We start from the raw sequence: 55,820 nt of genomic DNA, 5'->3' as shown, positions 1-55,820 counted from the left end.
CTTGATATCGATGACCTGCGAAAGCGCCGCGACGGTCTTCTGTTCGTCCGGCAGCTGCTGATACTGCGCGCTCAGATTTGCGATTGCCGTATCGAGGTCGGACTTGCGAATTTCCACCGAACCCACTTTCGCAACGACAGGGTTGTCCTGCGCAGCGAGAGGCGAGTGGAACGTGAACGCTGCGGCCAGGGTCGCCGCTGCGACGAATTTGGAGCGAAACATAAGGTAGGACCTTTCAAGTAAAGCACCGGTTTCAGTCTGCCCGATTCCGGCCATGGCACCTTCAGAAACACCGGATTGTGGCCATTCTGTATCGGCCAGAACCGTTGACATCATTCAACCCCCCTCTTATCTGTCACGCTACTTCGCGTCTAGAACAGTTTCCGGGCGGGTACTGTAATTTGTCTGTGAAAATTTCATCGACTGAAGCAGTAACCAGGAGCGCTCGGCAGCCTGATGCCAAATCGATTCAGAAAGGACCATGTGCATGGTCAGCCTTGGTGCGATTGCACGCAAATTTTTCGGCTCCGCCAACGATCGCCGCGTGCGCGGCTATCGTTCGAGCGTGGAAGCCATCAGCGCCCTTGAAGAGAAGATGAAGGCGCTGACCGACGAGCAGCTTGCAGCAAAGTCGGTTGAATTCCGGCAGGAGCTGGCAAACGGCAAGACGGTCGAAGACATTCTTGTCCCCGCTTTCGCTGTGGTTCGCGAAGCAGCGCGCCGTGTGCTCGGCATGCGACCCTTCGATGTACAGTTGACCGGCGGCATGATCCTGAACCAGGGCGCAATCGCAGAAATGAAGACCGGCGAAGGCAAGACGCTTGTCGCGACGCTTCCGGTCTATCTTAATGCGCTGACAGGGCGTGGTGTCCACGTCGTGACCGTCAACGACTATCTCGCCAGCCGCGACGCGGGCATCATGAGCCGCCTCTACGGCTTCCTGGGATTGACGACGGGCGTTATCGTCCACGGTCTCGATGACGACCAGCGCCGCGCGGCCTACGCCTGCGACATTACCTACGCGACGAACAACGAACTCGGTTTCGATTATCTGCGCGACAACATGAAGTATGATCGCGGCCAGATGGTTCAGCGCGGCCACTACTTCGCGATCGTCGACGAAGTGGACTCGATCCTCGTCGATGAAGCGCGCACGCCGCTCATCATTTCCGGTCCGCTGGACGACCGCTCCGAACTCTACAACACGATCGACAGCTTCATCCCGGCCCTGACACCGGAAGATTACGAGATCGACGAAAAGCAGCGCTCCGCCAATTTCTCCGAAGTCGGCACGGAAAAACTCGAGAACCTGCTGCGTCAGGCGGGCCTTCTGAAGGGCGAGTCGCTCTACGACGTCGAGAACGTTGCGATCGTTCACCACATCAACAATGCGCTGAAGGCACACAAGCTCTTCCAGCGCGACAAGGATTACATCGTCCGCAACGATGAGATCGTCATCATCGACGAATTCACCGGCCGCATGATGCCCGGTCGCCGTTATTCCGAAGGCCAGCACCAGGCGCTCGAAGCCAAGGAAAAGGTGCAGATCCAGCCGGAAAACCAGACCCTGGCGTCCATTACCTTCCAGAACTATTTCCGGATGTATGAAAAGCTGGCCGGCATGACCGGTACGGCTGCAACGGAAGCGGAAGAGTTTTCCAACATCTATGGTCTGGATGTCGTGGAAGTTCCGACCAACCTCCCGATCCAGCGTATCGATGAAAGCGACGAGGTCTACCGGACCGCGGAAGAGAAGTTCAAGGCGATCATCGAAGAGATCAAGGCTGCCCATGAAAAGGGCCAGCCGGTTCTGGTGGGTACGACCTCCATCGAAAAGTCGGAACTTCTGGCGGCCATGCTCAAGCAGGCGGGCTTCGAGAAGTTCAACGTCCTGAACGCCCGTTATCACGAGCAGGAAGCCTACATCGTCAGTCAGGCTGGCGTTCCCGGCGCTGTCACGATCGCCACCAACATGGCCGGTCGCGGTACCGACATCCAGCTTGGCGGCAATATCGACATGCGCCTCGAGCGCGAACTGGACGGCATGGAGCCGGGTCCGGAGCGCGACGCGAAGGAAGCGGCCATCCGCGCCGAGGTCAAGCAGTTGAAGGAAAAGGCACTCGCCGCAGGCGGGCTCTACGTCCTGGCAACCGAGCGCCATGAAAGCCGGCGTATCGACAACCAGCTGCGCGGCCGCTCCGGTCGTCAGGGTGACCCGGGTCGTTCCAAGTTCTATCTGTCGCTTCAGGATGACCTGATGCGCATTTTCGGCTCGGATCGCATGGACAGCATGCTTCAGAAGCTGGGGCTCAAGGACGGCGAAGCCATCGTCCATCCGTGGATCAACAAGGCTCTGGAGCGCGCGCAGAAGAAGGTCGAAGCCCGCAACTTCGATATTCGCAAGAACCTGCTGAAGTATGATGACGTGACGAATGATCAGCGCAAGGTGATCTTCGAACAGCGTATCGAACTGATGGACGCGACGGACCTCACGGAAACCGTCACCGACATGCGTCATGAAGTGATCGAGATCCTGGTCACCAAGCATATTCCAGAGCGGGCATACGCCGAGCAGTGGGATGCGGTCGGCTTGAAGGAAGCGGTTCTGCAACAGCTGAACCTCGATCTGCCTATCCAAGACTGGGTGCTGGAAGAAGGCATCGCGGAAGACGATATCCGCGAACGCATCACAGCGGCTGCAGACGCTGCGGCCAAGGATCGTGCCGAGCGTTTCGGCGCCGAAATCATGACCTATGTCGAGCGGTCCGTTCTGCTCCAGACGCTCGATCATCTGTGGCGCGAGCATATCGTCAATCTGGACCATCTGCGGTCTGTCGTCGGCTTCCGAGGCTACGCCCAGCGTGACCCCTTGCAGGAATACAAGGCGGAAGCCTTCGAACTCTTCCAGGCGCTCCTGGCGAACCTGCGCGAGGGTGTAACGGCGCAGCTGATGCGTGTTGAACTGATGCGTGACGAACCGGAGGCACCTCAGCCACCGCCGGTCATGCAGGTTCATCATCTCGACGCGACGACCGGTGAGGACGAGTTTGGCCAGAACGGCGGCGGCTTCATGGCTGTGGCTGCTCCGGAAGACCGTGACCCCAATGACCCGCAGACCTGGGGACGCGTTGGTCGCAACGAACCCTGCCCTTGCGGTTCCGGCAAGAAATACAAGCATTGCCATGGCGCGTTCGAGCAGGCCTGATACGCAAAACTAAATCGAATGAGCAATATCTGAAAGGCTCCGGTTTCCGGGGCCTTTTTGCATGGCACGGCCTGAAGTAACGTCTGCAAGGGTGATGCACACGAAAGATGTGCCACGATCAGTGTGTTTTTACGAAACAGAATCACGCTTCCTTAACCGTGCACGGCGCAGAATTGGCATATATAATTGCTGCGCCAAGAGTATTGCGTTTTTCATGACAGTGATCGAAACAGCAGAGCGGCTTTTGCCGCTTGGCCTGAAGAACCGGCTGACGCCTTTGCTGCGTCGGCTGGAACCGATCCTGCGTGACGATAGTGAAACGGCGCGCGCCCAGCGTATGGCCCTGATTGCCTTTGCCATCCGCATCATCAGCGCAGCGATCGCCTTCCTCTCCCAGATCATTCTGGCCCGCCTGATGGGCGAATTCGAATACGGCATCTTTGCCTTCGTCTGGGTTCTGGTTGTCGTCTTCGGCAATCTGTCCTGCCTCGGCTTTCATACGGCCGTCATCCGCTTCCTGCCACAGCATCAGAACCGCGGCGAAAGCGAACTGGTGCGCGGCCTGAACTGGACGGCACGCATCGTCGCCATGCTTTCGGCCACGACGCTTGCCGTATCCGGCCTCGTATTCATGACAGTCTTCGACAGTCTCGTACCGGATTACTGGTTGATACCGGTCTTCCTGGGTCTGTTCACGCTGCCGATGATCGCGCTGGGTGACGTGCTGGACGGAACGGCCCGCGCGAACGGCTGGGCCGTCACCGCACTCAGCCCCACCTATATCATCCGTCCATTGCTGATCCTGTTTCTCATGCTTGTGGCCGTGTGGAGCGGTCAGCCGCAGTCCGCTCGAACGGCGATGGAGGCCGCCCTTGCTGCGACCTACATCACCACATTGTTCCAGTTCATCCGGATGACCTACCGTCTGCGTCGCCAGCTCGGCAGGGGCGCACTTTCGTTTGCGCTGATGCCTTGGTTTCGCTTCTCGCTGCCATTGTTCCTCGTCGATGGCATCGGCTTCCTGTTGACCAATGCGGATGTCGTCGTCGTCGGCTTCTTCCTGCCGCCGGATCAGGTCGCCGTCTATTACGCCGCCGCAAAGACCATCGCCCTTGTTCAGTTTGTCTACTTCTCCGTCAAGGCAGCGGCAGCACCGCGCTTTGCCGGCATACTTGCAGAACACGATCAATCATCGCTGGCGCAATTTGCAGCACAGGCAGCCCGCTGGTCCTTCTGGCCGGCTCTGGTGGTCGGCCTTTCCGTTCTGGCGATGGGAGAAATCCTTCTCGGCCTTTTCGGTCCCGCCTTCACCAGCGGCTACCCACTGATGGTCATCTTGTTGGCTGGCATCCTTGCCAAGGCACTCGTCGGCCCGGGCGAAGTTCTCCTGAACATGGCTGGACGCCAGTCTCTCTGCGTTGCCATCTATGCCGTGGTGCTCGCTTTCGCGGTGACGGTAAACATCATTATCGTTCCGCGTTTCGGCCTCTACGGTGCTGCCTCGGCGACTGCAAGCGCCATGATGCTGGAGGCAGTCCTCCTCCATATAGCTGTGCGCAAAAAGCTCGGGATCATCCTGTTCGCCTTCGCCCGCGCGGTGAAAAACCCAAATACGGAAGGAGCATCCCATGGTTGAGCTTCCGCCCCGCGGTCCTTTTCGTCTTGATCTGGACGTCACGCCTCAAAAGCCGAAGCTGTCCATTCCCGAAGCTCCGATCAAGGCATCGGTCGGCAGACCGGGACGGACCTTGTCCATCTATCCGGCATCGATGGGCTATGATCTGCAGGAGGAGTTGGATTTCCTGTCAAACCGCGCCATGGAGCCGAATGTCTTCTTTACGGGACGCATGCTGGCGCCCGCCATGCCGCGCGTGGAGGATCGTCAGGTCCAGTTCGCCCTGATCCGCGATGACAACAACAATCGCAGCCGTATGCGGCTGCTGATGCCCTTCTCGCAGGAGAAGCCAGGCTTTTCGCTGGGTGCTTCCATTATCCGGGCATGGGCGAACCCGTTCGGTCCATTGGGAACACCTTTGCTCGATGCAGAGGATGCGGCTGAAACCCTCGACAATCTGCTCGATGCACTGAGCCAGAAGCAGTTGCGCCTGCCTGACGTCCTCGTCCTTCCAGACCTGCGGCTCAATGGTCGCTTCGCGCAGTTGATGCGCGCGGTCGCGGTAGCGCGAAACCTGCCGGTCAGCATCACCAACACGTTCCAGCGCCCTTTCCTGCAGAGCACGGAAGATCCAGAACTCTATCTGCGCCGAGCAATCTCATCCCACCATCTGCGGGAAATGCGCCGACAGTGGCGGCATCTGGAGCGGTTGGGAACCGTGACCTATGACGTTGCCCGTCAGCCCGACGACATCCGCCGGCGAACGGAGGAGTTTCTGGCGCTGGAAGGCAAGGGCTGGAAGGGACGCAAACGTTCGGCCCTGATCAATGACCGTTTCCGCGCAGCCTTCGCCCGGGAGGCGATCGGTAACCTGTCGGACATCGACGCTGTGCGTATTCACACGGTCAACCTGAACGGCCGCGCGATTGCCTCGCTCGTCGTCTTTGTCATGGCTGGAGAAGCCTATACTTGGAAGACTGCCTATGATGAGAACTTTGCCGCTTACTCGCCGGGCAAACTTCTCATGATGAAATTGACCGAATGGCATCTGGACGACCTCAACATCCAGCGTAGCGATTCCTGTGCCGTACCGGATCATCCCATCATGAGCCGCTTCTGGACGGAGCGGGAAGAGATGGGAAGTCTGGTAATCGGCCTGAGGGAAAACAGCGACCGCGATGTGCGCCAGGTCGCCGCACAACTTCATCTCTATCGAAACACGCGAAACATGGCGCGAATCCTGCGCGAGAAAATCCTCGGACTTGCCGGTCGGGACGGGTAGGAAAAGTTATCGCTAGCGATACATGCTCCACCCGCCACTCGGCGAGCCAGAGTCTCAAAAATCATTGAAAAACGAAAACAAAGACCTGCAACAGGTTCGATGGTGCCCCGTGCCGGAATCGAACCAGCACTCCTCTCGGAACCTGATTTTGAGTCAGGCGCGTCTACCAATTCCGCCAACGGGGCATCGAAACAGGTGATTTGCGTCTAGCATAGCCAAAAGGCACGGCGCAAGCCGTTGCCGGAATGTTTCCGTCTTGATTTGCGAGAAAGTCACTCACGATCTTTTGCCGTCTTTCGGATGTCCCTGCGGCACCAGAAACATTTACAGCGGCTCTCGACTTGCCTATCAGAACCTCAGCCTTTCCATCCGGAGCTTTTCCATGTCCGCCACCCAATCTCCAGATCTTCGCCGCAGCCTGATGGGCCACTCCCTTGCCCTGGCTATCGGCATGGCGGCAACGGTTGGCACCGCGCTTGGCTTCCAGCACCTTGGCGGATACATTCCCTGCGCGCTCTGCCTGCTGCAGCGCGAACCCTACTACTGGGCCATTCCAGTCGCGCTCGGAGCGCTTGCCACCGCTGTATTTCGCCTTCCTGCCAATGTAACGCGAGGCCTCCTGGGTATTGTCGTGATCATGATGCTGGTGGGTGCGGGCATGGGTATCTATCACTCAGGCGTCGAGTGGGGCTTCTGGGCGGGACCGGCAACCTGCTCCACCACCGCCAACGGGCTAACCACCAATGCCGGAAATCTGTTGAGTGACCTGAACTCGGTTCATGGCCCCTCCTGCACGGAAGCAGCCCTGCGCGTTCTGGGTCTTTCTTTTGCAGGCTGGAATGTCATAGCCAGCATTGCGCTTGCAGCGATCGGCATCCGCGCCATCGTGAAAAAGGCCTAATCCAGGTCAGCCGACGTTACGGCTGAAGCTCGGAATCCCAGTAGAGGTAATCCATCCAGCTTTCGTGCAGGTAGTTTGGCGGGAAAAGTCGCCCGTTATTGTGGAGATCCTGCACGGTGGGGGGATAGGGCTTCTGGGCCGGGAACATGCCTGCCTGCTTTGGAAGTTTGCTACCCTTGCGCAAGTTGCAGGGTGAGCAGGCGGCCACGACATTTTCCCAGGTTGTTTCCCCGCCATGGGCCCGGGGTATCACGTGATCGAAAGTAAGGTCTTCGCGCGAGCCACAGTATTGGCATTCGAATTTGTCGCGAAGGAAGACGTTGAAGCGGGTAAAGGCCGGATTTCGTGTTGGCTGAATGTAGGTCTTGAGACTGACGACACTCGGTAATCGCATCGAGAAGGTGGGAGAGGAAACCGAGTGGTCGTATTCGGCTATGATATTCACACGGTCAAGGAAGACTGCCTTGATCGCGTCCTGCCAGGACCAGAGCGACAAGGGGTAATAACTCAGAGGCCGGTAGTCAGCGTTCAATACGAGCGCCGGCAGGGCCTGCGGGGAGACTGCTATCGTCAACGAACGCTCCTCACCGATTCGGCTTGTGTCTATTCTATATTAGGTCCGTTGTTACAGGAATGTGAAGCCCTTTTGATGTCGCAGGGTCAGATTCGCGAATCAGTTGATAGGGATAGCGTTTCGGCCCATACACGTCGCGTAATAGGCCCAGAACAGCAGTGCCGCGACGGCGCGATAGGGTTTCCACCGGGTGGCAATGCTCTCCACCTCTGCGATAGATGGTCGCACCTCGTGGCCCAGAGCATTGCCAAGTGCATGGCCGACGGCTGCACGCAGCGCCACGTCACCCGCCGGAAACACATCGCGCTCGCCCAGACAGAACATCAGATAGACCTCTGCCGTCCACCGCCCAATGCCCTTCAGCGCCGTCAGCTTACCGATCGCCTCGGCCGCTGAAAGCCCGGTCAGGCCATCGAGGTCGAGATCTCCATTGATGATTGCCCGCGCTGCACCTTCAAGCGTCGAGGCTTTCGCACGCGAAAGCCCGAAGCTCGCCACGAGTTCAGGCGAGCAGGCAAGATAGCCTGTGGCCGAATGCGCGCCCTTGTCCACCATGCGCGCCCAGATCGCATTGGCGGCGGTTTTTGAAATCATCTGCGAAACGATGATGTATGCCAATCCCTCAAAGCCGGGTTCATGCAGCCGAAGCGGCACCGGACCAGCCGCGGCAATAACGGGCGCCAGAAGGGGATCGATCTCCACAAGACGGGCAAGACCCTCGTCGATGTCGGCTTCGTTTCGTATCAAATTCATCGTCAGTCTCATCGTTTTCTGTCACAAGGAAGCATGTCTGCGCCTGATCCTCATTCCGTTTTTCGTTTTGCACCTAGCCCGAATGGCCCGCTGCATCTGGGCCATGCCCTCTCGGCATTGCTGAACCGGCAGATCGCGCAATCCTGCGGCGGACGCGTTTTGTTGCGTATCGAAGATATCGACCAGACCCGCTGCCGACCGGAGCTTGAGCAAGCCATTTACGATGATCTTCGGTGGATCGGCTTCGAATGGGAAGAGCCGGTACGGCGCCAGACCGAACACATAGCCTCCTACGAAGCCGCTCTGCGAAAGCTGGAGGATCGTGGCCTTATCTATCCTGCCTTCATGACGCGCGGGGAGGTCAAGGCTCGCGTTGCGGCGGCAGAAGCGCGAGGCGAAGTCTGGCCGCGAGACCCGGATGGCGCACCGCACTACCCGGCGGACGACAGAGCCCGAAGCGCGTCCGAACGCGCCGATCTGATGAAGCGCCATCCCCGCTTTGCCTACCGGCTGGATATGGCGCGGGCGCTGAACGAGTTCTTGGCGCCGCTTGTCTGGCAGGAAACAGGCGATGGCCAGACCGGCACCATCCCGGCCGATCCATCGCAGTGGGGGGATGTTATCCTGTCACGCTCGGATGCGCCCTCCAGCTACCACCTTTCCGTGGTGGTCGACGATGCGGCGCAGGGCGTGACCCATGTCGTTCGAGGCCTGGATCTGTACCATGCCACATCCGTGCACCGACTGCTGCAGGAATTGCTCGGTCTGCCGCAGCTGGTCTATCATCACCACAGGCTTGTACTTGGGGAGGATGGCCGAAAGCTTTCCAAAAGTGCACAGGCAACCGGCCTTGGCAGCCTACGCCAGGCGGGGTTTTCACCGGCGGATATCCGCCGTCTTGTGGGCTTCGTCGAACCGGGGCTCGTTCAAGTCTGAAGCAATGACCTTCTGATAGTCCCGGGCGTGTTTCAGCGTCGAGTAGACGCGGTACTTCATCAGGGCTGCATTCACTTCAGCACCCAGCATGAAGATGACGCCGACCATATAGAGGAAAACGAGAACGATCATCACGGAGGCGAGACCGGCATAGGTCGCCGCATAATTGGCGAATGTCGAGAGATAGGACGCGAACACGAAGGCGAACCCGGTCCAGCACATCAGTGTCAGCAGGATACCGGGCAGAATGTCGATCACCCGGCGGCTGCCGGCGGGCAGAAACTTGTGACACACGATCAAGCCGAGGAAGAGCACGATGACCGTACCGAGCACGCCAAAATTCGAGATGGCCGCTAGCTCGTCCTGAAGCCACGGAAACCGCGTTCCTGCCACGCGTATGGCAATCGGTATCGCGACGAGTACGATGCTGATCGCGGCGAAGATGACGACGGCCACGATGACATAGCCAAGGCTGGTCAGACGCGTCACATACCAGGGTCGGCTTTCCGCAACCCGGTAGGCACGGTTCAGGGAGATCCGCAGCGCCTCGACACCGTTAGAGGCGAAATAGGCGGCGGCAAGAACGGAGATCGTCAGCAAACCGCCGCGCGGAATGTCGAGCACGCGTTTGATTTCCGCCGCCAGCGGCTCGGCAATATCGGACGGCCAGGTATCGAACAGCAGATGAACAGCGGTTACGGAGAACGTATTCGCGCCCAGAAATCCGGCAAGCGCCGTGCCGAAAATCAGGAATGGAAACAGCGCAAGCAAACCCGACAGGGCCACATGGCTTGCCATGGCCCATCCGTCATCGTCGTTGAAATGGCAATAGGCATCATAGAACACCTTGAAGGCAAGGCGATGCCACCGGATCTTCGCCGTTTCTTCTGCCAAGGGGAACTCCGTTGTCACTGCAGGCAAAATATGGGAAACGCGAAGGAAAATGTAAGGGAGAAACAATGCCGGAGCGCAAAAGCATCATCATTACTGGATGTTCTTCCGGCATTGGCGCCTTTTGCGCCCGCGCCCTGAAACAGGAAGGTTGGCGGGTTTTCGCCACCGTCAGAAATCCTGTCCACCTTGCCGCCCTCGAAGCCGATGGCATCGAGGCATTGCTCATGGATTACACGGACCCGAAATCCATTTCTGCGATGGTGGCAGAGGTCGTGCGCCGAACCGGCGGCACCATTGATGCGCTTTTTAACAACGGCGCCTATGGCCAGCCCGGCGCCGTAGAGGACCTGACAACAGATGTGCTGCGGCTGCAGTTTGAAACCAATGTCTTCGGCTGGCATGAACTGACACGGCAGGTCATTCCTTATATGCGAGCGCAAGGGTTTGGCCGCATCGTTCAGTGTTCATCAATTCTCGGCCTTGTCCCTTTCCGGTATCGTGGAGCCTACAACGCCTCGAAGCACGCCATCGAGGGCTTGAGCGTCACATTGCGCATGGAACTGGATGGGAGTGGCATCTTCGTGAGCCTTATCGAGCCGGGACCAATCGAGTCGCGCTTCACCGCCAATGCGCTTGCCGCCGTTCAGGCCCACATCGATGTGGAAAATTCCGCTCACGCGGAGGAATACAAGCGCCAGCTTGCGCGGCTGGATGGGTCTGGCCCGGTGAACAAGCACAAGCTGGGCCCGGATGCCGTGCATGAGGTGCTGCGGCATGCCTTGACCGCCCCTCGTCCAAAGCCACATTACATCGTAACGAAGCCTGCGAAGAAGGGCGTTCTGGCCAAGCGCCTGCTGCCTGCAGATCTGCTGTACCGGCTTCTTCGTAGGATGGACTGACAAAGGCAATTCCAGGCAAGACCTTAAACCGGTCTTGCTCCCGCGATTGCCCGAAGACGAACGATAAATCCGGATCGATGACGCGCCCCAGATCTGACGGGCGCGTTTTACCAGCGACACCTTTCAGGGGGAAGGCTTTAGTACCATGTCGAGTTTCACCACCGTTCTGGCTCTGATCGTCATGGGCCTCGTGGTCCTTGTTCTGATCAAGGGCCTGATGAATATGGTCAAGGGGCAGGACGTAAATCGTTCGAACAAGCTCATGCAGATGCGCGTCATGCTGCAGGCTGTTGCCATCATCCTTATCATGCTGACCCTGTGGCTGACGGGTGGGGGGCGCTGATCATGGTGAAGTTGAACAAGATCTACACCCGCACCGGCGACGATGGAACGACAGGACTGGTGACCGGCCCGCGGCGATTGAAGCATGACCTTCGCGTCGATGCCTATGGCACGGTCGATGAAACCAATTCGCTGATCGGCGTCGCGCGACTGCATACGGGCGCCCATGCCGATCTCGACGCCATGCTCTTTCGCATCCAGAACGATCTTTTCGATCTGGGAGCCGATCTCGCGACCCCGGACACCGGGGAGAAAGTTGAGTGGGAACCGCTACGCATCGTGCAGTCGCAGGTGGATCGCATCGAGGCAGAGATCGACCAGCTGAATGCAGCGCTTGATCCACTCACCTCCTTTGTCCTGCCTGGCGGTTCCGCTGCTGCCGCCCATCTGCATGTGGCGCGCACCGTATCGCGCCGCGCGGAACGGTTGATGGTGGAGCTCTCGAAGGCCGACGGTGAAATTGTCAGCCCGGCTGCACTCAAATATGTGAACCGGCTTTCCGACTTCCTCTTTGTCGCGGCAAGGTACGTCAACGAGGGCGGAAAGGCCGACATTCTCTGGGTGCCAGGCAAGAACCGCTGAGCCCCGAAAACATTGCCGAGCCAATCCTCGATGTCGCTCTTGGAATGGGGGCATGACAATTCCACATCTATGAAAGGCCGAAAACTCTTTGTGTTCGGTGCAAAAATGCGTATCCATGTCGCCCATTGACAATCAGCGGTTCGGGAGAGGCCGCATTTTCCCCATCAGTCGAATTGAGGAAGGAAGTCATGAAGATCCTGGTGCCTGTAAAGCGGGTAGTTGATTACAACGTGAAGATCCGTGTGAAGGCGGATGGTACGGGCGTCGAGCTTGCAAACGTCAAGATGTCGATGAACCCGTTCGACGAAATCTCGGTGGAGGAAGCCCTGCGGCTCAAGGAAGCCGGCAAGGCAGAAGAGATCGTCATCGTTTCCATCGGTCCGGCCAAGGCGGAAGAAACCATCCGCACGGCACTCGCCATGGGCGCCGATCGCGGCATTCTGATCGAGACGGATGAAGCCGTGGAGCCGCTGGCCGTTGCCAAGCTTCTGAAGGGCGTGGTCGAAGCGGAAAATCCGGGTCTCGTCATTCTTGGAAAACAGGCCATCGATGACGATAGCAACCAGACCGGCCAGATGCTGGCAGCCCTCCTGAAATGGGGTCAGGCAACCTTTGCATCGAAGGTCGAGATCGGTGAAGGGTCTGCGAAAGTCACGCGCGAAGTCGATGGTGGCCTCCAGACGATCGACGTGAAGCTGCCCGCTATCGTCACGACGGACCTGCGCCTCAACGAGCCGCGCTATGCTTCTCTGCCAAACATCATGAAGGCCAAGAAGAAGCCGCTCGACAAGAAGTCCCCAGCCGATTTCGGTGTTGACCTCGCGCCGCGTCTCAAGGTTCTGAAAACCGAAGAGCCGGGTGGCCGCAAGGCGGGCATCAAGGTCAAGAGCGTGGCCGAACTGGTTGAAAAGCTCAAAACCGAAGCTGGCGTCCTCTAAGGATACGAAAGGGAGAAACGTAAAATGGCTATTCTTCTTCTCGCAGAACATGATGGCGCAAGCGTCTCTGACCAGACCGCCAAGGCACTGACTGCCGCTGCCAAGATCGGCGGCGATGTGCATGTGCTGGTGGCAGGCTCAGGCGCCAAGGGCGCGGCGGATGCTGCTGCGAAACTCTCCGGCGTATCGAAGGTGCTGCTCGCCGACGATGCCGCCTATGCAAACAACCTGGCGGAACCGCTCGCCGATCTCGTCGTATCGCTCTCCGGCTCCTACGATGTCATTGTCGCTGCAGCGACCGCATCGGCCAAGAACGTCATGCCGCGCGTGGCCGCCCTGCTGGACGTGATGCAGATTTCGGAAATCATCGAGGTCGTCTCAGCCGACACCTACAAGCGTCCGATCTATGCAGGCAACGCCATCCAGACGGTACAGTCGACAGACGCCAAGAAGGTGATCACCGTGCGCACGGCGGCATTCGCTGCAACGGCGGAAGGCGGCTCAGCCTCGGTGGAAGCCATTTCGGCAGCCGGCAATCCGGGTGTCTCCTCCTTCGTGGAAGATGCTCTGTCGTCGTCCGATCGCCCTGAACTGACCTCCGCCAAGATCATCGTGTCCGGTGGCCGCGCGCTGGGTTCCTCGGAAAAGTTCCAGGAAGTCATCCTGCCGCTCGCAGACAAGCTGGGTGCAGCCGTTGGCGCATCGCGCGCCGCCGTCGACGCGGGCTATGCCCCGAACGACTGGCAGGTTGGCCAGACCGGCAAGGTGGTTGCCCCCGATCTCTACATCGCCTGCGGCATTTCCGGTGCCATTCAGCATCTCGCAGGCATGAAGGACTCGAAGGTCATCGTCGCCATCAACAAGGACGAGGAAGCCCCGATCTTCCAGGTGGCTGACTACGGCCTCGTCGGCGATCTGTTCGAACTTCTGCCGGAGCTGCAGAAGTCGCTCTGATCCCAAGTCAACTGAAATAAAAATGCCGCGTCACTGACGCGGCATTTTTTATGCAGTCTTGCAGCTGTGAAAGGTTATGGCGCGCCCGTCTGTTGACGCAGTTCCGCAACGCGTTTGGCAGCGGTTGGCGGCAGCGGCAGGTCGGGATTACGCTCCACGGCATCCAGCAGCACCTCATCGCTGGCCTTTTCAAGCACGTCGATCAGATGTTCGAAAAAGGCATCCGGGTCCATGCCGGGCTGAATGGCAGGAAGAATACGAACCTTGAAATGGCCGGGATAGCGCATCGTGCTGCGGCGAGGCCAGAAAAGACCGGGCTGCATGGCAATCGGCACGACCGGCACCTGTACATCGCGGTAGATCCGCGCGATGCCATAGCGATAGGCGGGCTCTGCACCCGGTGGACGGCGCGTGCCTTCCGGATAGATGATCAACTGGCGGCCTTTGTCCATTTCAAGCCTGGTGCGCCGCATCACATCGACCATGACCTTGCCGCGGGCACCGCGATTGACAGCAATCATCCGCTGTTTTTTGAGATACCAGCCGAACAATGGAATCCAGGTCAGCTCCCTTTTCAGGATGTAGACCGGGTCGCTCATCCATGGCAGCAGGGCATAGGTATCCCAGAAGCTTTGATGCTTGGGCGCGAAAATGCAGCCAGTCTCGGGGATATTTTCAAGCCCCTCGATCTCGAAGGTCGTACCGACGATCTTTTCCATGAGCCAGTGATTCGATCGTGCCCAGGCTCTAGGCACGGAATAGGCCTTCTTTCGCGGCAGCAGAAAATACACCGGTGTCAGCACGATCATGCGGACAATCAGGTTTGCATAGAACAGGACATTGAAGATTTGCGAACGCAGAGCAAGCATCAGGCGCTTCCGAATGGCAGAATGGCCCGTCCCTACACCATGAGCCGCCGAAGCGAAAGCAGATCCCATCAACCGCAGGGGATATTCAGACCACTCAACGCCGGGGCTGCGTGCTCTCGGTCTCGATTTGCTGCTCGGACCGCAACCCGTCACTCTGGCTGTAGCCAATCACGGCCCGCATGCTGGCCGCTGCCATCTTGGCATATTCGGCCAGCATCAGGCGCAGGGCGTCCGGTTCCGTAAACCAGGCCTTTCGAGAGAGATCGGCATTGATGACCGGATAGGGAATGAATTCCGTTCGATGGTCGCGCCGTCGCAGTTCCAGCAAGGTTCGAGGCATGTGATAGTTGTTCGTTACGACCAGGACGGACCGATAGTCATGGTCGCTGATCCAGCGGGTGATCTCGTTGGCATTACCGATGGTATCGAGTGCCTCGTAGCCGATATCCACGCAGCACCTGAACAGATCGGGCGAGGCCTGTGTCGCGCGACGGATTGATCCGGGAGAAGCAGCCGGATGCGCACCTGAGATCAACAATCTTTGCCCTGCCTTGTCCCGGAGCAGACCGACCGCCTGGTCAACCCGCTGGTATCCTCCGGTCAGCACCACGATGGCATCTGCTTTCACACCATCCGGCGCCTTCAGCGAGGTGACCGTATCGGCAAACCACAGGAACCCACCGAAGAGCAGCGCAATCACCAGAAGCAGAAAAATGCCGATATAGCGTAGCATACGCCGCAAGGGCCCATGTCGACGAAACCATCCGCGCTGCCCCGGTTGCGTTAACATATGTGGAATCCCGGTACTCTGCTTTGCTTCGTCACCTCTCATTTTCCGTAGATAGCCCGAGTTGATTGAGGAAAACAGAGGTAATCATCTCTCACGATGATGGTATGCCATCAGAACGACCCGGATCGGACCGGATCAGGTCAATTTCGTCGATCGTCCGCATCACCGTAAAGCGCGCCGTCAGCGTGGTCAAAAGCGCAATCACGATCATGGTTGCGACAATTCCCAGATATCCGAAAAAATCGATCGTAAAGGTTCCAAACAGGGCTGTTGCCTGATCGCTCTGCGGCGTAGCCAGAGAATTGCTCTGCCAAAGGCTAGCTGAAGCAAACAGAAGCGCGGCAAGCGCGCCGCCGGCGGCCGATCCCTTCAGGCTGATTTTCAGGAAATGTTTCTGGAATTCGCTGGCCACGAAGCCGCTCTCGGCGCCCACGAAATGCAAGACTTCCACGATATGGCGATTGCCGGAAAGCGCTCCGCGCGTGGCAAAGATGACAGTCAGGATCATGGCCGTGAAAACCAGAATCAGAATGCTCATTCCGATCAGGACCGTCGTATGCGCCATGGAAACGAGCCGGTCCACCCAGGTGCGGTGATCGTCAAGAAAGGCCTGCGGCACCTCCGCCTTGAGCAGATCCCGCATTCCGGCGAAGTCAGGCGGGTTTGCCTCGTCGATGGTGATGATGACGAGGCGTGGGACCGGCAGTTCCTTCAGGTCAAGCCCTGCGCCCAGCCACGGCTCCAGCAGACGCGCGGTCGCCGCATCATCCATGATGGTGCCTTGCTTGGTCCCAACAAAGGTCAGTGCAAGGTCCCGCGCCTTCTTGAGCGCCGCATCCATGTCCAGCCCGTCCTGCGGTTTGATCTGGATCGTGATTTCACGCGAAATCTGGCTCTCCCAGCTCGAAGCGGTGGCTCGAACCATGCTGACCCCGCCGAACGTGAGGCAGGCGAGAAAGGACATGATGGCAATGACGACCATCAGCGCATTGCCCTGAATATTCGACGGCGGCAGGATCGGACCTGTTGGGCGAACCCGCATCTCCGTTCTGCGCCCGCCGGAACTCGAACTAATAGGCGTGGCCGTTTTCTTTTCCGGTTTTGAACCGGATTTCTTCAGCGCGTTTTTCAGGCGGTTCAGGTCATTCATAAATATCGAGCCGCCCTTCGGTCAAAATCATGCGCCGCGCATCCACCTGATCCATCAGCCCCAGATCATGGGTGGCGATCACCACGGCCGTGCCCAGCCGGTTCAGTTCCAGAAACAGGTTGAGCAAACGCCGTGCCATGGGTGGATCCACGTTGCCGGTCGGCTCGTCGGCAAGAAGGATCTCCGGTCGATCCATCAAGGCCCTGGCAATGGCCGCGCGCTGCTTCTCCCCGCCTGAGAGAACCGGAGGCAGCACGTTTATGCGTTCACCCAGCCCCACCCATTTTAAAAGTTCTATGACATCTGTCCGGTAACTCGCCTCATCCTTGCCCCGGACTCGAAGAGGCAGCGCAACGTTTTCATAGGTCGTCAGGTGATCCAGAAGGCGGAAATCCTGGAAAACAATGCCGACTCGCCGGCGCAACATGGGCAATTCAGCGCGTGGTATCTGCGACAGATCCCGGTCGAACATGCGAATCAGCCCGCGTGTCGGCTGCAGCGACATGAACAGAAGCCGGAGCAGCGTCGTCTTGCCTGCCCCGGAAGGTCCCGTGAGAAACTGGAACGATCGCCGCGGAATATCGAAGGTCAGGTCCCGCAGGATTTCGGGTCCCATGCCATAGCGCAGGCCGACATTTTCGAAATGAATCAATGCGACATCCAGTGTGAGGGTGTTCGTGTTCGGGTGACGATGACTCGACCGTTCGTAAACGGCAAGGGTTGACGGATCCTTTCTCGCCGATGGCAAAGCCTGCCGTCGCCTGATCCGTTTGCAAAGCATTAACCATATAATTTTACGACTGTCAGGATGAGGTTTCAATGCCTGCGGTTCACAAGGCCGTGGATCGAGAGCACGGAGAAAGCCATGGATGCATTCCGCTCACGGCGTACGAAGTCCGAAAACAGCTACGATATCCTGCCTCCCGATTCGATGGGATCAAAGTCAGTCCGTCGTGCCTTGAGCCGCGGCATCGTGGAAGATGCCGAGTTTGTGACTGTGCGCGACAGCGCCAAACAACCATCGCGGGAACAGGAAACCCGTCGCACCCCCTCCGGCTTTCACAATGACAACGCAACCAGAGCGGAGACCGCCCGTCAAAAGCCCGCCAGACGCCCTCATGTTGTGGCTGAAAATCAGCCAGCTCTTTCCCCAAAGGCAAGCCTGATCGAGCGGATCGAGCAGAAACTGATGCAAATGTCGGCGGATTTCTTTTCCGCCGTCGTCGCCTTCATTTTCGTCATGGTCTTCGGCTTTTCCGGCGGCTTCTCGCTGATTTCGACAGACACTCCCAAGGCAGCACAAGGCCTGGACATCACGAATGTCTCGCTCGCCAATCACGATAGCGGCGGCATGCAGATCCTGCAGATTTACGGCATCATTGAAAATCGCGGAACGGTGAGCCGGAAGGTACAGCCTATGCGGGCCGACCTGATGGTGGGAGACAAGGTGGTCTTCACCACGGTCATCCAGCCTCCGGCCCCGGAAATTGGCCAGCACCAAAGCCGCGGCTTCACGGCCCGGATCCCCCATCCTGGTGGAAAAAACCCGCAATTGAAGCTTTCATTCATAGAACCGGGTGCCACAGCCTCCTGATTGTGCTATCCGGAGCCTTGAACGGAGCAGGAAAGGCGCAAGATGGCGCCGCCCCACCTGCTCCTATTTTCGTTTTGGAGATGCGCGCCCGTTCACCGCGAGCAGATCCTGAAAAATCGCACCGGAAGTCCAAGGAGACGCTGATGCCTGTCGTTCGTGGCAAGACTATCGAGCCGCTGTTTACCGCCGAAATGATTGCCGAGCGCAACCGCAGCATGGCAAAGCAGATTGCCGAAGGCCCAACAAAAGATCTGCTGGTGATTGCCGTTCTGAAGGGCTCGTTCATCTTTGCAGCCGATCTACTGCGCGCACTGCACGATACCGGTCTTGCGCCGGAAGTCGAGTTCATCACCCTCTCCAGCTATGGCGCCGGCACCGTTTCCCAGGGCGTTCGGATCGTCAAGGATATCGATTCGGACGTCAAGGACCGCGACGTTCTGCTGATCGACGACATTCTGGAGTCCGGTCGCACCCTTAAGTTTGCGAAGGAACTGCTCTATGAACGCGGCGCGCGCCACGTGACCATTGCCGTGCTTCTCGACAAGAGTGTGAAGCGCAAGGAAAAGCTGGAAGCGGATTATGTGGGCTTCGAATGCCCGGATTACTTCGTTGTCGGCTACGGCATGGATGTCGCCTACGCCTTCCGCGAACTGCCATTCGTCGGCGTCGTCAAGGGCGATGCAGAATAGAACAGAGGCTCGGAAAGACACGGGGCGTTAACCATCAACACCCCGTGCCGGCAAATCTTTACTCCTCGAAAAGGAAAAACAGGTCATCTGGGTCCCGAATTGATGCACGGAGTAACCCAAGCCATGGCCAAGATCCTGATCACCGAAGACGAAGATTCGCTACGCTCCTTCGTTGCTCGCGCGCTCCGTCTCGACGGCCATGAGACCTATGAAGCTGCCGATGGTGCCGAGGGGCTGGAGCGCCTGAGCGAGGACAGTTTCGATCTGCTTCTGTCGGATATTCGCATGCCGGTCATGGATGGTATCGAACTGGCACACCGTGCCGCCGATCAGTTTCCGCAACTGAAAATCCTGCTGATGACCGGTTATGCCGAACAACGCGAACGCGCCGACGACCTGATGGCAAAAATTATCGATGTCGTCGACAAGCCCTTTGCGCTTCCCGATATCCGCCGCGCTGTGGCGCAGGCCTTGGCAACAGCCTCCCGCGCCGCTTGATACAAATAGATTAGCTTGAATGCCAGGAAGCCGTGGCCCGTCCGCGGCTCTTTTAGCATGTCGCGCAAAAGTGTGCAGCGGTTTTGCGATGACGACATGCGACAAACCAAAGAGATAAAAGCGTCAGGAGCGAATCTGAAAGATCGCGACCCGCTTTAATCACCGCGTTTCCAACAAACGCTCTAGGTAGCGGCGCTCCATGTCATTGAACATCGGATTGCCGATCGTGCCCTGAAGCGTATCGTTCAGCTTTTCGCGAATGGCATCGAGAATGCGCCGCGCCTGCTGCGCATCGATTTCATCCGGCACCCGCAGACGCGTATCCGGCAAGCCATCCGTACCGCCCGTTTCGCGACCGAGCGGATCACGACCCTGCTGGTTGCCTTGGCCAGCCTGCCCCGGACCTTGGCCCTGCCCCTGACCCTCGCCGGGCTGCTGTCCGCGCATGGCCTGCATCATCTGGTTCATCATGTTCTGGGCGCCCTGCCGCAAGGCGTTCAACGCATTGCCCTGGCCTTCCACGGCCTGATCACCCTCGGCATTGCCTAGTGCCTTGCCGGCATTGCCCATTTCTTTCTGGGCCTGACCGAAGTTCTGGCCGGGATCCATACCAAGTTCTTTCAGGCCCTTTTGCAACTGATCCAGCTTCTGGCCGAGCCCCTCCTGCTGCGCCCGCAACTGCTTCAATGCCTCGCGCAACTGCTGCTCGGTCATTTGCTCTGGTTGCTGCTGCCCGTTCTGGCCCTGTTGGCCCTGCTGCTGGCCTTGTTGTTGACCTTGCTGGTTCTGGCCCTGCTGGTTTTGACCCTGCTGATTCTGCCCTTGATTATAGGGCTGGTCCGGGTTGCCGCGCTGCATGCGGTCCCGCAGCGCCTCGTTCAGGCGGTGCGTCTGGTCCATCAGCCGCTGCTGCTCCTGCATGATCTCGCCGAGACGGTCGATCTGCTCACGCATCGGATTGCTTTGCTGCTGTTGACCCTGCTGCGGGCGCTGCATCCGCCCAGCTTGCAGATTGTTCATCATCCGCTGCAATTCGGAAAGCATCTGCTGCGCGGCGTCGCGGTTGCCGGAACGGGCGAGATTTTCGATCTGGTCCATCATCCGCTGCAAATCACGCTGGCGGATCGTATTCTGCGCCTGCATGTTCTGCTGCGACTGCGGCATGTTCTGCATGCGCTGGGCAAGCTCGTTCATGAAGTTCTGCATGGCCTGACGCAGTTCCTGCATCAGCTTTGCGATTTCCTGTTCCGACGCATTGTTCTGCAACGCGTCCTGAAGTGCCTGCTGCGCATCGCGCAATCTGCGTTCCGCCTGCGAGAGATCGCCATCCTCGATACCAAGCGCTATTTCCCACAGATAGGCAGCGGTATCCTTCAACTGCTCTTCCGTTCGGGCCAGCTTCATGCGCTCGCGGGCCGACCGGATCAGCAGATAGTGACTTAGGTTCGGTATCGTTTCGTCCGGACGCAGCGAAAGCGCCTGGTTGAGCGCCGATGCGCGTGGCATCTGTCGCGTATCGAGCGCAAAGACTTGCCTTTGCTCGGCCACGGCTGCGGCCAGAGGCTCCACAAAGCGCTTGCCGGGCATGATCATTTCCACGGGCGCGCTGCGCCCCTCCTGCCCTGCGCCGTCCGTTGCAACGAGCGTGATGCGAACCCGCTTGCCGGCGAGCGGATGTTCCGTCAGATCCCGGCTCGTGGTGCTGCGGATCTCCGGCTCCTTGCCGCGTCGCGGCAGCGTCAGCCGAAATTCAGGTGCAGGAAACAATGGCTTCGCGCCTTCCGCGGGCGGTTCGACTGGCTCTATTTTGGCCTCGGCCTTGACGATCCCGTAATCATCCTTCGCCACGGCCATCACCTCCAGCGCACCGTTGACAGCGCGCCTCGGCGGCTTGTCGAAGGCTATTTCCGGCACCTTGTCCGGAATGACGTCAAACAGCCACTGCTGGCCGTTGACAGAGAGATCGCCGCTTTCATTGATCTTCATGGCATAGGTGCGTGGCGTATTCACGGGGCTAGCGGGCGCGGGGGTCGCCTGTGCTGTCGACTGCGGTTGCGAACCGGGTGCAGTCTGCCCCGGCTTTGCCTGCTCATCCTGCAAGGGAACCGCACGCTGTGCGCCACCCTCCATGGGCAGGAAGTTCACCGACTCAGCGCCTTCGCCACCGGTCACTCGAACGGTCAGCTGCGAATATTGCGGCACCATGATCTTGTCCTGCGTCGGCGACTGGTTGCCGGTCAGGAAGATCGGGGCGCGACCGGTATAGGACGGCGGCGTCAGCCACGCATCGATACGCAGATCCGGGTCGGTCTTGGCGGGCGGAGCAGACGGACTGACGATGTCTGCAACAGAGCCGCCACCATTCGAATAGGAATAGGCAAAGGCCACGAAGACCAGAAGCGCTGGAATGGCGCGCAGCGCATAGCGGTCATGGCTTGCGATATCCGGCTGCGGCAGTCCGGCATCCAGATCCGCAATCCTTTGCGCCATGCGGATTTGGTGTTCTTTCCAGAGCGCCCGGGCGAAGGGGGAATCAAAGGCCGGTTCATCTTCCTGCACGCCCACGGGCTGGTGCGGCAGGTGATTGCGCTTTTCCAGCAGCCGGTCGGCCTCTGCGGCGGCAGGCCAGCGAAGGCGCGAGAGCGGCAGAAGAGATGTCAGGAATGCAAAAATGAAGATGAAGAAGACGGCCCAGCGTGCAATGTCTGGCATAAGCCGGAACAGGCCAAACCACGCGACGGACAGCGCGAGAGCCAGAATGGAAAGCGGGGCGAGAAGCTTGGGCGCCAGCCGCTCGAGGAAGAGAACGAGCCGCGCAAAGAAGCGCTTGGTTGCGACTCGGCGCGCCAAGGCCGGATGCGTTTCAAAGGCGCCCTTGCGGGAAAGGCTCATGCGGTCCGTCTCCTGAAGCTGGCGGCGTCAACCGGCGATTAGCGACGCAACCAGAGCGCCGCCGCTTGGCCAGAAGATACCAGCCTTTGTGGCGAAGACGAGGGGAAGCGCCAAACTTGATGCCGCTTTCCCGCCATTTCTCTGAAATGTGAACGGTCAGCCAGAAAAAACCGCTCAGGCCAGCCAGGCCGGAACACTGTCCAGGCCGATCAATTCCTCATAGGTTCCGCGCGGACGAATGACATGGAACTGATCGCCTTTCACCAGAACTTCCGGCACAAGCAGGCGGGAATTATAGGTTCCAGCCTGCACGGCACCATAGGCACCGGCAGAGCCAACCGCGAATAGATCGCCCGGATTGGGCTTCGCCATATCGCGATCAAGCGCCAGGTAGTCGCCGGTTTCACACACAGGGCCAACGACATCGGCCTTGATATGCTCCACATCGGCGGCGGGAAGCACGACGGGGCGAATGCCATGATAGGCTTCATAAAGCGTTGGACGGATGAGATCGTTCATCGCGCCATCCACGATAACGAAGGTCTTTTCGCCAGCATCCTTCACGAAGATGACTTCTGTCACCAGAATACCGGCATTGCCGACAATCAGGCGACCGGGCTCAGTCACGATCTTGCAATTGAGGCTTCGCAGTTGCGCCTTGACAATATCGGCATAGGCATCCGGCAGCGGCGGCGGCGAATTGTCTTCGCGGTAAGGGATGCCGAGCCCGCCGCCGATATCCACGTGCTCGATCGCGTGACCGTCAGTTCGCAGCGTCTCGACGAGTTCGCGCAGGAGACGAAACGCATCTTCAAACGGCTGAAGCTCGGTGATCTGGCTACCGATATGCATGTCGATGCCGCTGACATGAATGCCGGGAAGCGTTGCCGCATGGGCATAAACCGCACGCGCCCGCTCATAGGAGATACCGAACTTGTTTTCCTTTTTGCCGGTCGAGATCTTCGCATGGGTGCGCGCATCGACATCCGGGTTGATGCGGAAGGAGACATGCGCCTTGCGGCCCATTTTCTGCGCCCGGACGTTCAGGATTTCGAGTTCCGGCTCCGATTCCACGTTGAAGCAGTAGATGCCTGCCTCAAGCGCCAGATCCATTTCCGCAGGCGTCTTTCCGACGCCGGAGAACATGATGCGGCTCGCCGGAATTCCAGCCGCCAGAGCGCGACGCAATTCACCGCCGGAGACCACATCGACGCCCGCGCCCAGCCGACCGAGCGTCTTCAAGACCGCCTGGTTAGAGTTGGCCTTCATGGCATAACACACCATGGCATCCACATCGGCAAAGGCCTTCGAAAACACCTTGTAATGCCGCTCCAACGTCGCCGTGGAATAGCAATAAAAGGGTGTGCCAACGGCCTTGGCGATGTCCGGAATGGCAACGCCTTCGGCGTGCAGAACGCCGTCAATGTACTGAAAATGGTTCACGGCAATAACTCGGATTTAGAGAAGCGGATCAAGCAGGAAGGGCCGATCCGGAGCCGTATTCTGCTGCGGCTGGCTGCTGTTTTTGCGCAGGTTCTGCTGCTCGATCGGCGTGCTGGGTTTGTCCAGATTGCCCTTTCGGCCACAACCGGTCACAACGATACCAGCAATGCACATCACAGCGGTGATGCGAACGATTACGCGCAAGGTGGACATTCCAAATCCTTCAAAACAGCAGTTTCAGCCTGTTCATAGCGAAGTTCTTGCCGCTTGTGCAGTCACTTCTTCACGTCTTCAGTTGCGTCCGCGCCACCAGGCGATCTGCTTGCGCACTTCCGACGGAGCGGTTCCGCCGAAGCTGGTGCGGCTTGCCACGGAGGCATCGACCGTCAGAACGTCGAAAACCTTCTCGGTAATCGCCTCATGGATGGACTTCAGGTCTTCGAGGCTGAGATCGGCGAGATCGCATCCCTTCTGTTCCGCAAGCGCGACGGCGCGACCGGTCACGTGGTGTGCATCGCGGAACGGCAGGCCCGCCTCGCGCACCAGCCAGTCGGCAAGGTCGGTCGCGGTCGAAAAGCCCGAACCGGCGGCAGCCCGCATGCGATCCACACGCACCGTCATGTCACGCACCATGCCAGCCATGGCCGCAACAGCAAGCTCCAGGTTCTCCGCCGCGTCGAACACCTGCTCCTTGTCTTCCTGCATATCCTTGGAATACGCGAGCGGAAGTCCCTTCATGATGGTGAGCAAGGCCACCAGCGAACCGTTGATGCGGCCGGTCTTGGCGCGCACCAGTTCGGCGGCATCCGGGTTCTTCTTCTGCGGCATGATCGAGGAGCCGGTCGAAAATGCATCCGAGAGGCGAATGAATCCAAACTGCGGCGTCGACCAGATGACGATTTCCTCGGCAAAGCGCGACAGATGGACCGCGCAGATGGAGGCAACCGACAGGAACTCCAGCGCGAAATCGCGGTCGGACACCGTATCGATCGAATTGCGGGTCGGCGAACGGAAGCCGAGCGCTTCTGCCGTCATGTGGCGGTCGATCTTGAAGCCGGTGCCGGCCAAGGCGGCGGCACCGATCGGGCATTCGTCCATGTGGTCGATGGCGTGGCGTACACGCGAACGGTCGCGGCCGAACATTTCCACATAGGCCATGCAGTGATGACCGAAGGTAACCGGCTGCGCCGTCTGCAAATGGGTGAAGCCGGGCATAACGGTATCGGCGTGTTCTTCCGCCTTGTCGAGGAGCGCTGTAATGAGGTCCGTCAGCGCAGCATCCGTCTTGACCAGCTCTTCCTTCACCCACAGGCGGAAATCCAGCGCCACCTGATCGTTGCGGGAACGCGCAGTGTGCAGGCGTCCGGCCGCTGGGCCGATCAGCGTTGCAAGGCGTGCCTCGATGTTCATGTGAATGTCTTCGAGCTTGCGCGAGAATTCGAAACGGCCCGCCTCGATCTCTGACAGGATCGTGTTCAGACCTTCGACGATCTTGTCTTTATCTTCGCTGGAAATAATGCCTTGTTTCGCCAGCATGGTGGCATGCGCGATTGAGCCGCGGATATCCTGAGCGTAGAGCTTCTTGTCGAAGCCGATGGAGGCGTTTATCTCCTCCATGATGGCATCCGGACCGGAGGCAAAGCGCCCGCCCCACATCTGGTTGGAGGAACCCGCATCCTTCGTGCCGTCAGCCATGATTATCCGTCCTGGAGTCGTAAATGTCGAACAAGAGACCCTTGGGTCTGCCATCCGCCCGCCTGGTTATCGTCGCAGCCATCGCCGGAATTCTGGCGGGTGCGGTTGCGGTATACGTGAAGCATGACCCTTCTGGCAATGCCACAGAAATAGCAGGTGGCCAGTGCGAAGGAGCAATCGAACAGGCAAAGCTTGTCTCTGATCTGGCGACGGGCGAAATCGCGGCCATGAAGGGCGTCGATAGTCCAAGGCCGCTGCAGTCACTCGCCTTCAAAGGACCAGCGGGGCAGGATCTGAAACTGCCGAATTTCGAAGGCAAGACGGTTCTCGTCAACCTCTGGGCAACCTGGTGCGTGCCCTGCCGGGAAGAAATGCCGGCACTCAACAATCTGCAGAAGGCCAAGGGTAGCGATCGGTTTGAAGTCGTTGCCATCAACATCGATACCGGCAGTGATGAAAAGCCAAAGGCCTTTCTTCAGGAAACAGGCGTACACGATCTGGCCTATTACCGGGATAGTTCCATGGGCGTCTTCAATGCGCTGAAAAAGGAAGGCCTTGCTTTCGGCCTGCCTGTCACACTCATCGTCAACAGGAAAGGCTGCCTGATCGGCGCCATGAATGGCCCCGCCCACTGGGATAGCGATCGGGCCAAGGACATGATCGCAAAAGTGTCGGCGCTCTGAAGCGCCGACAGTTTCAGTTGAAAAGTCAGCGTGTTGGAACCGGCACTTCGCCACGGTAATCGTAGAAGCCGCGACCAGACTTGCGGCCAAGCCAGCCAGCCTCGACATATTTGACCAGCAGCGGACACGGACGATACTTGCTGTCGGCAAGGCCGTCGTAGAGAACCTGCATGATGGAGAGACAGGTATCGAGACCGATAAAATCCGCCAGCTGCAGCGGTCCCATCGGATGGTTCGCGCCCAGCTTCATGGCCGTGTCGATCGCCTCGACCGAGCCGACACCCTCATAAAGCGTATAAATCGCCTCGTTGATCATCGGCAAAAGTATGCGGTTGACGATGAAGGCCGGGAAATCTTCCGCAACCGTAACTGTTTTGTCGAGAGAAGCTACGAATTCCTTGGCCTTGGTGAAAGTTGCCTCGCCGGTTGCAATACCGCGCACCAGTTCCACCAGCTTCATAACCGGCACCGGATTCATGAAGTGAATACCCATGAAGCGTTCGGGGCGATCGGTTGCGGAAGCAAGCCGCGTAATGGACAGTGACGATGTATTGGTTGCCAACAGGGCTTCGGGCTTCAGAACGGGGCAGACTTGCGCGAAAATCTTGCGCTTGACGCTCTCGTCTTCAGTTGCCGCCTCGATCACCAGATCGGCGGAAGCGAAGTCGTGCACATCGCCAGTCCCACGAATACGGGACAGGGTCGCGCGGCGATCCTCGTCGGAAAGCTTGCCATTGCTGACCTGCCGCGCCAGGTTTCCGTTGATGGTGGCAAGACCTGCCTCGATCCGCTCGGCGGAAAGGTCATAAAGCGTGACTTTGTAGCCTGCCAGAGCGCAGACATGCGCAATGCCACACCCCATCTGTCCCGCGCCGACGATTCCTACATTCGTGATCATGATGCCCCATTCTCATTGAAAGCGGTTTTGAAGAGACCCGCATGTGATGCGCAGCCGTACAACTTGCGTGCACAGATAAGCTTTTGGCCCCTGTACAAGTGATAATGCCCGAAACAGCAATTTACCAGCCCTGTTGCAACGCCGCATGAACAACAAGTCGTATTGTTGGCGCCATGATTAAGATGATAAAAAATCACCTTCCAGGGTCCGGGCCACACACTGCGCCACCCCTTCCAGCCAGGCATCGCGAATCCCCATGTCACGCATATGCTCAACTGTATTCGTAACATAGGCGTGGTTTGGGCCGGACTTGCCTGTTGCTCCTGCGATAATCCGGGCCGCCTTATCGATTTCGAGTGAGCCGGCATACTGGGGATGATTTCTGTCGATCACGTAACCCGTCGCGCGAACCTTTCGTCCATCGAGCAACACGAGCGGCAGTGATTTTTCGAGATACACGTTAGTCACCAGCTCTCGCTCGCGAAGATAGGCAAGCACCTCCGGCCAATCGCCTTCAGCCACCCGAAAGGCCACACCCTTGCAGGAACCGCCCCGATCAAGCCCCAGCACCAGCCCCGGCTGCTCGGGCGTTCCCCGGTGAACATAGGAGCGAACGCAGAGCGAGCGGCGATAGCCGAAGGTCAATGCATTGATCCGCTCTTGAAAGGCAAAGCCGGGGTTCCACATGAGGGAGCCGTAGCCAAAGACCCAAAATTCGTCCATATCGCACGCCACATCGCATAATCATTTTGCAAAGCACCATTGGAGATCATCATGGCAGCGTCAAGCCGAAGCAACGTGAGTGCAAAGATTTGGGCACTCGCAGCCGGCATTCTCCTGGTGATCGGGCTCTACACGGCCGGATGGTTCTATGCGGCATCAATGCTGAAGGAAAAGACGCTTGCGCTGCTTGGCGATCAGCAGCGCCATGGCGTTACCGCTGTCTGCCAGGATGCAGAATATCGCGGCTATCCGTTCCGGATCGGCCTGTTCTGCTCCAAAGTCTCCATCGATGACAAGACCAATGGCGTTGCTGCCACCTTTGGTGCATTGCGCTCCGCAGCGCAGATCTATCAGCCGAGCCACATCGTCTGGGAACTGGATGGTCCGGCGGAAACCCGCACCGGCACCGGCATTGCCGCTTCTTCGCAATGGGAAAGCCTGCAGTCCAGCCTCGTCACCACGCTGGGCGGTGTGGATCGTAGCTCCACGGTCATCAAGGGTCTGATGACCGGTATCGTTTCGACCCAGACCGCTCAGGCATTCGACGTCAAGGTCGGCCATACCGAGGCCCATCTGCGCCAGAATGGCAACGACCTTGATGCGGCCATCACCCTGCAGGATACGGATGTGACCGCAAAGGGCTCCCCGCAGATCGTGCCGCGCTTCACGGCAGTCGGTGACGTGACGCTTGCCGGAAAAGCGGCCCTGCTCGCCGGTCAGGATCCGGGTCGAGGTATCTATGGCACCAAGGGCGAAATGCGCCGCCTTGGCATCGACCTTGGCAATGGTCAGGCGCTGTCGATCAGCGGGCCATTCTCCGTGGGTGACGATGGCCGCATTTCCGGAAAACTGCGGGTGGAAGTCGACAAGCTGAGCGCCTGGCGTGACCAGATCAAGGCCAGCGCCCCGCAATTGGCCAAGACGGTCGACACGGCCACGAAAATGCTCTCTGCCATGACCGGCGGCGGCGACAGGGCCGCCATCGACCTGACCCTGAACAACGGCAAGGTCATCCTCGGCGGCTTCATCGCAATTGGCGAGATCCCGCCGCTATAACGGCTTCGTATCTCGTCAGGCCTTCGGGTCCAGCGCGTGGCGACCAAAGTCGGGCGCGTCCACGTCCTGGCCCGCCTGAACGATGGAACGGCGAATGGTACGGGTGCGCGAGAACAATTCGAACAACTTGTCGCCCTCGCCCCACCGGATTGCCCGCTGCAGATAGGCCAGATCCTCGGAGAACCGCGCCAGCATTTCGAGGATGGCATCCTTGTTATGCAGGCACACATCCCGCCACATCGTGGGGTCTGACGCCGCCAGACGGGTGAAGTCACGGAAACCGGACGCGGAATATTTGATGACTTCCGATTCCGTCACGGTCTCCAGATCGTCCGCCGTGCCCACGATATTGTAGGCGATGATGTGCGGCAGGTGAGAGACGATCGCCAGCACCTTGTCGTGATGCTGCGGGTCCATCTCGTCGATCTTGGAACCGAGCGCGATCCAGAAATTCCGCAGACGACCGAGAGCTGCCTCATCCGTTTCCGGCAGAGGCGTGAAAATGCACCAGCGTCCGCGAAACAGGCCTTCGAAACCGGCGTCCGGACCGGATTTTTCCGTACCCGCCAGCGGGTGGCCCGGAATGAAGTGAACGCCTTCCGGCACATGCGGTGCCATCTGCGCGATCACGGAGGCTTTCGTCGAGCCGACATCTGTCAGGATCGCACCGGGCTTCAGGTTCGGCGCGATCTGCTCCGCCACGAGGCCGGAAGAACCGACCGGAACCGAAACGATAACGAGATCCGCATCGCGAACCGCCTCTGCCGCTGAGGTCGTGTAGCGATCGCCAAGTGCAAGCTCTTCGGCGCGCTTCAGCGTTTCGGGGCTGCGGGTGGAGATCACCACTTCGCCCGCCAGACCCAGCGCCTTGATGTCGCGCGCAATCGATGAGCCAATCAGACCGATGCCGATCAGCGCGATCCGGTCAAACAGAATGCCGCTCATGCCTTGCCCAGAAATTCGCGCATTGCGGCAATCACGCCGAGATTGGCTTCTTCCGAACCCACCGTCATGCGCAGCGCATTGGGGAAACCATAGCCCTTTACGGCGCGCAGGATGTAGCCGCGGCTGGTGAGGAACTCATCGGCGTCCGGCGCGCGCTTGCCATCGACATCCGGGAAGTGGATGAGAGCGAAATTGGTCACCGACGGCGTAACAGTCAGCCCCATTTCCTCGAAGGCCTTGGTGAGCTTGGCCAGCCATTCATCGTTGTGAGCGACAGCCTTGGCAATGAATGCCTGATCGCGCATGGCAGCGGACCCTGCGGCAATGGCAGGCGCATTCATGTTGAACGGCCCGCGAATACGGTCCAGTGCATCGAGGATATCGGCAGGGCCGTACATCCAGCCCACGCGCAGTGCGGCCAGACCGTAAGCCTTGGAGAAGGTACGGGTCATCACAACATTCTGGCTGGACGAAACGAGCTCGATACCCGCTTCGTAGTCATGCTCGTGCACATATTCGGCATAGGCGGCATCAAGAACCAGGATCACGTTCTTCGGAAGGCCCGCATGCAGACGGCGCACTTCCGCAGCAGGAACATAGGTACCGGTCGGATTGCCGGGATTGGCGATAAACACCATCTTCGTCTTCGGCGTGACGGCTGCGAGAATGGCGTCCACGTCAACGCGGGCCTCTTTCTCCTTCACCGTGACCGGCGTGGCACCGGCACCCATGATCTGGATCTTGTAGACGAGAAAGCCGTGCTCGGTGATGATCGCCTCATCGCCCTGGCCCAGATAGACGTGGCACAGCAGGCCCAGAAGCTCGTCCGAGCCGTTGCCGCACATCAGGTTCGCCGGGTTCAGGCCGTGCGTTTCGGCAATCGCGCCGCGCAACTGGTTCGCCTGACCGTCCGGATAGATTTCCAGATGACCCGCTGTCTGACGAAATGCATCGATGGCGCTTGGGCTGGCACCCAGCGGCGTCTCGTTGGAGGAAAGCTTGAACACGCGGGCCACGCCCGGCGCATGTTCCTTACCCGGCACGTAGGCGGCGATATCCATGATTCCGGGGCGGGGAACGGGCTTCAGCACGGCTGTATCCATGGGACAGGAACCTTCCATAAATTAGACCCTTCGCCCTTAATCCGGTCAGCCGCTTTTGTCGAGGCCAGACGAGGCCGGGGCCGACTTCAACTCAGGCATGACCTCAACTGCGGCTTCTGGTCGTCGGAACGCCCTGTGCGCCAAGCACGGGCACGAAGACGCGACGGGATGCGCGTGCCGCAACGGGAAGCCCCTGATAGAGGCGCTTCTGCGCTTCCAGAATAAGAACGCCCGAAAAGGCAGGCCAAAGCCTTCGACCGACGCGTTCCAGCCCGTGACGAAGCTTGAGGACGGCCCGCACCTTCGACGGCGGAAAGAACAGCGCTTCCGCGCTGGCGGCGGGGGTGAAATTTGTCTCCCGCAGCAGGTTCGTCAGTTGCCGGCGTGAATAGGGCCGTCCGGAACCGAAGGGCGTATGCTCCATGCGCGCCCAGACCCCGCGCCGGTTCGGCACGACGATGACCAGCCGCCCACCCGGCGCCAGCACCCGCCACATCTCTTTCAGGGTCTCGCGCGGATTTTCGGCAAATTCCAGCGAATGCACCATCAGGATGCGATCGATGGAGGAATCCGGCAGCGGCAGCTCCTCCTCGAACACCAGCGCCGTCGAGGAAAGATCGCCGACCGGCCAGTTTACCGCCCCCTGCCCTGCCGGCATGAAGGCAAATGTGCGCTCCGTATCAGCCTTAAAGCGCTCGATATAGGGAACGGCATAGCCCAGCCCCACCAGCCGCTCTTCCGGAAGCCGCGCCCAGAGCGAACTCAGGGCCATACCGATGGAATGCTCGGCAAAGGCACCCAGCGGCGAATGATAGAATTCTCTGAGATCGACAATATCGGCGTGCATTTCCCAAACCTGACCGATGGGAGGTTGGACTTCAAGTCGTCTGTCTCTACATTGTGTCGCAAACAGTGCAGCGCAACGGGTCTGGCGAATGAAACCTCTGGAAATCGAAGTCTTTACATGCCGAAGCGATAATTATGGCGTTCTGGTCCACGATCCCGAAAGCGGATTGACGGCCTGCATCGATGCTCCCGAGGAAGGGCCGATCGTCACGGCAGCGGAAAAGCGCGGCTGGAAGATTACCCATATTTTCACCACCCATCACCACACCGATCACGTCGAGGCCAATCTGGCGCTGAAGGAGCGCTATGGCTGCGAGATCATCGGCCCGATCAACGAAGCGGTTGCCATTCCGGGCCTTGATCGTACGGTCGGGGATGGCGATGAGTTTCAGTTCGGCGAACATCCGGTTCGGGTGTTCGAAACGCCGGGGCACACCGCGGGCCACATCTGTTTCCATTTCCCTGAAGACAAGATCCTGTTTGCCGCCGATACGCTTTTCGCGCTGGGCTGTGGGCGCCTGTTTGAGCGAACCGCCGCCGATATGTGGCATTCCTTCCAGAAACTGGCCGTACTGCCGGATGAGACGGCCATCTACTTTGGCCATGAGTATACGCAATCCAATGCCCGCTTTGCGCTGAGCGTGGACGGTAGCAACGAAGTGCTTCAGCGACGCGCCCGCCAGATCGATGAATTGCGCGCCGAAGGCAAGTTCACGATACCCACCATGATGGGGCTGGAAAAGGAAACCAATCCTTTCCTGCGCGTGGCAGATCCTGACATCCGCCGCCATCTGGTCATGGAAGGCGCCACCAATGAGGATGTTTTCGCCGAACTGCGCAAGCGCAAGGACAACTTCAAGTGACAGCAGCCGAGATCATAGAGACACTCGGCATGCAGCGTCACCCGGAAGGTGGCTGGTATGTCGAAACCTTCCGCGACACGAATGGCGGGCAGCGCGGACACTCGACTGCCATCTACTATCTGCTGGAACAGGGTGAGCGTTCTCACTGGCATCGGGTCACGGACGCAGTCGAAGTCTGGCATTTCTATGCGGGCTATCCGTTGAAGCTTCGGCTGGCAAAGGATAGCGAGAACCCGCGTGAAGCCATTCTCGGTCCGGATCTGCAACAGGGCCAGAGACCGCAGGTCATCGTCGAGGCCAATGAATGGCAGTCGGCCGAACCCATGGGTGCCTTCACCCTCGTCGGCTGCACCGTTTCACCCGGCTTCGAATTCTCGAAATTCGAGATGGCCGAACCCGGCTGGGAGCCGGGCACATAACGTTTATTCAGCGGGGGCTTCGCTTCGCTTAGGCTTCCGCCGGATCATCTCCTTTGCCGCCAGCATGGCACCACCGGTAATCAGCAGGCAGGCGAGACCAATCCTGAGACTTGGTTCCGCAAAGCCGAAGAGCGTGAGGATGAGGGTCGAGAGCAGCGGTGCTGCATAGCTGGCTGCACCCAGAATCTGGATATCGCCGTTTTTCACGCCGTAATCCCAGGCGTAGAACGCAGCGCCGACCGGCAGCAGGCCAAGACCGATCACGGCGGCCCATTCGCTGCCATTGGCAGGCCAGACGGTCGTTTCCAGAGCCAGATGGCAGAGGAAAGAAAGCGCTGATGTGGCGAGGCAGAAGCCGGTCACGACATCGGTGGAAACCGCCTCGAAACGCCGGGTCAACAGCGAATAGCCGGACCAGGTGAAGGCGCAGAGAAAGGCCGCACCATAGCCCAAGAGATAGGCCTGATCAAAATTGAGGCCCGAGCGGGAAATGATGGCGAAGGTTCCGGCAAGACCGGCAATCGCACCGGCCACATGGAACCAGCGCAGGCGTTCACCCGGCAAAAGCGCCGAACCCACCACGATCAGCAGCGGCCAGAGATAGGCGATCAGACCCGCTTCGACCGCCGGGGCATTTCGCAAGGCTGTGAAATACAGCGCGTGATAGCCGAACAGACCGCCAATGCCGATGAGCCAGACCTTTGGCGGCTGCCTCAAAAGCTTGATGCGTTCCGGCTTGACCGCCAGCAGCAAGACGCCTGGCAGGCTGCCGATGGCAAAGGTTATTGCAGCCAGCTGAAACGGTGGCATGGTGCCGGAGGCGGCAGTCATCAGCGCCAGCAGCGACCACATGAGAATGGCCGTAAAGCCGATCAGCGTTCCCCGAACCTTCATCCCCGCCCCTTCGATCTGCCCCATCAGGCGGAACGGGCACAGGCTCCGTTAACCGCCGTATTTCGTCGCCGTGACATAGACATCGCCGACCTTGGTCGGAATACGTGCATAGACGGGAGCATATACATTAGCGCCCTCTGCCTTTGCAAACCACACTTCCATGCGCTGCTTCTTCAGGAACTCGATATCGCTGCGCCCCTTGCGATAGCCGGCTTTTGGTTCATAGCGCACCTCGCAAACCAGCGCATCGCCCTTGAAACCCTTGGTCGAGAACGGCTTCGAACCCTTTGGCGAAAGCACGAGATCCATGCGCGACTCACCGTCATAAACCTGCATGCGCGATGGGCAGACAGAGGCGCCATCCGGGAAAATCAGACCCGAAATCGGGTCCATGACCGAACGAAGATCCGCTTCGGTGACCGGCACCCAACTGGCCGGGCGCGTGCCCGGTTCAGGCGAAATGGAGGTGGAGACCACATCGCCGTTGCGGTAACCCACGGTGTAGATGCGGGTTTTCTTCCCACGCGTATAGGTGAGTTTGTAGCTGCCGGTCTGCAGCTTCTTGCCCTGCACAACCCCCGTCACATCGGTATCGGCGGAGATGCGGCTGAATAGATTGACGAGCCCCGCAGACTTGAAGGATCCGGCGATCTTGTAGTCTTTCGCGTTGAATTCGCTGGCGAAAGACGCAGTGGCGATCGGCAGCAGGCCAAGCGAGATGTCGTATTCGCTGACATGGCGGATGGAGGCGGGCACCGCCGGTTGCGCAGCCAGACCCAAGGCAGCGACAGTCAGGATGAGAATGCTTCGGCCTTGCTTGAGCATGGTCTACTCTTCAAAAACGGATGATGTTAACAATTCTATAACCTTTGCACTGTGGCAACAAAATAGCGAAGCGAAGCGGCCAAGTGCCGGATTTCTGAGTCATTTAAGGATGTTTGTGCCCAGGAATGACTTGACGGCACCGCCCCCACTGACTATAGAACCGCAACTTTCCAATCAGGACCAGTTGGATCGGCAGGCCGGACTTTGTCCGAAACCCCATTCAATTGCAAAGAAGAACAAAGGTGTACCCATGTCCCGTGTTTGCGAATTGACCGGTAAGGGCGTCCAGTCGGGCAACAATGTCAGCCACGCCAACAACAAGACGAAGCGTCGGTTCTTGCCGAACCTGTGCCACGTTACGCTGATTTCCGATGCTCTCGGCCAGCGTTACCGTCTGCGCGTTTCTGCTCATGCCCTGCGCTCTGTTGAGCATCGTGGCGGCCTCGACGCTTTCCTTCTGAAGGCTGACGAGACCGAGCTGTCCATGCGCGCTCGCCTGCTGCGCCGCCAGATCGTGAAGAAGACGGCTGAAGCCGCTTAATTCACGTTCGCGATAGCGTCCGAATTTCAGTGAAGGCTTGGCGGCTCGTCCGTGCAGGCCTTTTCTGTTGTCTATTGTCGTCCTCCAGCTGGTGGCATCACCCAGGGTAAAAAAATGCAGTATCTGCGCGCGACCTCCATCTACATTGCCCTGATGACGCTTGTCGTCGTCTCGTCGAATTATCTCGTCCAGTTTCCTATGCCCGGCACAGTGTTCGGCATCAATCTGAGCGACCTTCTGACCTGGGGCGCCTTCACCTACCCCGCCGCCTTCCTCGTCACAGACCTGACGAACCGCCAGTTCGGGCCAAAGATTGCCCGCCGCGTCGTGTTCGCCGGTTTCGTGGTCGGTGTTGCACTCTCCTTCTACACATCCATGCCCCGTATCGCGATGGCATCCGGCACTGCCTATCTGGTCGGGCAATTGCTGGATATCTCCGTGTTCAACCAGCTGCGCCGTCAAAGCTGGTGGCAGGCGCCGCTGGCCGGTTCCATGTTGGGTTCGGCGCTGGATACGCTGCTGTTCTTCTCGCTCTCCTTTGCGCCGGTCTTCGGCTTTCTGGGCGCGAATGATGACTTCGCTATCGGCTCCGCGCCGATTCTGGGCGTCTTTGCCACGGAAGCACCGCGCTGGATCTCCTGGGCCATAGGTGACTTTGCCGTGAAGCTAATCGTCGGGCTCCTGATGCTCCTGCCCTATGGCGCCCTGATGAGCGTCCTGAAGCCCATGCCGCCGGCAAAGACTGTGTGAATAGAACTGGCGATTCCGTATTTTCGGAATGGCTTTTGGATCTGTTGTCTAAGAACCCGCGTCCATTTCGGGCACGTTCTCGTATTCACGCGGCAGAACCTGCCCGTGGTGTGAAGGTCAGTTCGGGCCGTATCGTGTCGGGATACGGGGTATTCGGTCGGGGCACTGAAAGCTGCCTCGATATGGTAGTAGAAGGTGACACCTCTCAGCGCCCCGTTCAGCGGTTTATGCCCGCGACTTCGGTCTCTCTGCCTGGAATGGCTGCCGGAAAGGTTTGTTGAAACCTATCGGCTCCCGGTGATCCGGCGGATTGAACCGACAGACCTTCCCGACACCATTCCCCATGTGTGCCACACAGGCACGCCTGACGCGCCAGTTCGGAGATGAAATGGAGGGTTAGATCCGACGCCCTTCCATTTCCCCCGTGTCGCCAGAGGGAGACCATTTTCCGCGAACCCGGAGGTGAAGGTTTTGCGTCTTGCCCTTCACGCCCGCGCCGGCTCCGCATCGCCAGTACGCCTGCTGGTGTAACCGTTGCGGAACGAGGGAATTGAAACATGAGTGCGAGGGGGTGGCGGAGTGAGGGGCGAAAAAATTTGGGAAGACCAAGTTTTTTTAGGCTGCGGCGTGACCGATCGGACCTGAGTACCAGACGCACAGTCTCTATCCGGGGCTTAACCCCCCTCTGTCCTGCCGGACATCTCCCCCTCAAGGGGGGAGATCGATCCGTGGTTAGCCCTTCGCTCCAGATCTTGCCCTATCGTGCTTAGCAAAACTCCATCGACGGGAGATGGTGCGCGAGCATCTCGCACAGTCTTTATCCGGGGCTTCCCCCCCTCTGTCCTGCCGGACATCTCCCCCTCAAGGGGGGAGATCGATTCGTGGTTAGCCCTTGGCTCCAGATCTTGCCCTGTCGTGCTTAGCAAAACTCCATCGACGGGAGATAGTGTGCGAGCATCAGCCGTTCTGCCGATCTCCCCCGCTTCAAGGGGGAGATGTCCGGCAGGACAGAGGGGGGTATGCGGCGTCCGCGCCCTATGGGCATCGCCCGAACTTACTTCCAAAGGTAAAGCGGCTGATTGCATGCGCATGCACGGAATAAATCCCCTACATCTTGCAATTGCAGATGCAACCTTGGCGGCATAGACTGACCGCGGAACCGGAAGTAACAGGCCGGTTCCGGGGCGTCGAAAACCCCTCCGAGAACAGCTGGCATCCGCTAAACGAGATGTCCTCTCAGTCACCGATTGGTGGCTGAGCGCTTGAGCTTGGCTTATAAGCTCTCCACCTTCTATGGCTGGGGAGGCCCTGACGCATGTCCAAGGTGCTTGCACCTAAAGGTCAGGGCAGTCGTACGTACGCGATTTTCGAACTCCCCGGCCGCCAGAGGCTTCCAAGTGACTTGGCCTTTGGCGTGCCTTCTCCTCCGTTTCAAACACTGCGTGTTACACGATGCGGCGTGTCGGTGGGCGGGCTTTTGATCGTTCACCGGCTGCCCGCGCTCCACGCCTTGAAGACGCGCAGACCGGGAGGCGTCAAAGCCATGAACGATTACAATCTCGCTGCCGACCTTCTGGCCACTTTCCGAGCCTCGCCAGATATCATCAAGGCGTTGCTGGTGATCATACCACCTGCCTTCTGTCTGGCTCTTTTGAAACTTCTGCCTTCTGTTCGCACCAGAAAAAGGCCGGTTGTCACTGTGCCAAAGGCAGAGGGTCTGGAAGGCGAAATTCTGCTGCCCGCAATTGACCGGGGTCGTTTCCCTCTCAGCCCTGTCAGCCCTGTTCGGCCAACCGGAATTCCAGAAGCAGATTGCGCTGGAGGATGGAGTGATTATCGTCCGAAATCAGGATCAGATGTGGGCGGCCATCCGGGCCGGTGACCACATCGAGCCCCTCCATATTGTCGATCTGGTCGTTCTGATCGGCCTCCAGAAGCACCGGCCCATCGATAACGGCACCGGGCCTGATGCTATCGCCCGCAATGCGGCGAATGCGCATGCCGACACCACCGATGAAACTGAACCGCCGCTCCAGAAGCAGCAGATCACCGCCGGGCAGAAATGCGCCATCCGTGACATCCCAAGGCTCATCGCGCTTCACCTTGAACTGCCCCTTCAATGGACCTTCAAGGATGGCGGCGTAAAGACGGCCCTGCTTGTCCACACTGCGCTCGGCAATCGTCAGAACGGCGCCCTTGAGCGGACTTGGCTCCGGTGCCACGACAACCGTTTCCAGAGAGCCATTGCCGCGCAATTCACCTTTGGGGATGAGAATGTCGAGCGTGCGAGACGGTTTCGCCGCTTCAAAACCGGGATCAGGATAGATATCGACGCGGTGCCTTCGCTCGAAACTGACGATAACCTGGCCATCCCGAAGCGTTACGCCTTCGGCATCGATATCGCCTTTGCCGGAGGGCTCGTCACCGCTCGCGTCCCGCATCGCAGTAATTTTCAGACTGGATAATCCGGAAGGCCGACCATTCGCGTCATGATCCAGTTCACCCGTCAGCCAATGGCCCGTGTCGAGGACGGAGACGAAGCTCTTGCCATCCGGGCGAAAACGGATGCTGGATATGGAACCCAGCAGGTATTCCTGCGAGGTGAACTCCAGACCGCCGACGAATTCAAGGCCGCCAAAGCGCGTCTCGGTCGATCCCGGCTTGAACGTCGCGATCTGGCGCACCTGCACCGGCGCATCCACCGCTTCCGCCGCCTGCCCTGCCAGCGGGGGAACCAAAGCCAGCAAACCGGCCAGAAGAGCGAGCGGGCGCAACCCGCGCTTCGTCCTAGCCTGCACGGCGCACGCCGCGACCACGTCCACGTCCGGAATTTTCATCGAACAATGCCGCCAGCTGCTCGGTCATGGCACCGGCCAGCTCGTCTGCATCCACGATGGTGACCGCGCGCTGGTAATAGCGTGTGACATCGTGGCCGATGCCGATGGCCAGAAGCTCGACCGGCGACTTCGTCTCGATCTGCTCGATGACGGCCCGCAGGTGGCGCTCCAGATAATTGCCCGGATTGACCGACAGCGTAGAATCATCCACCGGGGCGCCGTCCGAAATCATCATCATGATCTTGCGCTGCTCGGGACGACCGATCAGACGATTATGCGCCCACATCAGCGCTTCGCCATCGATGTTTTCCTTCAGCAAACCTTCGCGCATCATCAGGCCGAGATTGCGGCGCGAACGACGCCATGGCGCATCCGCCGACTTGTAGACGATATGGCGCAGATCGTTGAGACGGCCAGGCGTCGGCGGCTTGCCGCTGGCCAGCCACTGCTCACGGCTCTGGCCACCCTTCCACGCCTTCGTCGTAAAGCCGAGAATTTCCACCTTGACGCCCGAACGCTCCAGCGTGCGCGCCAGAATATCGGCGCAGGTTGCGGCAACGGTAATGGGACGTCCACGCATGGAGCCGGAATTATCGATGACCAGCGAAACGACCGTATCGCGGAATTTCGTATCACGCTCGCGCTTGAAGGAAAGCGGTTGCATGGGATCGATCACCAGACGCACAAGACGCGCCGGATCGAGATAGCCCTCTTCCAGGTCGAATTCCCACGAGCGATTCTGCTGTGCCATCAGGCGGCGCTGCAGCCGGTTTGCCAGGCGCCCCACAGCGCCCTGCAGATGGGCAAGCTGCTTGTCGAGGAAAGCGCGCAGACGGTCGAGTTCCGCCTCGTCGCACAGTTCTTCCGCCGTAATTTCCTCGTCGAATTCCTGCGTGAAGATGTTGTAATCCACCTTCTCGTTGAAATCGTCGAAGGGCAGGTTCGGGCGCTTGGTTTCTCCGGGCGTTTCCGACTGGTCCGCATCGTCGTCGGTCATGTCGTCGTCGGAGATTTCCGCGCCGTCCATTTCGCCTTCGTCGAGCTGCTCCTCCGCGGCCTGGCTTTCCTCGGCCGGGGCGGCATCGGAACCAGCGTCTTCCTCTACCTCTTCGTTCTCGGTCTCGTTGCTGCGCGGCTGCTCTTCATCATCCGGATTTTCCATCTGTTCCGGATCGTTTTCCTCGTCGCCATAGTCTTCCGCCATCTGCATGGAGGACAACATGTGGCGCACCAGCTTGCCGAAGGCCTGCTGGTCGTCGATGACCGTTTTGAGATTGTCGAGATCGCCCGCAATCGTCTGCTCAAAATACGGACGCCAGAGATCCAGCACCTTGCCAGCGGACGCGGGCGGAGCGGTGCCCGTCAGCTTTTCGCGCACCAGCATGGCCATGGCTTCGCCGATCGGCGCATCTTCCTGCCGCTGCACGCCGGAGAAATTCGCCTTCGAATATTTCTCGGCATTCATGCTGTTGATGTTGCTGGCAACGCCTTCCATCCGCAGCGAGCCGATGGATTCAACGCGAGCCTGCTCGACGGCATCGAACACGGCGCGCGCATCCGTGCCCTGCGGCGACATGGCCGCATGCACGCTCGTATCATGGCAGGCAAGGCGGAGCGCCATGGAATCGCCCAGGCCACGGGTCACGGCCAGTTCATGCGCGGTAGGCCGCTTCGAAAGTTCGGGAAGGCGGATACGATCTCCCGCCATGCCCGGACGTTCATTGGCGAAGGAAACCTCCACCTCGCCATTGCCTGCGATGGAGCGCACGCAACCGGTGATCGCGCGACGCAACGGCTCGGTATCCACCGGTCCGCCAGTCTTCGCCTTGGTGTTGTCGCCGCGGCCTGCCATGCTCATCTACCTTGCTGCCTGCGCTACCTGCCTCTCGGCACTCAAGCCCCGAGAACGATGTTCGCGGCGCTTTCCTTCAGTTCGACACCGAAGGCACGCTGATACTGTTCTGCCACCAGCGTCCGTTCCAGCTCATCACACTTGTTGAGGAAGGTGATGCGGAACGCGAAAGCGACGTCGCCGAAGATCGCCGCATTTTCCGCCCAGGTGATGACCGTACGCGGGCTCATGACCGTGGAAAGATCGCCGTTCATGAAGGCAGAACGGGTCATGTCCGCCACCCGCACCATCTTGGATACGGTTTCGCGACCCTGCGCCGACCCACCGAACGCCTTGACCTTGGCGGCGACGATATCGACTTCCTTGTCGTGCGGCAGATAGTTCAGCGTGGTGACGATCGACCAGCGGTCCATCTGCGCCTGGTTGATCTGCTGCGTGCCGTGATAGAGGCCCGTGGTATCGCCGAGGCCGACCGTATTGGCGGTTGCGAAAATGCGGAAGGCGGGGTGAGGACGGATGACGCGGCTCTGATCGAGAAGCGTCAGGCGGCCCGAGCTTTCCAGAACGCGCTGGATGACGAACATGACATCGGGACGGCCCGCATCATACTCATCGAACACCAGCGCCACATTGTGCTGATAGGCCCAGGGCAGGATGCCGTCCTTGAACTCGGTAACCTGCTTGCCATCCTTCAGAACGATTGCGTCCTTGCCGACGAGATCGATACGGCTGACATGGCTATCGAGGTTGATACGCACGCACGGCCAGTTGAGGCGCGCGGCGACCTGTTCGATATGGGTGGACTTGCCGGTGCCGTGATAGCCGGACACCATGACGCGTCGGTTATGAGCAAAACCGGCCAGAATTGCCAGAGTCGTGTCCCGGTCGAAGAGATAGTCGGGATCGAGTTCCGGCACGTAAGGGTCGCCATTCGAATAGGCGGGAACCTGAAGGTCCGTGTCGATGCCGAAGACATCCCGGACAGAAACGGTGGTATCCGGAAGATTGGTTATATCAAGATCGATTTTGCTCATCACCACTCCACGCCGAACCGGCTAAGGTCCGGTCGCAATCCTCTCTGTCATGTTGCCTTGCACCAGAACGGCTTAGCAGAAACCGGACTGCTTTAACAATTGGTAGGCCTGTATCACAGCCCTAAATCGTTCTTCCGAACCGCGATCGCCGCCGTTCGCGTCCGGATGGTGCTTCTTGACCAGTTCCTTGTAGCGGCTCTTGATTTCTGCCGCTGTTGCGGCTGCCGTCAAGCCCATTGTGTCGAAAGCTTTCGCTTCCAGCGTCTTTACCTTGCGAACCGCGGTCTGCGCACCCGCAGACGCACCGCCGTCACGTACGAAACCAAACGGATCCTTCACCCGGTTGAAGCTGGCCGCAGACCCGGATCGCGTGGACGCATGGCGTGGCGCATCCTTCGCCGCCTTGTTGACGCCGATGGTCCAGGTCGGGCGATGGCCGGTGATCGCCTCCTTCTGGTAGCGCGCAATCTCGCTGTCCGACAGGCCGGAGAAATAGTTGTAGCCCTTGTTGTATTCCTTTACATGCTCGAAGCAGAACAGAAAGAACTGGTTCTCGGCGTTGCGTCCCACGGGTGCACGGTGAGCCCCCGGCTTGTCGCACCCGTCCCACTGGCAGGTCGGCGTTTGCGGCGCCGCATCCTGCTCACGTTTCCGGCGCGTCCGGATGCGGTCGAAATATTTGGAATCGAGTTTCATATGGCCACATTATGGGGTGCGGGACGGGTCAGAACAAGAATTGACAAACCCCTTTGTTGCTGCTTTTTGGACCGCCCTTTTTGTACGTTCACACGAGGTTTTGGATCATGTCCGTTCGCGCCCGAATTGAAGCCGTTCTCACGCAAAACCTCGCTCCCCAGCGGCTGGAAGTGATCGACGAAAGCCATCATCACGCAGGTCACCAGCCGGACATCACCGGTACTGGAGAAACGCATATGCGGGTGCGGGTGATCTCGGATCGTTTCACGGGCATGACCCGCCTTGCAAGGCACCGATTGGTGAACGAGCTTCTGAAGCCGGAGCTGGATGCGGGCCTGCATGCGCTGGCGGTTGAGCCTGCCGCACCGGGTGAAGCGACCCGCTGGTAGCAATGCGACGGTGATTACTGGCCGGGGGGCAGATCTTCCGCCGGCCGGATGCGCAGCTTGGTAATGCGGTTCTTCTCGCGCTTCATGATGATGAAGCGCTTGCCGTGGAAGGTGAAGGTCTGCCGCTCCTGCGGGATCAGCTTTGATTCGTGGATGACGAGACCGGCGATTGTCGTCGCCTCCTCATCCGGCAGACGCCAGTCGAGCGCCCGGTTGAGGTCGCGAATCGGCACCGAACCATCGACGACAATCGATCCGTCTGCTTCCTGACGAACGCCCTGGATTTCCAGATCGTGCTCATCGGCAATGTCGCCGACGATTTCCTCCAGAATATCCTCCAGCGTCACGATGCCCTGAACCTCGCCGTATTCATCCACCACGACAGCAAAATGCATCTTGCGGCGCAGGAAGGCGTTCAGCTGGTCCTTGAGGCTGGTCGTATCGGGCACGAACCACGGCTTCTGAGCGATCTTGCCTACGTCGAGGTCACGCGGCTCCATGTTCGGTTCGGCGAGCGCGCGCAGCAGATCCTTGGCATGAACAATGCCGATGATGTTTTCCGTGGAGCCGCGCCAGAGCGGCATGCGCGTGAACGGACTTTCCAGCACCGTGCGCACAATGACTTCCGGTGGATCATCCGCGTTGATCGCCCGCATCACCGTGCGGTGCTTCATGACGTCAGAAACTTCCAGTTCCTCAAGATCGAGCAATCCACCCAGCCGGTCACGATCAGCCTTGATGACCGAGCCCTCGCGATGCAGGAGGTCGAGAGCGCCGCGCAGTTCCTCATGCGCCGTCAGCATCGACTCCTCGCGAGAGAGATTGACACCGAACAGAGATAGAATGAAACGGACGATGGCATTGACGGCGCTGGAAAGCGGTCCCGCGACTGCAACGAAAAGACGCACGACAGGCGCAACGGTGATGGCAAACCGGTCTGGCGCCGAAATCGCCCAGCTCTTCGGCAGCACTTCCGAGAAGATCACCAGCAGCACGGTCATCACGATAGTGGCAATCGCCACGCCTGACTGACCCAAAATACCTAGGAACAGGCTGGTCGTCAGCGACGAGGCCAGGATATTGACAAGATTGTTGCCGATCAGAAGCGCACCGATCAACCGGTCGCGTCGCTCGATCAACCGGCTCACCAGCCCTGCGCGTTCGTCGCCATTGGCTTCCAGCGTATGCATGCGGGAACGGGACGCCGCCGTCAGTGCCGTTTCGGAGCCGGAAAAAAACGCCGAGAACCCGATCAGCAACAGGATCGAGATCAGCGTCAACCAGTATTCCGCGAGGAAGCCATACAGCTGGTCAAACATTACCGCGCCAAGGTCTCCTTCAGGAAGAGCTCGACCTCCGATGCCGCAACATCATTGGCCACGAAACTCTGGCCGATCCCATGGGTCAGGATGAAGGTGAGCTTGCCGCTCTTGACCTTCTTGTCCTGCGCAATCGCATCCATCAGCACCTCCGTCGGCGGCAGTTCGCCCGGAATATCTGAAATCTCCGTCGGCAGCCCCACGGCCTTCAGATGTGCTTCCACGCGCTTGGCGTCATCGGTGCTGGCAAGATTGAGGCGTGCCGAAAAACGATGTGCCAGAACCATGCCGATGGCGACACCCTCGCCATGCACGAGACGGCTGCTGTCATACTGCGTGGCCGCTTCCAGCGCATGGCCGAAAGTGTGGCCAAGGTTCAGCAGCGCGCGACGGCCAGTTTCGCGCTCGTCCTCCACGACGACATCCGCCTTGGACTGGCAGCTGATGGCAATTGCCTCCGCCCGCGCAGGTCCGCCCGCGAAGACGTCGCGCCAGTTCTTTTCCAGCCACTCAAAGAAGTCCGGCCGATCGATGAGACCATATTTGGCAACTTCGGCGTAACCGGCGCGAAATTCACGCTCGCTGAGGCTATCGAGTGCACTCGTATCCGACAGCACGAGATCCGGCTGATGGAAGACACCCAGCAGGTTCTTGCCGTGGCGCGAATTGATGCCGGTCTTGCCGCCGACGGACGAATCCACCTGCGACAGAAGCGAAGTCGGGATCTGCACGAAGCGAACACCGCGCCGCACGATGCCCGCCGCAAAGCCCGCAAGATCACCGATCACGCCGCCACCCAGCGCGATGATGGCATCGTTGCGCTCGATGCGGGCCGAGAGCGCCATGTCGCAGACGGCGGCCAGCGGCTCAAGGCTCTTGGTCTTTTCACCCGGCGGCAATGTCAGCGAGACAGTCTCGACGCCATCGGTCTGGAGGCTGTCCACCAGCCGGTCCAGATACTGGCTTGCGACATTCTCATCCGTCACGATGGCTGCCTTGCGAACCTTAAGGCGCGACGTGATTTCACCACCGGCATGACTGATGAGATCCGGCCCGATCAGGATATCGTAAGCCCGATCTCCCAATGGCACATGAACCACACGCTCGTTTTCACGCGATAATGTCACAGTCACTTCTCAACGCCCCTCGCCCAGCGACGCAACCGCCGCCAGCACTTCATTCGCAACGATTTCCTTGCGCACATCGCGCGATTCCACCGTCAGATCGGATTCGGAATAGATCGGGTAACGCTGGTTCATCAGGTTTTCCAGCGTCTGCTTCGGATTTTCGGTTTTCAGCAGCGGGCGATGATCGCGCTTGTTGACACGCTCCCAGAGAATGTCGAGATCCGCTCGCAACCAGACGGAAACGCCACCGCGCTTGATGACACCACGCGTCCGCTCATTGATGAAGGCGCCGCCACCCGTCGAGATGACCCGCGGTCCGCCTTTCAGCAGCCGCTCGATGACGCGGGTTTCCAGCGCGCGAAACTCCGGCTCGCCATAGCTCGCAAACAATTCGGAAATCGTCATGCGCGAAACGCGTTCGATTTCCACGTCAGTATCGATGAAGGGCAGCGACAACTGCTGGGCGACCATCCGCCCGATGACGGACTTACCAGCTCCCATCAAGCCGATGAAAATGAGATTGCGACGACCGAGAGCCGCGCGCGCCTGCTCGACCAGCGGATTGATGCCGAGGGCAGGCTTCGTGATATCGGGCATCGAATTGGGCATGGGCCTCTCAATAGTCCACAAGATCAGAACCCTATCGACAAATGATTGTTCAGCGTCAAGCACCGGCACAGGGCTTCAGACCATAATCACGCCAAAACTCTCATATCTTGCATGTGGCCTTGCACCTTTGGGCATCAATGCCGATAAATGCGCGGCGACAATCCGGAGCGCTCCATGCCAACACTCTTCCGCTTCCTGTTCACCATTGGCGTCATTGTCGGACTCGTCTATGCGGGACTTTTCGCACTGGCGATCTTCGTGGAACCGCGCGAACGTGACGTGACGGTGCGAATTCCCTCGGAGCGGCTGAACCCTGCCCAGACGCCACCTGCGGCACCGGCAACGCCCGCCACAGGTTCACCATGAGCGATCGCTCCCACGCGCATCTGGAAGCCTTTCTGGAAATGATGAGCGCCGAGCGTGGCTCGGCTGAAAACACGCTGTCTTCCTATGAACGCGATCTGGATGATCTCTCCTCGTTTCTCTCCGAGAAGAAGACCTCTCTTCTGAAAGCAGACAGCAACGATCTTGGCGCCTACATCGCCCACCTCGCCAAACAAGGCTTCGCCGCTTCATCTCAGGCGCGACGGCTCTCGGCCATACGGCAGTTCTACAAGTTTCTGTTTGCGGAAAACATTCGCGGCGACGACCCGAGCTCCATTCTCGATGCGCCGAAAAAACCGCAGTCCATCCCGAAAATCCTGAGCGAAGCCGATGTGAGCCGCCTTCTGGAGCGGGCGCAGGCAGAAGCATCCGAAGAGGGACCGGGAAGGCTGCTTAGACTTCGGATGCTGGCGCTTCTGGAACTTCTCTATGCCACGGGCATGCGCGTGAGCGAACTGGTGTCGCTGCCGGCAAAGGTGCTGGATCAGGAGGGCCGCTTCCTCATCATCCGCGGCAAGGGCAACAAGGAACGTCTGGTTCCGCTGTCGCGATCCGCCATGAAGGCGCTGGCAGACTATGCGGACGCGCGGCGCGCGGCAATCGCAGCCGGTGATATCGACAGCCCGTGGCTATTCTCCGCCAGCAGCGAACAGGGCTTCCTGCCGCGCCAGGTCTTCGCCCGCGACCTGAAGAGCCTGGCCGGACGGGCAGGCATCCGGGCCGCGACGATCTCGCCCCACGTACTGCGCCATGCTTTTGCCAGCCATCTTTTGCAAAACGGTGCCGACCTGCGCGTGGTACAGGAACTCCTTGGACATTCTGATATTTCAACCACGCAAATCTATACCCATGTACTGGAAGAACGGCTCAGAGAAGTGGTTGAAACGCATCACCCTCTTGCAAAAGGCGCGAAAAACCCTGATTAGAGCCCGGGCGGAGCGCGGCACGGCCGCCAAACGATCGGAAAACGGAGCTCATGCATAACGATCTCGACTTCGAAAAGCCCATCTCCGACCTGGAGGCTAAGATCCACGAGCTGAAGAAGCTTGCGGCGGAAGATGAGAGCATCGATACGTCCGAAGAAGTTCAGCGCCTGGAACAACGCATCCAGGAAGCGACACGCGACGTGTACTCCAAGCTGACGCCGGCGCAGAAGACGATGGTGGCCCGTACGGCCCGCCGTCCGCATTTTCTGGACTATGCGAGCCGGTTGTTCACGGAATTCACGCCCCTGGCCGGCGACCGCTCCTTCGGCGAAGACGCAGCCATCCAGGCAGGCCTTGCCCGTTTCCACGGCCAGCCCGTTGCGGTGATCGGCCAGGAAAAAGGCAACGATACGAAATCGCGCATCAAGCACAATTTCGGCAGCCCCCGTCCGGAGGGATACCGCAAGGCAATCCGCGTGATGGAGATGGCGGACCGCTTCGGCCTTCCGGTGATTTCGCTGGTGGATACGGCTGGCGCCTATCCGGGCGTCGGTGCGGAAGAGCGCGGACAGGCGGAAGCCATCGCCCGCTCGACCGAGATGTGCCTTGGCATCAAGGTGCCGATGGTCTCCGTCGTGATCGGCGAAGGCGGCTCCGGTGGCGCAATCGCCATTGCCGCGGCCAACAAGGTCTACATGCTGGAACACGCGATCTATTCCGTCATCTCGCCGGAAGGTGCAGCCTCGATCCTATGGCGCGATGCAACCCGCGCCCGCGAAGCGGCAACGGCCATGAAGATTACCGCGCAGGATCTGAAAGCGCTGGGCGTGATCGATGACATCATCCCGGAGCCGCTGGGCGGCGCACATCGTGATCCGGAAGCCGCAATCGATGCGACGGGTGACGTGATCAAGGCTGCTCTCGCTGATCTTGGCAAGCTTTCGCCCGAAGCCGTACGAAAAGCACGCCGCGAGAAATTTCTGGCTATTGGCCGCAATCTCTGATGAAATATCGGAAAGATCCGGGAAATCCGGGTCTTTCGCCCTGACCGGGCGCAGCTTGCAAGCATGTCAGCACACTTAACCGTGCTGAAGCGGTTAAGAGAATGTAAAGCTTACCGCTTTATTATCGTGAAAATACTGGGTATTAGGATGAACCTGTACCTGTAGCCCGATTGACGTGATCAGTTCCGATGCGCTTGAAACATATCGCCTACATTCTCCTGATGGCCACCGCGCTGGCTGGTTGTAACGATACGATCGATACGGCCACCATTGACCTGTCGAAGGTCAAGAACAAGACGGAGCAGCCTCTGCCCGACCGCCTCGTTGCGGAAATGCAGAAGCGCAACATGCCGCGCAATTCTCCCATCATGATTCGTGTCTTCAAGGAAGAAGGCAAGATGGAGATCTGGAAGGCGCGCGCCGACAACCGCTTCGAGAAGATCACCGATTACGACATCTGTGCCTGGTCCGGCAAGCTGGGCCCCAAGGTGAAGGAAGGCGACCGGCAGGCGCCCGAAGGTTTCTACAACCTGACGCCTGCGCATCTGAATCCGAATTCCAAATACTATCTCGCGATCAATACCGGCTTCCCGAACCGTTACGATGCAGCCAATGGCCGCACCGGTTCCAACCTCATGATCCACGGCGCCTGCTCGTCTTCAGGCTGCTATTCAATGACCGATGCGCAGATCCTCGAGATCTACGCCTTCGCGCGCGATGCCTTCAAGGGCGGCCAGTCCAGCGTGCAGTTGCAGGCCTTCCCCTTCCGCATGACGGCGGAAAACATGGCGCGGCATCGCACCAGCGAGAATTATGATTTCTGGAAGATGCTGAAGGTTGGCTACGACAATTTCGAGGTGACCAAGCGTCCGCCGGACGTGGGCGTCTGCGGCAAGAAATACGTCTTCAACCAGGAAATGCAGGGAACGCCGTCTGCCGGTGCCGCCTGCCCGCCAATGTCGACCCCGCCTGCCCTGTCTGCGGCATTGTCGGCTTACGAAAAGCAGTATGAACTGGCCTATGCCAAGGCGGTCGAAAAGCTTGACGGCATGGTGTGGTACGAGCCGACGGAAGCAGAACGCAAGGCCGTGGTTGCAGACAAGCGCAAGGGCAAGGATATCGCCTATGCGCCGACCGGCACATCGCTTGCGGCCGGAAAGCTGGTCAAGCAGGAAGAGTTTGATGTGCTGATGGCCGCTCGCCTGAACAAGGCAGCCAAGCCTGCACCGGGCACGATGCTTGCTTCTGCCCAGCCGGGCGGGGCTGCAGCAAAGCAGGGCCGCGTGACGATGACCGGTTCGGTTCCCGGCCAGCGCTCCACCATGAGCGTAGCGAGCGCCATGGGCACCGGAACTGCACCGCAAGTGGCAGGCCCGATAGCGGTCAGCGCACCGGCAAACGCACCGTCTAACGCACAGTTTGCCTCCATGCAGAAGCAGCCGGGTGCCGGACAATCGTCTGGTAACGCCGCCGCCAGGTCCGCAGGCCAGGTGCCGGTTCCAGCTCAGAACCCGATGGCCTATGCCTCGGTTCAGCAGACGGCCACGCAGGAAGACGCCAAGAAGCCGTTCTGGAAGTTCTGGTAAGCACCTCGATGCCGGGAGAGATCTACGATCTGCGCGGGCTGAAATGCCCGCTCCCGGTTCTCAAGGCCCGCAAGAAACTCTTACGCATGACAAGTGGCAGCGAACTCATCGTTGACACCACGGATCCCTTGGCCGGGATCGACATCCCGCATTTCTGCCGCGAAGACGGTCACATCCTGCTCTCGACCGAGCGGACCGAGGGCGGCCATCGCTTCATTATCCGCAAGGCCTGATCGATAGCCGACTGTCCCGTCTGCCGACCTGGACGATCAGAAGCGCATTCCAGGCACAGCAAGCGGATTATCCTCAAGCGCTGCGCGATCCGGCCGGTCAATCTTCGGCTGGCCCGTAAAGGCCGCGAAAAGATCCTGAACGAATTCCTCCGGCAATCCTTGCGTGATCAGGACCATCCGCGTGCGCCGTTCTGCCCCTTCCGGCCAGCCGGCAAGCCGCTGCGGCGGATGAAAGATGCTCTGCACGCCATGCAGGACCAGCGGACGCTCCGGATTGTCGGAAAGCTGAACGATGGCTTTCATGCGCAGGAGTTTGTCCCCATGCGCGGAGCGCAGCAGATCCACGAACATCTCAACCGCTAGGGGGTCGATCGGCTCATCATGGAGGATCGAGAAAGAGCGGATATCCGCGCCATGCCTGTTCACATCATGATGGTGATGATGCCCGTGGCCATGTTCATGGCCGTGCCCGTGCTCATGAGCGTGATCACCATGATCGTGATCGTGGTCGTGGTCGTGCTCATGCTCGTGGTGGTCATGATGCTCGTCGCCGTGCTCCCGCTCCTCCTGCAGCCAGCGGGCAACATCCGGCACCTTGCTTTCGGGATCGTAGAGGCCGTTGACGAGGAGATCGATGGTGCTTGCGGCTGGCAGATCGCCATCGAGAATCTGCGCCCGTGGATTGAGATCGTTCAGACGGCGCAGAACAGCAGAAATGGCCGCAGCATCCGCGAGCGTCTTCTTGGTCAGAACGAGCCGGTCGGCGACCGCCACCTGCTTCACCGCCTCGGGATGGCGCTGGATCGTGGAAACGCCATGCACCGCATCCACAACGGTCACGACACCATCAAGGCTGAAGCTTTGCGCGATGACGGGATTGCCCATGACCGCCTGCATGACGGGGGCGGGATCGGCAAGACCAGTCGTTTCGATCACGACGCGGCGGATAGGCTTCAGGCGACCGGTCTGAATCTGATCCACCAGCGAGGCCAGCGTTTCCACCAGTTCACCGCGCACCGTGCAGCAAAGGCATCCGTTCGACAGTTCAAGCAGCGTATCGCCCGAAGACTCCACCAGGAAGTTGTCGATACCGACTTCGCCGAACTCGTTGATGATGACGGCCGTATCGGACGCAGCCGGATCCTTCAGGATACGATTCAGCAGCGTGGATTTTCCCGCGCCGAGAAACCCTGTGAGAATGGAGACCGGAATAGGTTGACGCGGGGAGGACATCGGCAAGTCTTTCTGGAACACCGTCACAGCGCGGCTGGACGGGGAATGGGAACAGGTACGCTGGCAGGCTGACCCTTCGCGCCTTTTGCAGGCTTCTCGGGCTCCACGACTGGCACAACGCCTGCAAAAGTGAACTGCGGCGGACGTGTCATCTCGTGCACATAGGGCGAATGCAGAACCATGCGACCGGCATCATCACGCCCTTCACTGCGCACCTTTGCCGCCTTCGGATTGCAGATTTGCGCACTGATGTCCACAACCTGATCCTGATCCGGCCCATAGGGAGCAAGCGATGCCAGCGGCACCCCCTCGTTGGCAGGCGCCGTCAGCCCCGCCTGCAAAAGCTCGGCGGAATCGTCAGCCCGTCCTCCCAGACTGTCGGATCCCAGCACGACCGAGATCACGCTGCGGCCATTGCGGGTGGCGGACGAGACCTGATTGAAGCCCGATGCACAGATGAAGCCTGTCTTCATACCGTCGGCACCGTCAAAACGGCCAATCAGCATGTTGAAGTTCGGATATTCCTTGGCACCGGTCGTCACACCTTCCAGCGAGAAATAGCTCTGGTATTCCGGAAAATCGCGCTTCAACTGCAGCGTCAGCACAGCAAGGTCGCGCGCCGTCGTGTACTGGCCCTGACCGGGAAGTCCGTGCGGATTGACGAAGCGGCTTGAACGCATGCCCAGTTGTTGTGCCTGCGCGTTCATCATGGCGACGAACTGATCGTTGGAACCACCGACGGTTTCCGCAACCGCGACCGCGACGTCATTGGCCGACTTCACCATCAGGATCTTCAGCGCCGCATCCAGCGTCATGGATGACCCCGGCTTCAGAAACAGCTTGCTGGGCGGTTGGTCCGCCGCCTTCTTGCTGAAGACGACTGGGGTATCCATGGCCACCTTGCCCGACTTGATGGCCTTGAAGGTGACATAGATCGTCATCAGCTTGGTCAGCGAAGCGGGATACCATTTTCGGAAAGCATCCTGATGCGAGATCACGCGGCCACTGCGCACATCCACCACGATCTTGGGGTTGGCGAGCGCCTGCGTGCTGGCAATGCAGGTCGAGAGAACCAGCGACAGCATCAGGGAAATTGGCTTCGGGAAACGAAGAAGGCGAGTGGACCGGTTCGGCAAGGGATCAGACCTCGTCTGGGACTACGCGTGCGACGTCTTCGCTTGGAACGCGTGAATGAGGCCTAGCAATGGCAAAGATGATTGATTCCGTCAATTCCGCGGCGCAATATGCGCACTTCGATACTATCGTCAAAGTCCTACAGGAAGCGTAATGCCCGTTCTCAATAGAGCAGCCGAACTGCAGCACGAAGTTACCGAATGGCGCCGCCATATTCATGAAAATCCTGGCATTCTTTATGAGGTCGAGGAAACTGCGGCTTTCGTGGAAGCCCAGCTTCGGGCATTCGGCGTTGACGAGATTGTGACAGGCCTGGGACGCACCGGCGTCGTGGGAATCATTCGCGGGCGTCATACCGGTGACGGCGTGATCGGGCTCCGAGCCGACATGGATGCGCTGCCGCTGGAGGAAATTACCGGCAAACCCTATGCATCGAAACTGCCCGGCAAGATGCACGCCTGCGGTCACGATGGACATACGGCCATGCTGCTGGGAGCGGCCAAATATCTGGCAGAGACCCGCAACTTCGCAGGCTCTGTCGCTCTCATCTTCCAGCCTGCCGAGGAAGGCGGCCGTGGCGCGCTGGCCATGGTCGAGGACGGCATGATGGAGCGCTTCGGCATTCGGGAAGTCTATGGCATGCACAATATGCCGGGCATGCCGCTTGGAACCTTCGCAATCCGCAAGGGTGGCATCATGGCGGCCCCGGACAAGTTTTCGATCAAGATCACCGGCCGCGGCGGTCACGCGGCAGAGCCCCATCGCACGGCGGATCCGATCGTGATCGGATCGCAGATCGTCAATGGCTTGCAGATGATCGCGGCACGCAATGCCAATCCCCTGCGCTCTGTCGTGGTTTCCATCACGCAGTTCCATGCCGGAACCACGCACAACATCATCCCCGAGGAAGCCTATCTCACCGGAACCGTTCGCAGCCTGGACGAGCAGGTACGTGATCTTGCCGAAAAGCGGATCCGCCAGATCGCGGAAGGTATCGCGGTCGCCAGTGATGCGATTGCCGAGGTTGACTACGAGCGTTCATGCCCTGTGACGGTCAACCATCCGGAAGAGACCGTCCATGCCGCGCGGGCGGCAATCGATATCGTCGGCGAGACGAATGTGAACACGGAAGTCGATCCCAGCATGGCGGGCGAGGACTTCGCCTTCATGCTGCAGGCCCGTCCTGGCGCCTATATCATGATCGGCAATGGCGATACGGCAGCACTCCACAACCCCGCCTACGATTTCAACGACGAAGCGATTGCCTACGGAATTTCCTATTGGGTAAAGCTGACCGAACAACGCCTTGCGGCATAAGCTCCCGCGCAGCCTCAATCCGGGCTTGTTCCCGGGAATAGGCTGCGGTATGACGAAAGAGCGTGTCCACGTAGCTCAGCAGGATAGAGCACAGGATTCCTAATCCTGGGGTCGGAGGTTCGAATCCTCTCGTGGACGCCACTTCCCCAAAAGAGAGAAGGTACCGAAGCCTGATGTGCTCGATCAAGCTGGCGGTCGCGATGCGCCGCCCCAGCCGAACCAATCGCTGATCAGCCACCAGCCGCCCAGGAACAGGAACGCGGTAAAGGCCAAGGCGCCCAGGCCGAATCCCCAGCCGATGAGCACGGTTGCCCCGTCCCGCTGCGCCAGACCTATGCCGATGAGAAAGATGGCAAGTCCCGGAAGCACGTTGCCGAACGGGATGGGAAGCGCGATCAGAACCGCCATGACGAACACGAACAATCCGTGCAGCCGCAGGGCACCATCGCGCGACAACCACGCCATACGGGGCCGCATCCAGCTCTCCAGCCAGGCAAGTTTCGGCACCAGCCACGCCAGCATGCGCTGCAGAAGGCCTTGAGGAAGGGCGGTTCTCGCCAGCCTTTTTGGCAGCAGGAACTCACGCCCGCCGGCAACAAGTTGCAGGGAAAACACGGCAAGTGCGCTTCCAAAGATCATTCCCGCCGGGATACCCGGCGTCGGAATGATCGCCGGAATGGCGAATATCACAAGAACCACCGCCGTAGCCTGGTGGCCCAACCGGTCCAGAAGGTCGCCCAGCGTGACGTTTCGTCCGTCGAAAGCCGCAATCAGATCTGCCAGGACAACGGAAATTGGCTTGTGTCCATCAGACAAGATCAAATTCCGTCCAGTTTGCCAGAGAATCCAAATGCGTCAGGCCTGACGCATTTGAGCGGGTACGCGGGGGCAAGTATCTCTTCATGGCAGCGATGTAGTGTCGCTCACGGCAATCCGCCAGAGGCGACGGCGCCCTCGACAGCTACATCTGAAATGACAGCGCTAACACGGCCGACGTCAAGATCGATCGCTGGCGCGCAACGCTTCCATGAAGGCCATGCTCTGTTGGCTCAATCGCGCCTCATCCATGAATGCATCAAGACATTCCAGAAGACGTCCACGCCGGCGGGCAACCTCCAACTCGGGCATTGGGCTACGGTTGAAGGCACCAATGCCTGTCAGAAACGCCTGTACTGCCGCACTCAATGACGGGAGGAGGTCAATGAGGTAGACATTCGGCTCCCGGCTGCTGAGGACAGAGCTGATATAGGAAAACAGAGCCTTGGGAATATGGGCAGCATCCTGAAGGTCACACGAAGCGACGAGTTGGCGAACCAGCGCGCCATCAAAATGATCTACGCTCATTGAAATCCCTCAGCATGGATTACGCAAATCGAAAACACATCCACGTTTGAAGCCTTTCATTGCTTCAGTTCTCGCTTCCCGCCCACCTTCACAAGAAAGAGGGCAAGACGATTAAGAGGCACCATTTTACCTCTTGGTAAAAAATTCGGAAAAATATTAGTATTACAAAAGGGGATTATGTCAATAACATACTATCCAGAGGTCTAAACGAAGTGATTCCCGTATCGGAATAAAACATCTTCGCCACCACTGCTCGTTTTATTTTAAATCAAAGCGCCCCAAGATTGTACAATTCAAAGTAACGACTTGGTTCGTACGTGCTCCATTCGAAAGCCGAGGCCCATCAAGCGACCTGCGAGATGAGCCAACAATGGAAAGCGGGCAATATTACGGATGAAGGCAGGAGGGCCCTTTTTCCGCTCCTCATGCACCAACTCCTTGCGGCGATTGGAGCGCATCATCAACTGCAGTTTCTGGGTTGCTTTCGTGGGGAAGAGACGGCGCTTCTCCACAGCCGCGAGATGCTCATCACGCAAACGATGTCCTGCCAGCGGCTCCGCGAGAATGTTGGCAGCAGCCACCGCGTCCTGAATCGCAAGATTGACACCTACCCCGCCAATGGGAGACATGGCATGCGCCGCGTCGCCAATCGCAATCAGCCCGGGTTTCCACCACTGCTTCAGCCGGTCGATACGCACCTGCAGCAGGCTGACATCTGACCAGCCTTGAATTTCATCCATCCGCTCGGCTGGCAA

The 55,820-nt window shown here is 59.2% G+C and carries 57 protein-coding genes and 2 tRNA genes (2 of these 59 running past the window's edge); 27 read left to right on the top strand and 32 right to left on the bottom strand.

The genetic code is table 11. The features are described 5' to 3' along the window. A protein-coding gene (locus G6N80_RS12985; protein WP_062556277.1) for a peptidylprolyl isomerase crosses the window boundary here: on the bottom strand, positions 1 to 222 show its beginning. The gene continues 621 nt to the left of window position 1, outside the view; 222 of the gene's 843 nt are visible here — the first part of the coding sequence; the start codon lies at positions 220 to 222; its stop codon lies beyond the left edge, outside the window. Between the two features lie 265 nt (positions 223 to 487). Here G6N80_RS12985 and secA point away from each other — a divergent pair, with 265 nt between their 5' ends. From secA to G6N80_RS12970, 3 genes are all read left to right on the top strand, one after another. Beyond that, a complete protein-coding gene (gene secA, locus G6N80_RS12980; RefSeq protein ID WP_062556278.1) occupies positions 488 to 3,205 on the top strand; it encodes a preprotein translocase subunit SecA in 2,718 nt (905 codons plus the stop codon). Positions 3,206 to 3,419: 214 nt separating this feature from the next. Then, a complete protein-coding gene (locus G6N80_RS12975) occupies positions 3,420 to 4,841 on the top strand; it encodes a lipopolysaccharide biosynthesis protein (RefSeq protein WP_165134317.1) in 1,422 nt (473 codons plus the stop codon). Then, positions 4,834 to 6,102 (top strand): GNAT family N-acetyltransferase, encoded by a 1,269-nt coding sequence (locus G6N80_RS12970; protein WP_082547276.1) that lies wholly within the window; start codon positions 4,834 to 4,836, stop codon positions 6,100 to 6,102. The genes G6N80_RS12975 and G6N80_RS12970 overlap by 8 nt, the downstream gene beginning before the upstream one ends. 100 nt (positions 6,103 to 6,202) lie before the next feature. Here G6N80_RS12970 and G6N80_RS12965 read toward each other — a convergent pair. Next, positions 6,203 to 6,287 (bottom strand) — tRNA-Leu (locus G6N80_RS12965). A gap of 197 nt (positions 6,288 to 6,484) precedes the next feature. Between G6N80_RS12965 and G6N80_RS12960 the strand changes: the two genes are divergently transcribed. Beyond that, the gene (locus G6N80_RS12960) at positions 6,485 to 7,003 is read left to right on the top strand and encodes a disulfide bond formation protein B (RefSeq protein WP_062556014.1); all 519 of its coding nucleotides are present in this window, start codon (positions 6,485 to 6,487) and stop codon (positions 7,001 to 7,003) included. 16 nt (positions 7,004 to 7,019) lie between these two features. Here G6N80_RS12960 and G6N80_RS12955 read toward each other — a convergent pair whose 3' ends face one another. Together G6N80_RS12955 and G6N80_RS12950 are read right to left on the bottom strand one after the other, a co-directional pair. Next, positions 7,020 to 7,577 (bottom strand): HNH endonuclease, encoded by a 558-nt coding sequence (locus tag G6N80_RS12955; RefSeq protein WP_062556015.1) that lies wholly within the window; start codon positions 7,575 to 7,577, stop codon positions 7,020 to 7,022. 99 nt (positions 7,578 to 7,676) lie between these two features. Further along, positions 7,677 to 8,330: a DNA-3-methyladenine glycosylase family protein gene (locus tag G6N80_RS12950; protein WP_062556016.1), complete on the bottom strand. Its 654-nt coding sequence runs from the start codon at positions 8,328 to 8,330 to the stop codon at positions 7,677 to 7,679. Between the two features lie 33 nt (positions 8,331 to 8,363). Between G6N80_RS12950 and gluQRS the strand changes: the two genes are divergently transcribed. Further along, positions 8,364 to 9,266 (top strand): tRNA glutamyl-Q(34) synthetase GluQRS, encoded by a 903-nt coding sequence (gene gluQRS / locus G6N80_RS12945; RefSeq protein ID WP_165134314.1) that lies wholly within the window; start codon positions 8,364 to 8,366, stop codon positions 9,264 to 9,266. Here the strand turns inward: gluQRS and G6N80_RS12940 are convergent. Beyond that, positions 9,207 to 10,139, bottom strand: a complete 933-nt coding sequence (locus G6N80_RS12940) for a YihY/virulence factor BrkB family protein (RefSeq protein ID WP_376748647.1) — start codon at positions 10,137 to 10,139, stop codon at positions 9,207 to 9,209. The genes gluQRS and G6N80_RS12940 overlap by 60 nt on opposite strands. 86 nt (positions 10,140 to 10,225) lie before the next feature. Between G6N80_RS12940 and G6N80_RS12935 the strand changes: the two genes are divergently transcribed. The 5 genes from G6N80_RS12935 (at position 10,226) to G6N80_RS12915 (ending at position 13,875) form a co-directional block, all read left to right on the top strand. Beyond that, complete coding sequence (locus G6N80_RS12935; protein WP_165134311.1) at positions 10,226 to 11,059, top strand: SDR family oxidoreductase; 834 nt, start codon at positions 10,226 to 10,228, stop codon at positions 11,057 to 11,059. Between the two features lie 145 nt (positions 11,060 to 11,204). After that, entirely contained in the window at positions 11,205 to 11,402 is a 198-nt protein-coding gene (locus tag G6N80_RS12930) for a twin transmembrane helix small protein (RefSeq protein WP_062556019.1), read from the top strand. Positions 11,403 to 11,404: 2 nt separating this feature from the next. After that, positions 11,405 to 11,983, top strand: coding sequence for a cob(I)yrinic acid a,c-diamide adenosyltransferase (locus G6N80_RS12925; protein ID WP_062556020.1), 579 nt, complete (start codon positions 11,405 to 11,407; stop codon positions 11,981 to 11,983). 188 nt (positions 11,984 to 12,171) lie between these two features. After that, on the top strand, positions 12,172 to 12,921 hold the full coding sequence (locus G6N80_RS12920) for an electron transfer flavoprotein subunit beta/FixA family protein (RefSeq protein WP_062556021.1): 750 nt from the start codon (positions 12,172 to 12,174) through the stop codon (positions 12,919 to 12,921). Between the two features lie 24 nt (positions 12,922 to 12,945). Next, positions 12,946 to 13,875, top strand: coding sequence for an electron transfer flavoprotein subunit alpha/FixB family protein (locus G6N80_RS12915; RefSeq protein ID WP_165134308.1), 930 nt, complete (start codon positions 12,946 to 12,948; stop codon positions 13,873 to 13,875). A gap of 74 nt (positions 13,876 to 13,949) precedes the next feature. On the opposite strand, the gene G6N80_RS12910 is transcribed toward G6N80_RS12915, so the two are convergent. The 4 genes from G6N80_RS12910 to ftsE all read right to left on the bottom strand — a co-directional run bounded on the left by G6N80_RS12910 (position 13,950) and on the right by ftsE (position 17,336). Continuing rightward, positions 13,950 to 14,744, bottom strand: coding sequence for a lysophospholipid acyltransferase family protein (locus G6N80_RS12910; protein WP_165134305.1), 795 nt, complete (start codon positions 14,742 to 14,744; stop codon positions 13,950 to 13,952). Positions 14,745 to 14,838: 94 nt separating this feature from the next. After that, the gene (locus G6N80_RS12905) at positions 14,839 to 15,534 is read right to left on the bottom strand and encodes a YdcF family protein (RefSeq protein ID WP_156379292.1); all 696 of its coding nucleotides are present in this window, start codon (positions 15,532 to 15,534) and stop codon (positions 14,839 to 14,841) included. 91 nt (positions 15,535 to 15,625) lie between these two features. Next, complete coding sequence (locus G6N80_RS12900) at positions 15,626 to 16,576, bottom strand: cell division protein FtsX (RefSeq protein ID WP_156379304.1); 951 nt, start codon at positions 16,574 to 16,576, stop codon at positions 15,626 to 15,628. Positions 16,577 to 16,676: 100 nt separating this feature from the next. Next, complete coding sequence (gene ftsE / locus G6N80_RS12895) at positions 16,677 to 17,336, bottom strand: cell division ATP-binding protein FtsE (RefSeq protein WP_062556281.1); 660 nt, start codon at positions 17,334 to 17,336, stop codon at positions 16,677 to 16,679. 213 nt (positions 17,337 to 17,549) lie between these two features. On the opposite strand from ftsE, the gene G6N80_RS12890 reads away from it, so the two are divergent. The 3 genes from G6N80_RS12890 to G6N80_RS12880 all read left to right on the top strand — a co-directional run bounded on the left by G6N80_RS12890 (position 17,550) and on the right by G6N80_RS12880 (position 19,465). Further along, positions 17,550 to 18,278: a hypothetical protein gene (locus G6N80_RS12890; protein ID WP_165134302.1), complete on the top strand. Its 729-nt coding sequence runs from the start codon at positions 17,550 to 17,552 to the stop codon at positions 18,276 to 18,278. Positions 18,279 to 18,421: 143 nt separating this feature from the next. Continuing rightward, positions 18,422 to 18,967 carry a hypoxanthine phosphoribosyltransferase gene (gene hpt / locus G6N80_RS12885; RefSeq protein ID WP_062556282.1) on the top strand — a complete coding sequence of 182 codons (546 nt, stop codon included), beginning with the start codon at positions 18,422 to 18,424 and terminating at the stop codon, positions 18,965 to 18,967. A gap of 123 nt (positions 18,968 to 19,090) precedes the next feature. After that, a complete protein-coding gene (locus G6N80_RS12880) occupies positions 19,091 to 19,465 on the top strand; it encodes a response regulator (RefSeq protein ID WP_165134299.1) in 375 nt (124 codons plus the stop codon). A gap of 159 nt (positions 19,466 to 19,624) precedes the next feature. Here the strand turns inward: G6N80_RS12880 and G6N80_RS12875 are convergent, their stop codons facing one another. From G6N80_RS12875 to argH, 4 genes are all read right to left on the bottom strand, one after another. Beyond that, positions 19,625 to 22,357 carry a TIGR02302 family protein gene (locus G6N80_RS12875; RefSeq protein ID WP_165134296.1) on the bottom strand — a complete coding sequence of 911 codons (2,733 nt, stop codon included), beginning with the start codon at positions 22,355 to 22,357 and terminating at the stop codon, positions 19,625 to 19,627. A 174-nt stretch (positions 22,358 to 22,531) separates the two neighbouring features. Beyond that, positions 22,532 to 23,800, bottom strand: a complete 1,269-nt coding sequence (gene lysA / locus G6N80_RS12870; RefSeq protein WP_165134293.1) for a diaminopimelate decarboxylase — start codon at positions 23,798 to 23,800, stop codon at positions 22,532 to 22,534. 15 nt (positions 23,801 to 23,815) lie between these two features. Beyond that, the gene (locus G6N80_RS12865; RefSeq protein WP_062556029.1) at positions 23,816 to 24,013 is read right to left on the bottom strand and encodes a hypothetical protein; all 198 of its coding nucleotides are present in this window, start codon (positions 24,011 to 24,013) and stop codon (positions 23,816 to 23,818) included. A gap of 78 nt (positions 24,014 to 24,091) precedes the next feature. Continuing rightward, a complete protein-coding gene (gene argH, locus G6N80_RS12860) occupies positions 24,092 to 25,495 on the bottom strand; it encodes an argininosuccinate lyase (RefSeq protein WP_165134290.1) in 1,404 nt (467 codons plus the stop codon). A 23-nt stretch (positions 25,496 to 25,518) separates the two neighbouring features. Here argH and tlpA point away from each other — a divergent pair, with 23 nt between their 5' ends. Further along, the gene (gene tlpA, locus G6N80_RS12855; RefSeq protein WP_062556031.1) at positions 25,519 to 26,178 is read left to right on the top strand and encodes a thiol:disulfide interchange protein TlpA; all 660 of its coding nucleotides are present in this window, start codon (positions 25,519 to 25,521) and stop codon (positions 26,176 to 26,178) included. Positions 26,179 to 26,203: 25 nt separating this feature from the next. Here the strand turns inward: tlpA and G6N80_RS12850 are convergent, their stop codons facing one another. After that, positions 26,204 to 27,076, bottom strand: a complete 873-nt coding sequence (locus tag G6N80_RS12850; protein ID WP_165134287.1) for a 3-hydroxybutyryl-CoA dehydrogenase — start codon at positions 27,074 to 27,076, stop codon at positions 26,204 to 26,206. A 177-nt stretch (positions 27,077 to 27,253) separates the two neighbouring features. Then, entirely contained in the window at positions 27,254 to 27,799 is a 546-nt protein-coding gene (locus G6N80_RS12845) for a gamma-glutamylcyclotransferase (RefSeq protein ID WP_165134284.1), read from the bottom strand. A 51-nt stretch (positions 27,800 to 27,850) separates the two neighbouring features. Between G6N80_RS12845 and G6N80_RS12840 the strand changes: the two genes are divergently transcribed. Further along, entirely contained in the window at positions 27,851 to 28,855 is a 1,005-nt protein-coding gene (locus G6N80_RS12840) for a DUF2125 domain-containing protein (protein WP_062556283.1), read from the top strand. Between the two features lie 15 nt (positions 28,856 to 28,870). On the opposite strand, the gene G6N80_RS12835 is transcribed toward G6N80_RS12840, so the two are convergent. The 3 genes from G6N80_RS12835 to G6N80_RS12825 all read right to left on the bottom strand — a co-directional run bounded on the left by G6N80_RS12835 (position 28,871) and on the right by G6N80_RS12825 (position 31,750). After that, positions 28,871 to 29,800: a prephenate/arogenate dehydrogenase family protein gene (locus G6N80_RS12835; RefSeq protein WP_062556034.1), complete on the bottom strand. Its 930-nt coding sequence runs from the start codon at positions 29,798 to 29,800 to the stop codon at positions 28,871 to 28,873. Further along, a complete protein-coding gene (gene hisC / locus G6N80_RS12830; RefSeq protein ID WP_165134281.1) occupies positions 29,797 to 30,903 on the bottom strand; it encodes a histidinol-phosphate transaminase in 1,107 nt (368 codons plus the stop codon). The genes G6N80_RS12835 and hisC overlap by 4 nt, the downstream gene beginning before the upstream one ends. A gap of 103 nt (positions 30,904 to 31,006) precedes the next feature. Next, complete coding sequence (locus G6N80_RS12825; protein WP_062556036.1) at positions 31,007 to 31,750, bottom strand: class I SAM-dependent methyltransferase; 744 nt, start codon at positions 31,748 to 31,750, stop codon at positions 31,007 to 31,009. Between the two features lie 88 nt (positions 31,751 to 31,838). Between G6N80_RS12825 and gloB the strand changes: the two genes are divergently transcribed. After that, a complete protein-coding gene (gene gloB, locus G6N80_RS12820) occupies positions 31,839 to 32,612 on the top strand; it encodes a hydroxyacylglutathione hydrolase (protein WP_062556037.1) in 774 nt (257 codons plus the stop codon). Then, complete coding sequence (locus G6N80_RS12815; protein WP_062556038.1) at positions 32,609 to 33,031, top strand: cupin domain-containing protein; 423 nt, start codon at positions 32,609 to 32,611, stop codon at positions 33,029 to 33,031. Before gloB ends, G6N80_RS12815 begins: the two co-directional genes overlap by 4 nt. A gap of 3 nt (positions 33,032 to 33,034) precedes the next feature. On the opposite strand, the gene yddG is transcribed toward G6N80_RS12815, so the two are convergent. Beyond that, a complete protein-coding gene (gene yddG, locus G6N80_RS12810) occupies positions 33,035 to 33,925 on the bottom strand; it encodes an aromatic amino acid exporter YddG (protein ID WP_062556039.1) in 891 nt (296 codons plus the stop codon). A gap of 48 nt (positions 33,926 to 33,973) precedes the next feature. Further along, positions 33,974 to 34,750, bottom strand: a complete 777-nt coding sequence (locus G6N80_RS12805) for a DUF3108 domain-containing protein (protein WP_165134278.1) — start codon at positions 34,748 to 34,750, stop codon at positions 33,974 to 33,976. 250 nt (positions 34,751 to 35,000) lie between these two features. Here G6N80_RS12805 and rpmB point away from each other — a divergent pair, with 250 nt between their 5' ends. Next, positions 35,001 to 35,291, top strand: coding sequence for a 50S ribosomal protein L28 (rpmB, locus tag G6N80_RS12800; protein ID WP_062556041.1), 291 nt, complete (start codon positions 35,001 to 35,003; stop codon positions 35,289 to 35,291). A 114-nt stretch (positions 35,292 to 35,405) separates the two neighbouring features. Beyond that, complete coding sequence (locus tag G6N80_RS12795; protein ID WP_062556042.1) at positions 35,406 to 36,041, top strand: VUT family protein; 636 nt, start codon at positions 35,406 to 35,408, stop codon at positions 36,039 to 36,041. Between the two features lie 1,775 nt (positions 36,042 to 37,816). Here the strand turns inward: G6N80_RS12795 and G6N80_RS12790 are convergent. The 4 genes from G6N80_RS12790 to G6N80_RS12775 all read right to left on the bottom strand — a co-directional run bounded on the left by G6N80_RS12790 (position 37,817) and on the right by G6N80_RS12775 (position 42,460). Further along, positions 37,817 to 38,878 carry an esterase-like activity of phytase family protein gene (locus G6N80_RS12790; RefSeq protein WP_165134275.1) on the bottom strand — a complete coding sequence of 354 codons (1,062 nt, stop codon included), beginning with the start codon at positions 38,876 to 38,878 and terminating at the stop codon, positions 37,817 to 37,819. Then, the gene (cobT, locus tag G6N80_RS12785; protein WP_062556285.1) at positions 38,829 to 40,730 is read right to left on the bottom strand and encodes a cobaltochelatase subunit CobT; all 1,902 of its coding nucleotides are present in this window, start codon (positions 40,728 to 40,730) and stop codon (positions 38,829 to 38,831) included. Before cobT ends, G6N80_RS12790 begins: the two co-directional genes overlap by 50 nt. Positions 40,731 to 40,771: 41 nt before the next feature. Beyond that, a complete protein-coding gene (cobS, locus tag G6N80_RS12780) occupies positions 40,772 to 41,764 on the bottom strand; it encodes a cobaltochelatase subunit CobS (RefSeq protein ID WP_062556043.1) in 993 nt (330 codons plus the stop codon). A 72-nt stretch (positions 41,765 to 41,836) separates the two neighbouring features. After that, positions 41,837 to 42,460, bottom strand: a complete 624-nt coding sequence (locus G6N80_RS12775) for a J domain-containing protein (RefSeq protein WP_062556044.1) — start codon at positions 42,458 to 42,460, stop codon at positions 41,837 to 41,839. 107 nt (positions 42,461 to 42,567) lie between these two features. On the opposite strand from G6N80_RS12775, the gene G6N80_RS12770 reads away from it, so the two are divergent. Further along, entirely contained in the window at positions 42,568 to 42,849 is a 282-nt protein-coding gene (locus G6N80_RS12770) for a BolA family protein (RefSeq protein ID WP_165134272.1), read from the top strand. A 14-nt stretch (positions 42,850 to 42,863) separates the two neighbouring features. Here the strand turns inward: G6N80_RS12770 and G6N80_RS12765 are convergent, their stop codons facing one another. From G6N80_RS12765 to G6N80_RS12755, 3 genes are read right to left on the bottom strand one after another with little or no spacing between them, the layout of a single operon-like run. Next, on the bottom strand, positions 42,864 to 44,168 hold the full coding sequence (locus G6N80_RS12765; RefSeq protein WP_165134269.1) for an HlyC/CorC family transporter: 1,305 nt from the start codon (positions 44,166 to 44,168) through the stop codon (positions 42,864 to 42,866). Further along, the gene (gene aroB, locus G6N80_RS12760; RefSeq protein WP_165134266.1) at positions 44,168 to 45,301 is read right to left on the bottom strand and encodes a 3-dehydroquinate synthase; all 1,134 of its coding nucleotides are present in this window, start codon (positions 45,299 to 45,301) and stop codon (positions 44,168 to 44,170) included. Before aroB ends, G6N80_RS12765 begins: the two co-directional genes overlap by 1 nt. Positions 45,302 to 45,304: 3 nt before the next feature. Then, positions 45,305 to 45,904 (bottom strand): shikimate kinase, encoded by a 600-nt coding sequence (locus G6N80_RS12755; RefSeq protein WP_244484794.1) that lies wholly within the window; start codon positions 45,902 to 45,904, stop codon positions 45,305 to 45,307. Positions 45,905 to 46,078: 174 nt separating this feature from the next. Between G6N80_RS12755 and G6N80_RS12750 the strand changes: the two genes are divergently transcribed. From G6N80_RS12750 to G6N80_RS12730, 5 genes are all read left to right on the top strand, one after another. After that, entirely contained in the window at positions 46,079 to 46,270 is a 192-nt protein-coding gene (locus tag G6N80_RS12750; RefSeq protein WP_062556287.1) for a hypothetical protein, read from the top strand. Continuing rightward, positions 46,267 to 47,214, top strand: a complete 948-nt coding sequence (gene xerD / locus G6N80_RS12745) for a site-specific tyrosine recombinase XerD (RefSeq protein WP_165134264.1) — start codon at positions 46,267 to 46,269, stop codon at positions 47,212 to 47,214. The genes G6N80_RS12750 and xerD overlap by 4 nt, the downstream gene beginning before the upstream one ends. 50 nt (positions 47,215 to 47,264) lie before the next feature. Further along, positions 47,265 to 48,218, top strand: a complete 954-nt coding sequence (locus G6N80_RS12740) for an acetyl-CoA carboxylase carboxyltransferase subunit alpha (protein WP_062556049.1) — start codon at positions 47,265 to 47,267, stop codon at positions 48,216 to 48,218. A 188-nt stretch (positions 48,219 to 48,406) separates the two neighbouring features. Next, a complete protein-coding gene (locus G6N80_RS12735) occupies positions 48,407 to 49,804 on the top strand; it encodes a L,D-transpeptidase family protein (RefSeq protein ID WP_165134261.1) in 1,398 nt (465 codons plus the stop codon). A gap of 8 nt (positions 49,805 to 49,812) precedes the next feature. Then, a complete protein-coding gene (locus G6N80_RS12730; RefSeq protein ID WP_062556051.1) occupies positions 49,813 to 50,037 on the top strand; it encodes a sulfurtransferase TusA family protein in 225 nt (74 codons plus the stop codon). Between the two features lie 36 nt (positions 50,038 to 50,073). Here G6N80_RS12730 and G6N80_RS12725 read toward each other — a convergent pair whose 3' ends face one another. Both G6N80_RS12725 and G6N80_RS12720 read right to left on the bottom strand, forming a co-directional pair. Beyond that, positions 50,074 to 51,270 carry a CobW family GTP-binding protein gene (locus tag G6N80_RS12725; RefSeq protein WP_165134258.1) on the bottom strand — a complete coding sequence of 399 codons (1,197 nt, stop codon included), beginning with the start codon at positions 51,268 to 51,270 and terminating at the stop codon, positions 50,074 to 50,076. A gap of 23 nt (positions 51,271 to 51,293) precedes the next feature. Continuing rightward, positions 51,294 to 52,355, bottom strand: coding sequence for a D-alanyl-D-alanine carboxypeptidase family protein (locus tag G6N80_RS12720; protein ID WP_165134255.1), 1,062 nt, complete (start codon positions 52,353 to 52,355; stop codon positions 51,294 to 51,296). Positions 52,356 to 52,557: 202 nt separating this feature from the next. Between G6N80_RS12720 and G6N80_RS12715 the strand changes: the two genes are divergently transcribed. Next, the gene (locus tag G6N80_RS12715; protein WP_062556054.1) at positions 52,558 to 53,721 is read left to right on the top strand and encodes a M20 aminoacylase family protein; all 1,164 of its coding nucleotides are present in this window, start codon (positions 52,558 to 52,560) and stop codon (positions 53,719 to 53,721) included. A 64-nt stretch (positions 53,722 to 53,785) separates the two neighbouring features. Continuing rightward, positions 53,786 to 53,862 (top strand) — tRNA-Arg (locus G6N80_RS12710). A gap of 42 nt (positions 53,863 to 53,904) precedes the next feature. Here the strand turns inward: G6N80_RS12710 and G6N80_RS12705 are convergent. The 3 genes from G6N80_RS12705 to G6N80_RS12695 all read right to left on the bottom strand — a co-directional run. After that, on the bottom strand, positions 53,905 to 54,537 hold the full coding sequence (locus G6N80_RS12705) for an exopolysaccharide biosynthesis protein (RefSeq protein ID WP_162249593.1): 633 nt from the start codon (positions 54,535 to 54,537) through the stop codon (positions 53,905 to 53,907). Between the two features lie 180 nt (positions 54,538 to 54,717). Next, on the bottom strand, positions 54,718 to 55,065 hold the full coding sequence (locus tag G6N80_RS12700) for a hypothetical protein (RefSeq protein ID WP_062556056.1): 348 nt from the start codon (positions 55,063 to 55,065) through the stop codon (positions 54,718 to 54,720). Positions 55,066 to 55,358: 293 nt separating this feature from the next. Further along, positions 55,359 to 55,820: the final stretch of an FAD-dependent oxidoreductase gene (locus tag G6N80_RS12695; RefSeq protein WP_165134252.1), read on the bottom strand. 762 nt of this gene lie beyond the right edge of the window; 462 of the gene's 1,224 nt are visible here — the last part of the coding sequence; the start codon falls outside the window, past its right edge; its stop codon occupies positions 55,359 to 55,361.

The organism is Rhizobium rhizoryzae (genome assembly GCF_011046895.1).
In the GTDB taxonomy this organism is placed as follows: Bacteria; Pseudomonadota; Alphaproteobacteria; order Rhizobiales; family Rhizobiaceae; genus Neorhizobium; species Neorhizobium rhizoryzae.
This window is presented reverse-complemented; position numbering and strand designations above follow the sequence as displayed.

Bases quoted from the DNA above. Each gene is read 5' to 3' on its own strand.
- secA (WP_062556278.1), top strand. From the start codon at position 488: ATGGTCAGCCTTGGTGCGATTGCACGCAAATTTTTCGGCTCCGCCAAC.
- G6N80_RS12975 (WP_165134317.1), top strand. From the start codon at position 3,420: ATGACAGTGATCGAAACAGCAGAGCGGCTTTTGCCGCTTGGCCTGAAG.
- G6N80_RS12970 (WP_082547276.1), top strand. From the start codon at position 4,834: ATGGTTGAGCTTCCGCCCCGCGGTCCTTTTCGTCTTGATCTGGACGTC.
- G6N80_RS12960 (WP_062556014.1), top strand. From the start codon at position 6,485: ATGTCCGCCACCCAATCTCCAGATCTTCGCCGCAGCCTGATGGGCCAC.
- G6N80_RS12950 (WP_062556016.1), bottom strand. From the start codon at position 8,330: ATGAATTTGATACGAAACGAAGCCGACATCGACGAGGGTCTTGCCCGT.
- gluQRS (WP_165134314.1), top strand. From the start codon at position 8,364: ATGTCTGCGCCTGATCCTCATTCCGTTTTTCGTTTTGCACCTAGCCCG.
- G6N80_RS12935 (WP_165134311.1), top strand. From the start codon at position 10,226: ATGCCGGAGCGCAAAAGCATCATCATTACTGGATGTTCTTCCGGCATT.
- G6N80_RS12930 (WP_062556019.1), top strand. From the start codon at position 11,205: ATGTCGAGTTTCACCACCGTTCTGGCTCTGATCGTCATGGGCCTCGTG.
- G6N80_RS12925 (WP_062556020.1), top strand. From the start codon at position 11,405: ATGGTGAAGTTGAACAAGATCTACACCCGCACCGGCGACGATGGAACG.
- G6N80_RS12920 (WP_062556021.1), top strand. From the start codon at position 12,172: ATGAAGATCCTGGTGCCTGTAAAGCGGGTAGTTGATTACAACGTGAAG.
- G6N80_RS12915 (WP_165134308.1), top strand. From the start codon at position 12,946: ATGGCTATTCTTCTTCTCGCAGAACATGATGGCGCAAGCGTCTCTGAC.
- G6N80_RS12910 (WP_165134305.1), bottom strand. From the start codon at position 14,744: ATGCTTGCTCTGCGTTCGCAAATCTTCAATGTCCTGTTCTATGCAAAC.
- G6N80_RS12905 (WP_156379292.1), bottom strand. From the start codon at position 15,534: ATGTTAACGCAACCGGGGCAGCGCGGATGGTTTCGTCGACATGGGCCC.
- G6N80_RS12900 (WP_156379304.1), bottom strand. From the start codon at position 16,576: ATGCGGGTTCGCCCAACAGGTCCGATCCTGCCGCCGTCGAATATTCAG.
- G6N80_RS12890 (WP_165134302.1), top strand. From the start codon at position 17,550: ATGGATGCATTCCGCTCACGGCGTACGAAGTCCGAAAACAGCTACGAT.
- hpt (WP_062556282.1), top strand. From the start codon at position 18,422: ATGCCTGTCGTTCGTGGCAAGACTATCGAGCCGCTGTTTACCGCCGAA.
- G6N80_RS12880 (WP_165134299.1), top strand. From the start codon at position 19,091: ATGGCCAAGATCCTGATCACCGAAGACGAAGATTCGCTACGCTCCTTC.
- G6N80_RS12875 (WP_165134296.1), bottom strand. From the start codon at position 22,357: ATGAGCCTTTCCCGCAAGGGCGCCTTTGAAACGCATCCGGCCTTGGCG.
- G6N80_RS12865 (WP_062556029.1), bottom strand. From the start codon at position 24,013: ATGTCCACCTTGCGCGTAATCGTTCGCATCACCGCTGTGATGTGCATT.
- argH (WP_165134290.1), bottom strand. From the start codon at position 25,495: ATGGCTGACGGCACGAAGGATGCGGGTTCCTCCAACCAGATGTGGGGC.
- tlpA (WP_062556031.1), top strand. From the start codon at position 25,519: ATGTCGAACAAGAGACCCTTGGGTCTGCCATCCGCCCGCCTGGTTATC.
- G6N80_RS12850 (WP_165134287.1), bottom strand. From the start codon at position 27,076: ATGATCACGAATGTAGGAATCGTCGGCGCGGGACAGATGGGGTGTGGC.
- G6N80_RS12845 (WP_165134284.1), bottom strand. From the start codon at position 27,799: ATGGACGAATTTTGGGTCTTTGGCTACGGCTCCCTCATGTGGAACCCC.
- G6N80_RS12840 (WP_062556283.1), top strand. From the start codon at position 27,851: ATGGCAGCGTCAAGCCGAAGCAACGTGAGTGCAAAGATTTGGGCACTC.
- G6N80_RS12835 (WP_062556034.1), bottom strand. From the start codon at position 29,800: ATGAGCGGCATTCTGTTTGACCGGATCGCGCTGATCGGCATCGGTCTG.
- hisC (WP_165134281.1), bottom strand. From the start codon at position 30,903: ATGGATACAGCCGTGCTGAAGCCCGTTCCCCGCCCCGGAATCATGGAT.
- G6N80_RS12825 (WP_062556036.1), bottom strand. From the start codon at position 31,750: ATGCACGCCGATATTGTCGATCTCAGAGAATTCTATCATTCGCCGCTG.
- gloB (WP_062556037.1), top strand. From the start codon at position 31,839: ATGAAACCTCTGGAAATCGAAGTCTTTACATGCCGAAGCGATAATTAT.
- yddG (WP_062556039.1), bottom strand. From the start codon at position 33,925: ATGAAGGTTCGGGGAACGCTGATCGGCTTTACGGCCATTCTCATGTGG.
- G6N80_RS12805 (WP_165134278.1), bottom strand. From the start codon at position 34,750: ATGCTCAAGCAAGGCCGAAGCATTCTCATCCTGACTGTCGCTGCCTTG.
- rpmB (WP_062556041.1), top strand. From the start codon at position 35,001: ATGTCCCGTGTTTGCGAATTGACCGGTAAGGGCGTCCAGTCGGGCAAC.
- G6N80_RS12795 (WP_062556042.1), top strand. From the start codon at position 35,406: ATGCAGTATCTGCGCGCGACCTCCATCTACATTGCCCTGATGACGCTT.
- G6N80_RS12790 (WP_165134275.1), bottom strand. From the start codon at position 38,878: ATGAAAATTCCGGACGTGGACGTGGTCGCGGCGTGCGCCGTGCAGGCT.
- cobT (WP_062556285.1), bottom strand. From the start codon at position 40,730: ATGGCAGGCCGCGGCGACAACACCAAGGCGAAGACTGGCGGACCGGTG.
- cobS (WP_062556043.1), bottom strand. From the start codon at position 41,764: ATGAGCAAAATCGATCTTGATATAACCAATCTTCCGGATACCACCGTT.
- G6N80_RS12775 (WP_062556044.1), bottom strand. From the start codon at position 42,460: ATGAAACTCGATTCCAAATATTTCGACCGCATCCGGACGCGCCGGAAA.
- G6N80_RS12770 (WP_165134272.1), top strand. From the start codon at position 42,568: ATGTCCGTTCGCGCCCGAATTGAAGCCGTTCTCACGCAAAACCTCGCT.
- G6N80_RS12765 (WP_165134269.1), bottom strand. From the start codon at position 44,168: ATGTTTGACCAGCTGTATGGCTTCCTCGCGGAATACTGGTTGACGCTG.
- G6N80_RS12755 (WP_244484794.1), bottom strand. From the start codon at position 45,904: ATGCCCAATTCGATGCCCGATATCACGAAGCCTGCCCTCGGCATCAAT.
- G6N80_RS12750 (WP_062556287.1), top strand. From the start codon at position 46,079: ATGCCAACACTCTTCCGCTTCCTGTTCACCATTGGCGTCATTGTCGGA.
- xerD (WP_165134264.1), top strand. From the start codon at position 46,267: ATGAGCGATCGCTCCCACGCGCATCTGGAAGCCTTTCTGGAAATGATG.
- G6N80_RS12740 (WP_062556049.1), top strand. From the start codon at position 47,265: ATGCATAACGATCTCGACTTCGAAAAGCCCATCTCCGACCTGGAGGCT.
- G6N80_RS12735 (WP_165134261.1), top strand. From the start codon at position 48,407: ATGCGCTTGAAACATATCGCCTACATTCTCCTGATGGCCACCGCGCTG.
- G6N80_RS12730 (WP_062556051.1), top strand. From the start codon at position 49,813: ATGCCGGGAGAGATCTACGATCTGCGCGGGCTGAAATGCCCGCTCCCG.
- G6N80_RS12725 (WP_165134258.1), bottom strand. From the start codon at position 51,270: ATGTCCTCCCCGCGTCAACCTATTCCGGTCTCCATTCTCACAGGGTTT.
- G6N80_RS12720 (WP_165134255.1), bottom strand. From the start codon at position 52,355: ATGCTGTCGCTGGTTCTCTCGACCTGCATTGCCAGCACGCAGGCGCTC.
- G6N80_RS12715 (WP_062556054.1), top strand. From the start codon at position 52,558: ATGCCCGTTCTCAATAGAGCAGCCGAACTGCAGCACGAAGTTACCGAA.
- G6N80_RS12700 (WP_062556056.1), bottom strand. From the start codon at position 55,065: ATGAGCGTAGATCATTTTGATGGCGCGCTGGTTCGCCAACTCGTCGCT.